The sequence below is a fragment of the Streptomyces sp. NPDC059092 genome (assembly GCF_042756365.1).
Lineage (GTDB): Bacteria > Actinomycetota > Actinomycetes > Streptomycetales > Streptomycetaceae > Streptomyces.
This window is the reverse complement of record NZ_JBHZEJ010000003.1, coordinates 181428-238279: the sequence shown is the minus strand read 5'-3', so window position 1 is coordinate 238279 and position 56852 is coordinate 181428. Positions and strand designations below refer to the sequence as shown.

Sequence of the window (56852 nt, the reverse complement as noted above, 5' to 3'; positions counted from 1 at the left end):
GGCCTTCGCCGCCCTCGTGATGCGGCTGGGCCGACGTGAGCGGCTGGAGTACTGATGAAGACCACCGACACCCCTCCGCCGGCCGATCTGCCCCCCGCGGCGGACCCCGTGGCCAGGACCGCCGTGACCAAGACCGACGCGCGCCCTGAGAAGGAGAGCGCCGCGGGCGGCGTCCTCAACGTCTTCTCCCACGGCGTCCTCGTCATCTGGGCGTTCCTGGTCGCCATGCCCCTGCTCTGGGCGGTCATGACGTCCTTCAAGGACGACCGGTCCATCTTCACCAGCCCCTGGGCGCTGCCGGACCGGCTGCACTTCGAGAACTGGTCCCGTGCCTGGACCCAGGCGCACATGAGCGAGTACTTCCTCAACACCATCCTGGTGGTGGCCGGTTCGCTGGCCGGCACGCTGCTCTTCGGCTCGATGGCCGCGTACGTCCTGGCCCGCTTCGAGTTCCCGGGCAACCGCTTCATCTACTACCTGTTCATCGGCGGGATGAGCTTCCCGATCATCCTGGCGCTGGTCCCGTTGTTCTACGTCATGAACAATCTGGGCCTGCTCAACTCCATCCACGGCCTGATCCTGGTCTACATCGCCTACTCGCTGCCGTTCACGGTCTTCTTCCTGACCTCCTTCTTCAGAACGCTGCCCACCTCGGTCGCGGAAGCCGCGCTCATCGACGGCGCCTCGCACACCCGGACGTTCTTCCAGGTGATGCTGCCGATGGCCAAGCCCGGGCTGATCAGCGTCGGCATCTTCAACTTCCTCGGGCAGTGGAACCAGTACCTGCTGCCCACGGTGCTCAACACCGACCCGGACCGCAAGGTCCTCTCCCAGGGGCTGGTGCAGCTCGCGGTCAGCCAGGGGTACAAGGGCGACTGGTCGGGGCTCTTCGCCGGCCTGGTGATGGCGATGCTGCCGGTGCTCGCCGCGTACATCGTCTTCCAGCGGCAGGTCGTCGCCGGACTGACGGCGGGAGCGCTCAAGTAGCACGGCGCCCCGTACGGCGCCAGGGTGCCCGTTCGGGCACCGAAGGTATGGACCAACCGCCCGTCCAGGCTCTCCGACGGGCGGTTCGGCGCGTTCACCTTGCTCAAGGTCTTGACGGGGGCGGGCCCGAAAGCTGAGCTTAGGGTTCACAAGTTGGAGATACGTCGGGGTCTCATGGGCGCGACCCCGGCCGGCGGCGGTCGTCGTGCCGTCCGCCCAGGGCAGGAGTGGATGAGTCGTGAGGACTCCAGGGTCGCAGTCTTCTCTGCACCGGGCCAACCTCGAACGGGTCGTGCGCGCGGTGCGCATGGCCGGTTCTCTCACCCAGGCGGAGATCGCACGGAGCACCGGACTGTCGGCGGCCACGGTCTCCAATATCGTCCGTGAGCTGAAGGACGGCGGAACGGTCCAGGTCACCCCCACCTCGGCCGGGGGCCGCCGGGCCCGCAGCGTCTCCCTCAGCGGGGACGCGGGCGTCGTCGTCGGGGTGGATTTCGGCCATACGCACCTGCGCGTGGCGGTCGGCAACCTCGCCCACCAGGTGCTCGCCGAGGAGTCGGAGCCCCTCGACGTGGACGCCTCGTCCGCGCACGGCTTCGGCCGCGCCGAGGAACTGGTCGAGCGGCTGATCGTGGCGACCGGTGTCAGCCGTCAGAAGGTGATCGGTGTGGGGCTCGGGGTACCGGGCCCCATCGACGTCGAATCGGGCACCCTCGGCTCCACCTCGATCCTGCCGGGCTGGACCGGCATCAACCCCGGCGACGAGCTGGCCCGGCGTCTGGGCGTACCGGTGTACGTCGACAACGACGCCAACCTCGGCGCTCTCGGCGAGCTGGTCTGGGGGAGCGGGCGCGGGGTCAGCGACCTGGCGTACATCAAGGTCGGCAGCGGCGTCGGCGCCGGTCTGGTCATCGAGGGCCAGATCTACCGCGGCCCCGGCGGCACGGCGGGCGAGATCGGGCACATCACGCTGGACGAGTCGGGCCCCGTCTGCCGCTGCGGGAACCGCGGCTGCCTGGAGACCTTCGCGGCGACCCGCTACGTACTGCCCCTGCTCCACTCCAGCCACGGCGCCGACCTGACCATGGAGCGCGTCGTCCAGCTCGCCCGCGAGGGCGACCCCGGCTGCCGCCGGGTGATCGCGGACGTCGGCCGCCACGTCGGCAGCGGCGTCGCCAACCTCTGCAACCTCCTGAACCCCAGCCGTGTGGTGCTGGGCGGCGACCTGGCGGAGGCCGGGGAGCTGGTGCTCGCGCCGATACGGGAGTCCGTCTCGCGGTACGCCATCCCGAGCGCCGCGCGGCAGCTCTCCGTGCTCCCCGGGGCGCTCGGGGGCCGGGCCGAGGTGCTGGGGGCGCTGGCGCTCGTACTGAGCGAGATGGGCGATTCGACCCTGCTGGAGAGCCCTCTTCCGGCCGCCACGCCCGCCACCTCTTCCGTATCGGCTCCCGCCTTCACTTAGATAACGGATGGCACCGTTGTCATCTCGTTAAGGATTTACTCCTTGACGCCGACAACGGACAAGAGTTGACTTCCAGCCACCTCGGCCGCAACGACGCGGCCTCGTCAGGGAGGTTTTTGAAGTGAACGCAAAGATGCGTCGCGCCGCCGTGGCCACCGTCGCCACCGCGATGGCCGTCTCCCTCGCCGCCTGCGGCAGCGCGAAGGAGTCCGGAGACAAGGCCGAAGCGTCCACGGCGGAGAAGAAGGGCCCGATCACCGTCGGGCTGCTCCTGCCGGAGAATCAGACGGCCCGGTACGAGAAGTTCGACAAGCCGCTGATCGAGAAGAAGGTCAGCGAGCTGACCGACGGCACCGGCAAGGTCGTCTACGCCAACGCCAAGCAGGACGCCACGACGCAGAGCCAGCAGGTCGAAACCATGATCACCAACAAGGTGAGCGTGCTGGTCGTCGACGCGGTCGACTCGAAGGCCATCGCCAGCTCGGTCAAGAAGGCCAAGGAGGCCGGCATACCGGTCGTGGCCTACGACCGGCTCGCCGAGGGCCCGATCGACGCGTACACCTCCTTCGACAACGAGGAGGTCGGCAGGGTCCAGGGCAAGGCGCTCCTGGACGAGCTGGGGGACAAGGCGAAGTCCGGCGACATCGTCATGATGAACGGCGCCAGCACCGACCCGAACGCCGCCCTGTTCAAGAAGGGCGCGCTCTCCGTCCTCGACGGCAAGGTGAACATCGGCAAGTCGTACGACACCAAGGAGTGGAAGCCGGAGAACGCCAACGCCAACATGGAAGGCGCCATCTCCGCGCTGGGCAAGGACAAGATCATCGGTGTCTACTCCGCCAACGACAGCATGGCGGGCGGCATCATCACGGCTCTCAAGAGCGGCGGCTTCAGCAAGCTCCCGCCGGTCACCGGACAGGACGCCGAACTCGCCGGCGTGCAGCGCATCGTCTCCGGTGAGCAGTTCATGAGCGTCTACAAGTCCTACCCGCAGGAGGCCGAGATCGCGGCCGAGATGGCCGTCGCGCTCGCCAAGGGCGAGAAGCTCGACTCCATCGCCAAGACCACGGTGGACAGCCCCACCACCAAGGGCGTCCCGACGGTGCTCGTCCCGGTCGTCTCGCTGACCAAGGACAACATCAACGACACCGTGATCAAGGAAGGCATCTACACGGCCGCCGAGATCTGCACCACCAAGTACAAGGCCGGCTGCGACGCGATCGGCGTCAAGTAGACCGACCGGTCTGAGACCGGCCGACCGGTCTGACACAGGCCGACCGGCCTGAGAAAGGCCCGGTCCGTACACCTGTCCGGCGCTCCGCCCGTCAACGCCCCGCAGCCAGGGCGGGGCGCCGGACGGACCCGCGACGGCCGTCGTCCCCGGCCGCCGTCGCGGGTTGTTCCGCCCGCCGGGCAACGCGCCCCGTGCGCTCGCCCGGCCGGCTCCCCCCGTTCTCTGTGCTCGACCTCCGCGCCTCCCCCCGGCGCGGCATCCCCGCCGGTCAGGCGGCGAAGGAGATGGTTCATGTGACCGCTACGCCCGTGCTGGCGTTGCGAGGGGTCTCCAAGCGGTTCGGTGCCGTCCAGGCGCTCACCGACGTAGAGCTTGAGGTCCACTCCGGCGAGGTGGTCGCCCTCGTGGGCGACAACGGCGCCGGGAAATCCACGCTGGTGAAGACCATCGCCGGCGTCCACCCCATCGATGACGGCGTCATCGAGTGGGAAGGCGGGCCCGTCTCGATCGGCCGGCCGCACGACGCCCAGAACCTGGGCATCGCGACCGTCTACCAGGACCTCGCGCTCTGCGACAACATCGATGTCGTCGGAAACCTCTACCTCGGCCGTGAGCTGCGCAGTTGGGGCGTGCTCGACGAGGTCGAGATGGAGCGCCGCGCGCGCGAGCTGCTGACAACGCTGTCGATCCGGATCCCCAGCGTCCGTATCCCGATCGCCTCGCTCTCCGGCGGCCAGCGCCAGACCGTGGCGATCGCCCGTTCCATGCTCGGCGAGCCCAAGCTCGTCATCCTCGACGAGCCGACCGCCGCCCTCGGTGTCGAACAGACCGCCCAGGTCCTCGACCTCGTCGAGCGGCTCCGGGAGCGCGGCCTCGCCGTCCTCCTCATCAGTCACAACATGGCGGACGTCAAGGCCGTCGCCGACCGGGTCGCCGTACTCAGGCTCGGCAGCAACAACGGGGTCTTCGATGTCGCGAGCACCTCGCAGGAGGAGATCATCGCCGCCATCACCGGCGCCACGGACAACGCCGTGACCCGCCGCGCTTCGCGCAACGTGGAGGTTCAGAAGTGAGTACGGACAAGACCTCCCCGTCGCTCGCCAAGAGCGCCGACGCGCAGGTCCCCGCCCAGGCCGCGGCCCCGGTCGACGCCCCGCCCGCCGCGGACGGCGCGGTCACCGCGGTCGACCCCCGGCTGCTCGTACGCGAACAGGGCTTCGCCGGCTACCTGACCGAGTTCAAGCGGAAGATACGCGCCGGCGACCTGGGCTCCATACCGGTCGTCATCGGCCTCATCGTGATCTGGGCCATCTTCCAGAGCCTCAACTCGAACTTCCTCACCGCGGGCAACCTCTCCGACATCTCCGTCGCCATGGTCGGCACCGGAATGATCTCCGTCGGGATCGTCTTCGTCCTGCTGCTCGGCGAGATCGACCTCTCGGTCGGCTCGGTCAGTGGCGTGTCCGGGGCCGTCGTCGCCGTACTGAGCGTCACGCACGGGATGAACGAGTGGCTGGCCCTGATCGTCGCCATCCTCAGCGGCGCGGTCATCGGCGCGATCCACGGCTTCTTCTTCGCCCGCGTCGGCGCCCCCGCGTTCGCCGTCACCCTGGCGGGGCTGCTCTTCTGGTCCGGCTTCATGCTCCAGATCCTCGGCAGCAACGGCACGATCAACCTCGACTCCGAGGGCGTGGTCGCCCAGCTCACCAGCTACTACTTCACCGATGTCGCGGCAGCCTACGGTCTCGCCGTCGTCGCGGTCGCCGCGTACTTCCTCACGGCGTTCCTCGACAACCGCCGGCGCGAGGCGGCCGGGGTCCCGTCCCGCCCGCTCAGCGAGATCCTGCTGCGCAGCGGACTGCTCGCCGTCCTCTCCTTCGGTGTGGCGATCCTCTACAACCAGTACAAGGGCCTGCCCCTGGCGGTCGTGATCTTCCTCCTGGTGCTCGTCGTCACCGACTTCGTGCTGCGCCGCACCTCGTACGGCCGGAAGGTCTTCGCCCTCGGCGGCAGCGTCGAGGCATCCCGCCGCGCGGGCATCAACGTCACCCTGATCCGGATCTCGGTCTTCTCGATCGCCGGTACGTTCGCGGCGGTCGGCGGCCTCTTCATCGCCTCCAAGATCGCCTCGGCCAACCAGGGTGCGGGCAGCGGCGACCTGCTGATGAACGCGATCGCGGCGGCCGTCATCGGCGGCACCAGCCTCTTCGGCGGCCGGGGCCGCACGTGGAACGCGCTGCTCGGTGTGCTGGTGATCGTCTCCATCCAGTACGGCCTGGCCCTCCAGGGCATCGCCTCGGCGATCCAGTTCATGATCACCGGTGCGGTGCTCCTGGCGACCGTCGTCATCGACGCCGTCACCCGCAAGACCCAGAAGACCGCGGGCCGCGCCTGACCCGGCGGTACGTACGCGACACCGCCCGGCACCCGGCCGACCACCGGGTGCCGGGCGGCGTCATGTCCACGCGTCGAGGGTGCGCCGATACGACGTACCGATATGACGTGTATGCGGCCGAACGGGTGACGCGGAATGCACCGCCCGCGATCCGTCCGCCCGAGCGGAACATTAGACTCTGCGGATCGGCAGGGGCTTGACGGCTCATACACATAGGCGCAAGGAGGCACGGGTGACGATGCTGACCCGCATCAGGGGACCGCGCGATCTGGACCGGCTGGGCCCGGAGCAGCTTCAGGAGCTGGCCGGCGAGATCCGCTCGTTTCTCGTGGACGCGGTCTCCAAGACCGGCGGCCACCTCGGCCCCAACCTCGGAGTCGTCGAGCTGACCATCGCCCTGCACCGTGTGTACGACTCCCCGAAGGACAAGGTCCTCTTCGACACGGGTCACCAGTCGTACGTGCACAAGCTGCTCACCGGGCGTCAGGACTTCTCGAAGCTGCGGAGCAAGGGCGGCCTCTCCGGCTACCCCTCCCGCGCCGAGTCCGACCACGACATCATCGAGAACTCCCACGCCTCCACCGTCCTGGGCTGGGCCGACGGCCTCGCCAAGGCCAACGAGGTCCTGCGGAAGGACGACCACGTCGTCGCGGTGATCGGGGACGGCGCCCTCACCGGCGGCATGGCCTGGGAGGCGCTGAACAACATCGCCGCCGCCAAGGACCGCCCCCTCGTCATCGTCGTCAACGACAACGAGCGGTCGTACGCGCCGACCATCGGCGGCCTCGCGACCCACCTGGCGACCCTGCGGACCACCGACGGATACGAGCGCTTCCTGGCCCGCGGCAAGGACCTCCTGGAGCGCACCCCGGTCGTCGGCCGCCCCCTGTACGACACGCTGCACGGCGCCAAGAAGGGTCTCAAGGACTTCATCGCCCCGCAGGGCATGTTCGAGGACCTCGGCCTCAAGTACGTCGGACCCATCGACGGCCACGACATCGAGGCCCTGGAGTCCGCGCTGCTGCGCGCCAAGCGCTTCGGCGGCCCGGTCATCGTGCACTGCATCACGGAGAAGGGCCGCGGCTACGAGCCGGCCGAGCAGGACGAGGCCGACCACTTCCACGGCATCGGGCCCATCCATCCCGACACCGGGCTGCCCATCGCCGCCGGCGGTATGGACTGGACCTCGGTCTTCGGCGAGGAGATGGTCAAGCTCGGCCACGAGCGCGAGGACATCGTCGCGATCACCGCCGCCATGCTCCAGCCCGTCGGCCTGGAGAAGTTCGCGAAGGCGTTCCCCGACCGCGTCTACGACGTCGGCATCGCCGAGCAGCACGGCGCGGTCTCCGCGGCGGGCCTCGCCACCGGCGGGGCGCACCCGGTCTTCGCCCTCTACGCGACCTTCCTCAACCGCGCCTTCGACCAGGTCCTGATGGATGTCGCCCTGCACCGCTGCGGAGTGACGTTCGTCCTGGACCGGGCCGGGGTCACCGGCACCGACGGCGCCTCGCACAACGGCATGTGGGACATGTCGATGCTCCAGTGCGTGCCAGGACTGCGGATCGCGGCCCCCCGCGACGCCGACCAGGTACGCGCCCAGCTCCGCGAGGCCGTCGCGGTCGAGGACGCCCCGACCGTGGTCCGCTACTCCAAGGGCGCGGTCGGCCCGGCCGTCGCCGCCCTCGGCCGGATCGGCGGCATGGACGTGCTGCGCAGGCCCGAGGGGGGCACGGCCGATGTGCTGCTCGTCTCCGTCGGCGCGCTCGCCCCGATGTGCCTGGAGATCGCCGCGCTCCTGGACAAGCAGGGCATCACGACGACGGTCGTCGACCCGCGCTGGGTCAAACCGGTGGACGAGGCGCTCGCCCCGCTCGCCGAGCAGCACCGCGTCGTCGTCACCGTCGAGGACAACGGCCGCGTCGGCGGCGTCGGCTCGGCCGTCGCGCAGGCGCTGCGGGACGCCGGGGTCGACGTACCGCTGCGGGACTTCGGTATTCCGCCGCGCTTCCTCGACCACGCCTCCCGCAAGGAGGTCATGGCCGAGATCGGGCTGACCGCGCCGGACATCGCCCGCCAGGTCACCGGTCTGGTCGCGAAGCTCGACGGCCGGCTGGCCGACGCGCCCGCCGAGGTCGCCCGCGACTGACACCCCGCGCGACTGACACCCCCGGCCCCCGCCCCCGCTGCGGGGTCCGCCCCCCTCCGCGCCTTTTGGCGCTATGGGGCGGTTGCCACCACCGTGCCTGGGGGGGCCCAACGGCCCATCCGTGTGAATTGCGCCGACACCGGGTACCCGGGGCCCGCAGCCTCTCGATCATTGCCGGATGAACGCGCACACGGAGGTACGCCGGTGAGTACGCAGCAGGACCCGGGACCGGCCCAAAGTGGGCTTTTCCGTACAAAAAACGTAGAACAGTCGATCCGCGACACCGAAGAGCCCGAGTACGCGCTCAAGAAGACCCTCTCCGCGCTCGACCTGACGGTCTTCGGCGTCGGAGTGATCATCGGCACCGGCATCTTCGTGCTGACCGGCGTCGTCGCCAAACAGACCGCGGGACCCGCCACCGCACTCGGCTTCGTCGTCGCGGGCATCGTCTGCGCGCTGGCCGCGCTCTGCTACGCCGAGTTCGCCTCGACCGTGCCGGTCGCCGGATCCGCGTACACCTTCTCGTACGCCTCCCTCGGCGAACTGCCCGCCTGGATCATCGGCTGGGACCTCGTCCTGGAACTCGCGCTCGGCTGCGCGGTGGTCGCCGTCGGCTGGTCCGGGTACGTGCGCTCCCTGCTCGGCAACGCCGGGGCGAGCCTGCCCGACTACCTGTCCGGCACCCAGAACGGGAAGTTCGGCTTCGACCTCCTGGCCTTCCTGCTCGTCCTCGTCCTGACCGCGATCCTCGTCGCCGGGGTGAAACTCTCCTCGCGGATCACCGGCGTCATCGTCGCCGTCAAGGTCACCGTCGTCCTGCTCGTGATCATCGTCGGCGCCTTCTTCATCAACGGTGCCAACTACAAGCCGTTCATCCCGCCGGCCGAGGAGAGCAAGGGCGGTGGCGGACTGACCGCGCCGATCATCCAGCTCATGGCCGGCTACACCCCCACCAACTTCGGCGTCATGGGGATCTTCACCGCCGCAGCCGTCGTCTTCTTCGCCTTCATCGGCTTCGACATCGTCGCGACCGCCGCCGAGGAGACCCGCAACCCGCAGCGCGACGTACCGCGCGGCATCCTCGGCTCGCTCCTCATCTGCACCGTGCTCTACGTCGCCGTGTCGCTCGTCGTCACCGGCATGCAGCACTACAGCGAACTGTCCGTGGACGCCCCGCTCGCCGACGCGTTCAAGGCCGTCGGCCACCCCTTCTGGGCCGGCCTGATCAGCTTCGGCGCGGCCGTCGGACTCACCTCGGTCTGCATGATCCTGCTGCTCGGCCAGACCCGGGTCTTCTTCGCGATGAGCCGGGACGGACTGCTCCCGAGGACCTTCTCCCACGTCCACCCGAAGTTCGGCACGCCCTACCGCTCCACCCTCCTCCTCGGGCTGATCGTCGCGATCGTCGCGGGCTTCACCTCCATCGAGGAGCTGGCCGAGCTCGTCAACATCGGCACCCTGTTCGCCTTCATCGTGGTCGCGCTCGGCGTCGTCATCCTGCGCCGCAAGCGCCCGGACCTGCCGCGTTCCTTCCGCACCCCGCTGGTGCCCTGGGTGCCCATCGCGTCCGTCCTGGCCTCCCTGTGGCTGATGCTCAACCTGCCCGCCGAGACCTGGCTGCGCTTCGGCGTCTGGATGGTCATCGGCTGCGTCGTGTACTTCGTGTACGGACGCGGGCACAGCCGCATCAACACGCCCCGCTGACACCCGGCCGAGCCCCGGACACACCCCGGGCGGGCCCGCGCGCTACGCGGGCTCGTCCGGCGGTTCCCGTACGGTCCTCGGCCCCGCGCACCGCGCCCCGTACGCCGCGACCCGCAGCCGCAGCTCCCGGTCCGCCGTGACCACGACACAGCCGGCCCCGTCCCGCGCCGCGCCCGCGACGAGTTCCACGATCCGGTCGTCGCCGCTGCCGGCCGCCGGTTCGACCCGTACCCCCGGCACCGACTCGACGCCCCGGGCCGCGCCCTCCACGACGAGCACGACCTCGACGGGGCCGGGCTGCCCGGCCACCCCGTCCACCGCGAACGGTACGAGGGAGTCACGCAGCCGTTCCGTGGCCCCGCGCCGGTCGCGCCACCATCCGTCGGGGACGGAACCGACCACATTCGCCGCGTCGACGATCAGCTTGTTCAGCACCATCGCAGCGTGCCACAGCCACCGCGCGGCGTCCGCCCGCCGAGCCGGGCGGATTCGGGCAGGGCGGCCCCGGGCGGGGGAGGCCACCGGCTCCCGCCGCGCACCCGCGCGTACTATCGTCGTCTGGGTTTTCTCGTGCTCGGGAAGGTGGCGGCGGGCCATGGCACCGAGGTCCGGACGGACGTCGAAACGGTCGGGGGACGGCGGGGAGGACATCGCGCCGGCCACCCCGCCGGTCACCGACCCGCACCCCGCCCCCGCCGCGCCGGCCACGGAGGCATCGCTCCCCCCGACCACCGGCTGGCTGCTGCGCGGCAAGGACGGCAGACTGACGGCGTACGCCGCCACCCCGGGCGCGGTCCTCCGCTGGACCGAGACCCGGGCCGGCGGCCCCGACTGGCACGGCCCCGAACCGCTGCCGCTCGCCGGGCTCCTGCCGTACGTGTCGGTGGCGCAGAGCGCCGGGGGCTTCGTCCATCTGCTGGGGGTACGGGACCGGCCGGGCGCCGGGGGAGCCGCCGAGCGCGATCTCGTCGAGGCCGTCCAGTTCCAGACGGGCCGGCCGCTGCGGGACTGGCAGTCGGTGGGCAATCCGCACGGCAAGGACCGCGCGAAGGGCGCCAGGATCGGCATGCCGTCCGCCGTCCTGGACACCACCGGCTCGATGCACCTGTTCGTACGCAACGCCAACGGCGGCCTCTCCGCCAAGCACCAGTCGCCCACCGGCCGCTGGCAGCCCTGGGGCGGCGCCAACGCAGCGGACACCACCCTGACCGGTGAGGCCTCCGCCGCCGTCACCGACCGCGGGGCCATCGACATCCTCGTCCCCGCGGGCGGCGGCACGGTGCGCTGGCTGCGCGGCAGACCCGACGCGAAACTGGAGCGCGCCGAGGAGGAACCGGCGGCGGACATCGCCCACGGCACGGTCACCGCCGAGCGCACCGGCACCGGCGGGCTCACCCGCTTCTGGCGCGACGCGGACGACTCCACCGTCCGCGCCTGGCGCCCGGGGAGCGCACCCGCGTCCCTCGGCGGCCCCGGCACCGGCCCGCTCGCCCCGCTCCGTACGCCCGTCGACGGGTACGACTGCACGATCCTGGCCGGGCGCGGCCCCGACGGCCGCCTCCAGGTCGCCGCGTACCCCACCGAGGACGAGCACGCGGGGCTGCACTGGACCCCCACCGGCGACCCCTGCGCGGGCGCCCCGGCGCTCGCCCTGGACGGTACGGGACGGGTGGTCCTGGCCTGCCTCGGACTCGACGGAGCCCTGCGCGTCACCCGGCAGAAGGACGAGACGGGCCTGGCGCTGGAGGCGTGGCGGCGGATCTGACGCCGGCTCCGCTCAGGCGGGCGGCGCCGGGGAGCCGGGCGGCCCGGGGCGCGGCCCCCTGTCCCGGGCGACGAGTTCTTCGAGACGGTCGAACCGCCGATGCAGGGAGCGTAGTTCCCGTACCGCGTCCGTCCGCCCTTCGGCCTCCACCTGCTCAAGGGCCCTCGCCACGCGGCGGGCACGGCGCGCGGCGCTGCCGACGAACCAGGTGGCGAGGGACGCGGTGACGATGCTGAAGACCGAGATCCCGACGAGCATCACGACGCCGGCGACGACCCGTCCTGGCACGGTCACCGGATACAGATCCCCGTACCCGACGGTGGTGGCGGTCTCGACCGACCACCACAGCGCGAGCGGGAACGAGGTGATGGTCGCCTTGGGAGCCGAGGACTCGAACGGAACGATGATCCAGGAGCCGAGCACCAGGACGACGACGACCCCCACGAGCGCCCACGCGGAGGCCTTCACGTGCAGCCGCTGCCAACGCCCCCCACGCAGCAGCTTGCGCAGTACATAGAACGGCGAAAACGGAGGCATGGGCCGAAAGTAGCCATTCCGGGCCCGGCCGGCCGACAGGACACACCCCCCGCCCGCCGGGTGATGTCGGCCGGGACGGGGCCCACTCGGCTCACCCGCCACGCTCCCATCCGTTTCCCACCACGCCCCCATCGGGTTCCCACCGGGCCACAACCTCCGCCCGCCACAGTTGGCCACGTACGCACCACCACGCACTCACGGAGGAGGCTCTCCTTGCTGTCACTGGTCAAGCGGGCCGGCGTCATCGCCGCCGCCGTCCTGGGGGCCGTCGTGTCGGCACCCCACGCGTCGGCCGCCGCCGACCCCCCGGCGGTGAAGTTCACCAACCAGCGGAGCGCGCTGTGCATCAGGCTCCAGGACGGTGCGCTGATCAGCGACTGCTACGGCACATCGGGCGAGATGAACTGGACGCTCGTCCCGATCGCCACCGCCCCGATCGAGTACCGCTACATCAGAAGCACCTTCAACGGCTCGTGCCCCGCCGTCTCGGACGGCGTCCTCACCATGTCGTCGGCCGGCTGCGCCCCCGGCAGCGGAACGACGCGGATGTGGCAGATCGTGCGCTACGAACCCGGTACCCCGCCCGCGGGGATGGCGGGCGTACGGATGGAGAGCATCGTCGGCAGGAAGTGCATGGACACGGACGCCGCCGCCGACTGGGCGATCGTCGCGAGCACCTGTAGCAACACCTCCACGTCCCAGCAGTGGAACATTCCGCTGAGCTCATTCAACGCACTCTTCGGCTGACGGAGGCGGACTGCTGTGAGATCACGGTTCCCACACCCCCTGAGACTGCTCCCGGCCCTGCTCGCGGCGCTCGGACTGGTCCTCCTGACATCACCGGGACCCGCCGCCGCGGACACCTCCGTGACGAGGCTGACCAACGGCTACAGCAACGGGTGTCTCCAGGGGCAGGGCGAGGCGAAGACGGTGGCGTCCCGCTGTACGGGCTTCCTCCAGGACCTGGAATGGGTCTTCTCGCCCGTCCCCGGCATGCCCGCCTCCCACAAGTTCGTCAAGCTCAGCGCCTTCGCCGCACCCGGCGAGTGCCTGGACAACAACGGCTCCCGCATCTACGTCCTGCTCTGCAACGGCGGCCCGCACCAGCAGTGGATCGTCACCCGCTTCCAGACGGCGCCCCCGGCGGGCGGCGAGGTCGGCGTCCGGCTGAAGAACGTCGCGACGGGCGTCTGCGCGGACACCACCCTGACCAACTTCAGCGGCTGGAAGATCTATCCGAACAGCACCTGCAACGACGGCGCCTACCAGCAGTGGAACATCACCGCCGCCGCGGCGGGCGGTCTCGCGGAGACGTACCAGGGCACGGCCTCGCACGCGGGGATGACCTGGACGGTGCTCAACCAGCGCTCCGACGGGGTGGTACAGGTGGGCCGGGACGAGGAGCGCTCGGACCCGTACAACGGTGACACCCCGGCCGCCGCCTCGCTGCCGGTGCTGTGTCTGCGCGTGGACGGCCGGGCGGCACCGGCCGGCATCCCGGCCACGGGGGCGCACAGCTGGGCCAAGGGCGAGGTCAGGGCCACGCCCGCGGTACGCGGCGCCGACCTGGTCAGCCGTACCGTGGCCGACACCGTCTGCCAGTCGTACTTCGGCGGCGGCTGGCGGATGGCCGAGTTCCACGACGGGGGCGGCTGGTCGCTCTGGGCCACCGGAACCCTTCCGACCGGAGTGCGCTTCTGGACGGCGATCAACGACCAGAGCGCCAATCCCTGGAACTGACGGGCGAGGGGGAACGGGGGGAACGGGGGATGGGGGAAAGGGGGGAGGAGGACCGGCGTCCGGTGCGCGTTCACCGGACGCCGGTCCTCCCGCGCGTCCGCGGCTGAAGGGACCGGAGGGTGTCAGGGCGGAACGCCGGGTCAGGGCGCGGCGGTCAGCTCGGCCAGCCTGCGCCGTGAGCGCTGCGCCCAGCGCACGCAGCCGAGTTCACCGTTGTGCCGGACCGCCCCGCGCATCAGCGTTGCCGCCGCCGTACGCTCGCCCGCGACCGCCGCGACCTCGGCGAGGAAGTGGTCGATGGAGCCCCAGCAGAGCATCGCGGAACCGGTGGTGACGGCGCGCCCGGCGTACGGGAGCAGCCGCTCCAGCGCCCACCGGCAGGACCGTACGTCACCGCAGAGCGCCCAGGTGTACGCGCGCAGGACCATCTGGAGGAGCCAGAGCCAGTCGTGCGGCGGCTCGGGCAGCGCCTCGGCGGGCGGACAGTACGTACCGGCCTCGGCCAGACGGCCCTGGAGCGCGAGGACGAGACCGAGGTGCTCCGGGGTGATCGGGGTGCCGGGGCGGTGGGACGCGAGGACGAGCGACTCCATCTCGTCGTACCGGTCCGCGTCCAGCAGCCAGGAGACCCGGTGGGCGAAGAGCGCGGGCTCGGCGCCCCAGGCGGCCTGCTGGTGGTGCCGGTACGCCTGCCCCGCCAGCCGCTCCGCCGCCGGCAGGTCCCCGGCCAGGCCGTGGCGAAGCGCCGCCCACCAGCGCAGATGGGCGTCTATCTCGGGCAGTCTGACCCGCTGGTTGGCGGCGGCGCAGTCATCGATGTCGCGCTGGGCGCCGGGCATGTCACCCGCTTCCAGCCGGGTCAGGGCCCGGCGCAGGAGCAGCATGGGCATCCAGTCGGGGCTCACGCCGGGACGTCCGGCCAGGTCCAGCTGCTCCTCTACCAGGCGCTGTCGCTCGGCGAGGGTGTCCGGATGGCGTACGGCCTGGTGGCGCAGGTGCAGCGCACGGAGCAGCAAGGTGTCGTCGCCGAGCCTGCGGGCCATCTCCACCGCTTCCGCCGAGAGCCGTGCCTTCGCCACGAGCCCGTCGGCGCCGGGGGAGTCCGGTGTGGCGGCGGCGGCCCCCGCGCCGGCGAAGTACCGTTCGGCCGCGAGCGCCGCGAGGGCCAGGCAGCGCAGCGGCGAATCCTTCGGGGGCAGCATGTGTACGGCGTCGCGCAGCGCCGTCAGCACGGTGTCGTGCGAACTGCCGTACTCCCGTACCGGAGTGAAGGTCTCGATGGTGTGAACGGTCGCGGCCCGTGCCAGGGCCTCCGGGTCGGCCAGTTCACGGGCGAGGCCGATGGCGCGGTCCAGGGCCAGGACCGATTCGGCGCGCAGGGCGCCGCGACAGCACAACCGCCCCCAGCGCAGGACCAGTTCGAAGAGCCGCCGGGTCTCCTCGGCGCTGGTGGGGACGGCGTACGTGTCGATGACGCCGATCGCGGCCTCGACGAGCCCGGCCGCGTGCCGGTGGGCGTAGACGCGCTCGGCCCGCTCCGCGGCGGCCGTGACGGCGGCGAGGGCCTGCTCGGCGTGGCCGACCGGGGCCGCGGCGAGCCGGTGGAACGCGACCGCGTCGAGCAGTTCGGTGGCTCCGCCGGTGCCCCGGGCCACCCGGCGTTCCAGGGCGTCGGCCACGCGGGCGTGCAGGCGCGCCCGGCGGACCCGGGAGAGCGAGTTGCGGAGCGTGTCGCGGATCAGGGCGTGGCCGAACCGGTAGTGGCCGACGGGCCCGGTCTCCACGACCAGACCCCACGCGACCCCGGCCTCCAGGATGTCCAGGAGCCGGTCCGTCCCCGTGCCGGCCGCCTCCGCGACCACGTCGAGGGCGAAGCGCTCGCCGAGTACGGCCGCGACCCGCAGCGCGTCCTCGGCGCCCTCGGGAAGGCGCCGCAGCCGGTGCCGGATGAGGTCCCGGGTCCCCTCGGGCAGCGCGTCCGCCAGCGTCGCGGCCTCCGCTCCGGCCTCGGGCAGCAGCTTCGCCAGTTCCGCGACGTGGAAGGGCACACCGCCGCAGCGCCGGTGGACGACCGCGGCCAGCCGCGGATCCGTACCGGGGCCGGTGTGCGCGGCGAGCATCTGGGCCACCTCCGCCTCGGTGAGCCGGGCCAGCGGGTGGCGGGTCACCCAGTCACCGGTCAGCCTGGCCACCACGGAGGCGGCGGAGTCGTCGAGTTCGGGGCCCTCACGACTGGTGACCAGGACGAGGAGCGGCAGTTCCGGCACCATCGTGGCCAGGACGCGCAGCACACTCACCGAGTCGGGATCGGCCCAGTGCAGGTCCTCAAGGACCACCAGGAAGGGCCGCGTCCGCGCCGCGCGGACCAGCCGTTCGACCATCATCGCGGGGGTCCCGGAGCGCCCGCCGCCGGGGCCGGTGGTGGCGTCCGTGGCCGTACCGGGCGCGGCGGCGCGCAGCACCTCCAGCCAGGGCCACAGGGCGGGCACGCCCTCCCCGTCGGGACAGCGGCCGACGACGGCGGTGATCCCGGCCAGGGCGGCCCGCGCGGTCGCCGCCTCGGCGATCCGGGTCTTGCCGATGCCCGGCTCCCCGGTGACCGTCATCAGCCCGCCACGGCCGTCCGCCAGCGCCGCCAGCGCCCGGTCCACGTCGGCCAGCACCTCCTGCCGCCCGGCGAGCGCGGAGCCACCCACCGGACCAGGGACGGAGACGGCGACGGGCGCGGCGTCCGGCACCGGCGACGCTTCCGGTACGGGCGGGGCCGCGTCGGGGGTGAGACCCGGCGTCAGATCCAGGTCGGGGTCCTGGTGGAGAATGGCCTGTTCCAGTCGGCGCAGCCGCCGGCCCGGCTCCACGCCGAGGTGCTCGTCGAGCATCCGGCGGGCGTCACGCAGCGCGGCCAGCGCGTCGGCCTGCCGGTCGGACCGGTAGAGGGCGAGCGCCAGCAGCTCCCAGCGCCGCTCACGCAGCGGTTCCGCCGCGACCAGCGAACGCAGCTCCGCGGCGGCGGACTCGGGCCGCCCTGCCGCCAACTGGGCCCCGCAGCGCCACTCCTGCGCGGTGAGCCGCAGCTCCTCCAGCCGGTCGGCCTCCAGCGCGGCGAACGGCTCCCTGCCGAACTCCCCGTAGGCCGCGCCGCGCCAGAGCGCCAGCGCCCGGTCGAGTTCGGCGAGGGCGTCGAGCGGCCTGCCGGCGGCCAGCCGCAGCCGGCCCGCCTCCGCCAGTGTGCCGAAGCGCGCCGCGTCGTACTGCTCGGGCAGGACGCGCAGCCGGTACCCGGCCTCGACACTGACCAGTACCTTCCCGGCCTCGCGCGGTGGCCGGTCCGGTTCGAGCGCGCGCCGCAGATGGGCGACGTAGGAGCGCAGGGTGCTGACCGCGGACGGCGGCGGGTCGTCTCCCCACACGCTGTCCACGAGCCGCGCCACGGGGACCACGCTCCCGGCGTCGACCAACAGCGCCGTCAGCACCCGCCGTTGCTTGGCGCCCCCCAACTCCACCGTCCGGCCACCGACCTGCACCTCCACCGTGCCCAGCACCGCCCACCACACAGCGGTGAACGTAGCCCGCGGGGGCGGCGTCGATCAACGGCCCGTCGATCAACTCGCCTTCAAACGAACGGTTGTTGGCTCAGACACCACACTCGGGCACGCGGAACGGGCCGTACGGAGCATCCCGTACGACCCGTCGACCCGCCCTGCTCTGCCAGGTCCGCCCTGTCAGGTCCGGCCTGTCAGGTCCGCCCTGTCAGGTCCGGCCTGTCAGGTCTGCCCTGCCAGGACCGGGACCCGTGTTCGGCGCGCTACGCCGGTACGCTCGCCACACCCGGCGCCAGGAACGGCTTGCCGTTCACCCGCTCCGAGACGCCCTCGCGGTCCAGGTACGGGGTGACGCCTCCCAGGTGGAAGGGCCAGCCCGCGCCCGTGATCAGACACAGGTCGATGTCCCGCGCCTCGGCGACGACGCCCTCGTCCAGCATCAGACCGATCTCCTGGGCGACCGCGTCCAGGACCCGTTCGCGTGTCTGCTCCTCGGTCAGCACGGTGTCGCCCTGCTTGAGCAGCGCCGCGACCTCCGGGTCCAGCTCCGGCGCGCCGGAGTCGTACACGTAGAAGCCGCGCTTGCCCGCCTTGACCACCGCGGCCAGGTTCTCCGAGACCGTGAAGCGGTCCGGGAACGCGCCGTGCAGCGTCTCGGAGACATGCAGACCGATCGCCGGGCCGACCAGCTCCAGCAGGACCAGCGGGGACATCGGCAGCCCCAGCGGCTCCACCGCGCGCTCCGCCACCTCCACCGGGGTGCCCTCGTCGATGACGTTCTGGATCTCACCCATGAAGCGGGTGAGGACCCGGTTGACGACGAACGCCGGGGCGTCCTTCACCAGGACCGCGGTCTTCTTCAGCTTCCTCGCCACCCCGAACGCGGTGGCCAGCGCCGCGTCATCGGTCCGCTCGCCGCGCACGATCTCCAGCAGCGGCAGGATCGCGACCGGGTTGAAGAAGTGGAAGCCGACGACCCGTTCGGGGTTCTTCAGCTTCGACGCCATCTCGGAGACCGACAGCGACGAGGTGTTCGTGGCGAGGATCGCGTGCGCCGGGGCGACCGCCTCGACCTCCGCGAACACCTTCTGCTTGACGCTCATCTCCTCGAACACGGCCTCGATGACGAAGTCCGCGTCAGCGAACCCCTCGGCCTTGTCCAGCACACCCGAGACCAGGCCCTTGAGCCGGTTGGCCTTGTCCTGGTTGATCCGCGACTTCAGCAGCAGCTTGTCGATCTCGGCGTGGACATAGCCCACGCCCTTGTCGATCCGGTCCTGGTCGATGTCGGTCAGTACGACCGGCACCTCAAGACGGCGCAGGAACAGCAGCGCGAGCTGCGAGGCCATCAGCCCCGCGCCCACGACACCCACCTTGGTGACCGGGCGGGCCAGCGACTTGTCCGGGGCGCCGGCCGGCCGCTTGGCGCGCTTCTGCACCAGGTTGAACGCGTAGATCCCCGAGCGCAGTTCACCACCCATGATCAGGTCGGCGAGGGCCTGGTCCTCGGCGTCGAAGCCCGCCTGGAGATCGCCGTCCTTCGCCGCCGCGATGATGTCCAGCGCGCGGTACGCGGCCGGGGCCGCGCCGTGCACCTTGGAGTCCGCGACGGACCGTCCGCGCGCCACGGCCGCGTCCCAGGCCTCGCCCCGGTCGACCTCGGGGCGTGCGACCGCCACCTCGCCCTTGAGCACCGCCGCCGTCCAGAGCAGCGACTGCTCCAGGAAGTCCGCGCCGTCGAAGAGCGCGTCGGCGATCCCCAGGTCGTAGACCTGACCGCCCTTGAGCTGCTTGTTCTGGTTGAGCGAGTTCTCGATGACGACCGAGACCGCGCGCTCGGCGCCGATCAGGTTCGGCAGCAGTGTGCAGCCGCCCCAGCCGGGCACCAGGCCGAGGAAGACCTCCGGCAGCGAGAACGCGGGCAGCGCCGCCGAGACCGTACGGTACGTGCAGTGCAGCCCGACCTCGACGCCGCCGCCCATCGCCGCGCCGTTGTAGTACGCGAAGGTCGGCACGGGCAGCGCGGCGATCCGCTTGAAGACCTCGTGGCCGCCCCGGCCGATCGCCAGCGCGTCCTCGTGGCGCTTCAGCAGCTCCACGCCCTTGAGGTCGGCACCGACCGCGAAGATGAACGGCTTGCCGGTGATGCCCACACCGACGATCGCCCCCTCGGACGCCTCCCGCCCGACCTGGTCGAGCGCGGCGTCGAGGTTGGCCAGCGACTGCGGGCCGAACGTCGTCGGCTTCGTGTGGTCGAGGCCGTTGTCCAGCGTGATGAGCGCGAACCGCCCCGCCCCCGCCGGGAGTTCGAAGTGGCGTACGTGCGCCTGGGTGACGAGCTCGCCGGGGAACAGCTCGGCCGCGCCCTTCAGGAGTTCAGCGGTGCTCACTTGGTGCCTCCGTCGAAGTGCGGGTTCTCCCAGATGACCGACGCGCCCATGCCGAAGCCGACGCACATCGTGGTCAGGCCGTAACGGACCTGCGGCTGTGCCTCGAACTGCCGGGCGAGCTGGGTCATCAGCCGCACGCCGGAGGAGGCCAGCGGGTGGCCGAACGCGATCGCGCCGCCGTACTGGTTGACGCGCTCGTCGTCGTCCGCGACACCGTAGTGGTCGAGGAACGCCAGCACCTGCACGGCGAACGCCTCGTTGATCTCGAACAGACCGATGTCCCCGATCGAGAGACCGGCCTTGGCGAGGGCCTTCTCGGTCGCCGGGATCGGGCCGTACCCCATCACCTCGGGTTCGACACCCGCGAAGGCGTACGACACGAGCCGCATCCTGACCGGCAGCCCCTGCTCGCGCGCGAAGTCCTCGGCGGCGATCAGCGAGGCGGTGGCACCGTCGTTCAGCCCCGCCGCGTTGCCCGCCGTGACCCGGCCGTGCGGCCGGAACGGGGTCTTCAGACCGGCCAGCATCTCCCGCGTCGTACCCGGCCGCATGGGCTCGTCGGCGGTGGCCAGCCCCCAGCCGGTCTCCCCGGTCGCCGGGTCGGTACGGCGGATCGAGATCGGCACCAGGTCCTGCTGGATCGAGCCGTTGGCGTACGCCTTGGCGGCCTTCTCCTGCGAGCGCACCGCGTACTCGTCCGCGCGCGCCTTGGTGAGGTGCGGGAAGCGGTCGTGCAGATTCTCCGCCGTCATGCCCATGAACAGCGCGGAGTCGTCGACGAGCTTCTCGGAGACGAACCGCGGGTTCGGGTCGACGGCCTCACCCATCGGGTGCCGGCCCATGTGCTCGACACCGCCCGCCACGACGACGTCGTACGCGCCGAAGGCGATGGAGCCCGCGGTGGAGGTCACGGCGGTCAGCGCGCCCGCGCACATACGGTCGATCGAATAACCGGGCACGGACTGGGGCAGCCCCGCGAGGATTCCCGCGGTACGGCCGAGCGTGAGGCCCTGGTCGCCGATCTGCGTGGTCGCGGCGACGGCCACCTCGTCGATCCGGGCGGGATCGAGGTCCGGGTTGCGGCGCAGCAGCTCCCGGATCGCCTTGACGACGAGGTCATCGGCGCGGGTCTCGTGGTACATGCCCTTCGGGCCCGCCTTGCCGAACGGGGTGCGGACGCCGTCGACGAAGACGACATCCCTGACGGTACGAGGCACGATGGCTCTCCTCCAGGGTGCGGGGTGGCACTGCGGGAAGCACGCCGTGGACGTGCTTCCCTCCCCATGCTACTTACCAGTAACCATGTTGCCCAGTCCTACTTGTTTTTTGAGGCTCGGTTCGCCTCCGGGGTGCTTGCTGTACTCATCAGCGGCCTCCGGCCGCTGGCACCGCCGACGGTCGGCCGTGCGCGGTTCGCTCGTTCCTGACGAAGGCGCGCCCACGCGGCGGAGCCGCGTATGGAGCACAGCCTCTCCTGCGGCGCCGACGCGCCGGCGCACCCCGGGCCAGGCGGTGCGGCGCCGGAATCTTCGGCCCGTGTGCGTGCCTGGCCGGCGAGTGAGCCGAAGGGGCACGCCGCTGTCGAAAGGGAGAGCGCGCGCAGGCCCCGAGGCACGAGGGGTCGAGCACGGTCGACCGTCGACAGTGGCATAAGGCGCCCCGGAGGCGAACCGAGCCTCTAAACAAGAAGCGCCTGCGTCAGGAGGGGGGCCACCAGGTCCACCTGCCATGGGCGGGCCCCGTGGCCGGTCAGGGCTGCCGCCACGTTCTCCTCCGTCGGGTCCTGTGGCGGTTCCCAGCAGACCCGGCGGACCGTGTCGGGGGTGATCAGGTTCTCCTGCGGCATGGTGATCCGCTCGGCCAGTTCCGAGACGGCCGCGCGTGCCGCGGACAGGCGGGCGGCGGCTTCCGGGTCCTTGTCCGCCCAGGAGCGGGGCGGCGGCGGGCCGGTGAGGGGCTGGCCGGGCTGGGGCAGCTCGGTGTCGGGGAGGGCCTTCGCCCGGTCGACGGCCGCCTGCCACTGTTCGAGCTGGCGTCTGCCCATCCGGTGGCCGAACCCGGGCAGCGCCGTCAGTGTCTGTACGGTCGCGGGCAGCGACAGCGACGCCTCGATGATCGCGGTGTCGCTGAGCACCTTGCCGGGGGAGACGTCGCGCCGCTGCGCGACCTGGTCACGGATCGTCCACAGCTCCCGTACGACGGCCATCTGCCGGCGGCGGCGCACCTTGTGCATGCCCGAGGTGCGGCGCCACGGGTCCTTGCGCGGCGGCGCGGGCGGGGCGGAGGCGATCGCGTCGAACTCCTGGTGCGCCCAGTCGAGCTTGCCCTGCCGGTCCAGTTCCTTCTCCAGCGCGTCCCGCAGGTCGACGAGGAGCTCCACGTCGAGCGCGGCGTACCGCAGCCAGGGCTCGGGGAGTGGGCGGGTCGACCAGTCGACGGCGGAGTGGCCCTTCTCCAGGGCGTACCCGAGGACGCTCTCGACCATCGCGCCGAGGCCGACCCGGGGGAAGCCCGCGAGGCGGCCGGCGAGCTCCGTGTCGAAGAGCCGGGTGGGGATCATGCCTATTTCGCGCAGGCAGGGCAGGTCCTGGGTCGCCGCGTGCAGGATCCACTCCGTACCGGAGAGGGCGTCGCCGAGTCCGGAGAGGTCGGGGCAGCCGACCGGATCGATCAGCGCCGTGCCCGCGCCCTCGCGGCGGAGCTGGACCAGGTAGGCGCGCTGGCCGTAGCGGTAGCCGGAGGCGCGCTCCGCGTCGACGGCGACGGGTCCGGTGCCCGCGGCGAAGGCCGCGATCACCTCGGCGAGCGCCTCGTCGGTGGCGACCACGGGTGGAATGCCCTCGCGGGGCTCCAGCAAGGGGATCGGCGCCGCTTCGACGTCGTCCGGGGGGAGCGACACCGGCGACTGCCGTCGCGGGCCCCCGGTGGTTCGCAGTGCTGGCTCTGCTGCGGTCTCTTGGGCGTCGGTCACCTGTCAAGGGTATCTGTGAACGGACGGCGCCCGTCGACGGAACGTTCCGTCGACGGGCGGTGGGGGCGAGAAGCGGTCAGTGGCCCGGTCCTGTGGTGTGTCCGGTTCAGTGGATGATTCCGGTGCGGAGGGCCACGGCGACCATCCCCGCCCGGTCGCCCGTGCCGAGCTTGCGCGCGATCCGGGCGAGGTGGCTCTTGACGGTGAGCGCGGACAGGCCCATCGAGACGCCGATGGCCTTGTTGGACTGGCCTTCGGCGACCAGCCGGAGCACCTCGACCTCGCGGCCGGACAGCTCCCGGTAGCCACCGGGGTGGTTGGGGGCGCCCGGAGGGCGGCGGTGCATCCGCTGGCCGGCGCCCAGGGGGGCGGCGCCGGGGCGGCCGGGGTGGCCGATGTTCGTACGGGTGCCGGTGACGACGTAGCCCTTGACGCCGCCCGCGAGGGCGTTGCGTACCGCGCCGATGTCGTCGGCGGCGGAGAGGGCGAGGCCGTTGGGCCAGCCGGCCGCCCGGGTCTCGGACAGCAGGGTCAGCCCGGATCCGTCGGGCAGGTGGACGTCGGCAACGCAGATGTCGCGCGGGTTGCCGACGCGGGGGCGGGCCTCCGCGATGGACGACGCCTCGATCACGTCACGTACTCCAAGGGCCCACAGGTGGCGGGTGACGGTGGAGCGGACGCGTGGGTCGGCCACGACGACCATGGCCGTCGGCTTGTTCGGGCGGTAGGCGACCAGGCTTGCGGGCTGCTCAAGGAGAACGGACACCAGGCCTCCTGGGGAAGGTGCGGGACGGGGCCGGCTGCGAGGGGTGAAGCCGGGGCGAACCGTGTGTGAAGGGTCATTGACCTCTTCGGCAGCAATCCTGCTCGCCTTTAGAGAATGATCACGAATTAGTGAGTAACAATTCGGGCAATTCGGATGCGTGATCGATCATCCTACGAGTGGTCCCCCGGACGGAGGTGCCCGGCGGGCGAGTGAGGGGCGCCAGGGGGACGTGGTGTGACGGAGCGGTGAAAGGGCGTGCGGTAGGACGGCGCGGTGAAGCGTGGCGCTGTGAAGGGCCGTCAGGGGCCCGCGGACCTCGGTCAGGGGATCCGCGGACCGCGCCGCTGGGGCAGCGACACCACGCCTGCCCCCGCCGCGTCCCCCGTGCCCGGCGGCAGCCCCGCGACCTGGCAGAGCAGATCGCACCACGCGGTCAGGTGCGCCGCCGTGTCGGGCACCCCGCCCCGGCCCTCGCGAGGGGTCCAGGACGCCCGGATCTCGATCTGGGTGGCGGGCCTGCGCTCCGCGAGCCCGCCGAAGTAGTACGAGCCGGCCTGGGTGACGGTGCCGCTCGCCTCCCCGTACGACAGACCGCGCGCCTCCAGGGCCCCCGTCAGCCACGACCAGCACACCTCGGGCAGCAGCGGGTCGGCGGCCATCTCCGGCTCCAGCTCCGCCCGTACGAGCGTCACCAGCCGGAACGTGCCCTGCCAGGCGTCGTGTCCTGACGGGTCGTGCAGCAGGATCAGCCGGCCGTCCGCGAGATCGTCCTCGCCGTCGACCACCGCCGCCTCCAGCGCGTACGCGTACGGCGCGAGCCGCTTCGGCGGCGGGGTCGGTTCGATCTCGACGCCGGGACGCAGCCGCGCCGTCCGCAGCGCGTCGATCGCGGAACGGAACGCGGGCGGGACGGAATCGCCCTCCCCGCCGTCCGTTCCCCCGGTGCCGTTGGAATGATCGGAAAACTGTCCCTGCGCCGCAGCCATGCGGGGAAGAGTAGGCGGAACCCGCGCCTCGCGCAGGGAGGGACACCCGGCCCGGGGCGGCGGCTTCCCCGTACATGGGAAGATTCTGTACGTGAGCGCCAACGAACGCCCCCCGGGCCAGCAGACGAAGACGTACGAATCGGCCTTCCTGAAGGCGTGCCGACGCGAGCCGGTACCGCACACACCGGTCTGGTTCATGCGTCAGGCGGGGCGCTCTTTGCCCGAGTATCTGAAGGTCCGCGAGGGCATCGGGATGCTGGACTCCTGCATGCGGCCCGAGCTGGTCACCGAGATCACGCTCCAGCCGGTACGGCGCCACAAGGTCGACGCCGCGATCTACTTCAGCGACATCGTCGTCCCCCTCAAGGCCATCGGCCTCGACCTGGACATCAAGCCGGGCGTCGGCCCCGTCGTCGCCGAGCCGATCCGCACCCGCGCCGACCTGGCCCGGCTGCGCGACCTCACCCCCGAGGACGTCGGCTACGTCACCGAGGCCATCGGCATGCTCACCGGCGAGCTGGGATCCACCCCGCTCATCGGGTTCGCCGGGGCGCCCTTCACCCTCGCGAGCTACCTCGTGGAGGGCGGCCCCTCCCGCAACCACGAGCACACCAAGGCCATGATGTACGGCGACCCCGAACTCTGGGCCGACCTGCTCGACCGGCTCGCCGAGATCACCGCGACCTTCCTCACCGTGCAGATCGAGGCGGGCGCGAGCGCCGTCCAGCTCTTCGACTCATGGGTGGGCGCCCTCGCCCCCGCCGACTACCGCCGCTCCGTGCTGCCCGCCTCCGCCAAGGTCTTCGACGCGGTCGCCCCGTACGGTGTCCCGCGCATCCACTTCGGCGTCGGTACGGGCGAACTGCTCGGCCTGATGGGCGAGGCGGGCGCCGATGTCGTCGGCGTCGACTGGCGCGTCCCGCTGGACGAGGCCGCCCGCCGGGTCGGCCCCGGCAAGGCGCTCCAGGGCAACCTGGACCCGGCCGTCCTCTTCGCCCCGACCCCGGCGGTGGAGGCGAAGGCCCAGGAGGTGCTGGACGCGGCGGCCGGTCTTGAGGGCCATGTCTTCAATCTGGGCCACGGCGTGCTGCCGAGCATGGACCCGGACTCACTGACCAGGCTCGTCGACTACGTGCACACGCGGACCGCTCGCTGATTGGCTGAAAACCACTGGTGGGGCGGGGGTGATTCGTCCGGTTTACGGGCCCCCGCCCACCGGCCCACGCCCCGGCCGGTGCTCACCAGCCCGCCGCCCTGACGGCCGTCGTCGTCTTGCGCGCGGCGACCAGCACCGGGTCCCAGACGGGCGAGAACGGCGGCGCGTACCCCAGGTCCAGCGTCGTCATCCGCTCCACCGTCATCCCGGCGGTCAGCGCCACCGCCGCGATGTCCACGCGCTTCGCCGCCCCCTCCCGGCCGACGATCTGCACCCCCAGCAGCCGCCCCGTACGGTGCTCCGCGAGCATCTTCACCGTCATCGGCGCCGCGTCCGGGTAGTAGCCCGCGCTGTTGGTCGACTCGATGGTGGCGCTCACGTACCGGAGCCCGGCCCTGCGGGCGTCCTTCTCGCGCAGCCCCGTCCGGGCGATCTCCAAATCGCAGACCTTGCTGACGGCCGTGCCGACGATCCCGGGGAAGACGGCGTAGCCGCCGCTCACGTTCGCCCCGATGATCTGGCCGTGCTTGTTCGCGTGCGTGCCGAGCGCGACATGGCGGGTGGCGCCCGAGACCAGGTCGAGGACCTCCACGCAGTCGCCGCCCGCCCAGACGTTCTCGTGGCCGCGTACCCGCATCGACAGATCGGTGAGCAGCCCGCCGTACGGCCCGACGGGCAGCCCGGCGGCGCGGGCGAGGGCCGTCTCCGGCTCGACGCCGATACCGAGGACGACGACGTCCGCCGGGTACTCGGCGTCCGCGGTGGCCACCGCCCGCACCCGGCCGTCCTCGCCGGTACGGATCGCGGTCACCTCCGCGCCGCCCACCGTGGTGATGCCCAGCCCGTCCATCGCCTGGTGGACCAGCCGACCCATGTCCGGGTCGAGGGTCGCCATCGGCTGCTCGTCGCGGTGCACGACGGTGACCTCGTACCCCCGCTTCAGCAGCGCCTCGGCCATCTCCACACCGATGTACCCGGCGCCGATGACGACCGCGCGGCCGCCCTTCGTCGCGGCGAGGGTGGCCAGCAGCGCCTGGCCGTCGTCGAGCGTCTGCACCCCGTGCACGCCGGACGCGTCGATCCCGGGCAGCGCGGGCCGGACGGGTCGGGCGCCCGTCGCGACGACCAGCTTGTCGAAGCCGGTCCAGCTCTCCGTACCGGCGTCCAGATCGCGGGCCCGCACCCGCTGCCCCGCCAGGTCGATCTCCACGGCCTCCGTGCGGGTCCGCAGCCCGATGTCACGGGCCCGGTGCTCCTCGGGCGTACGGGCGATCAGCGCGTCCCGTTCCGTGACGTCGCCGCTCACCCAGTACGGGATGCCGCACGCGGAGTACGAGGTGAAGTGCCCGCGCTCGAACGCGACGATCTCCAGCTCGTCCGGGCCCCGGCCCCTGCGGGCCTGCGACGCGGCGCACTTGCCGGCCGCGTCGCCCCCGATGACCACCATGCGCTCCGCCGTCATTGCGCGTCCCTCCGGTCCCAGTTCACAAGGTCGTACCGGGAGGGAACGCTACGCGGGCGGAGCCGGTCGGTCCTTCCCGCGCCCCCGCTCGGCGGGTTCGGCGGGCTCCTCGGGCTTCACGGGCCCGGGTGCCGGGGCCGCCGGAGCCCTGGCGGGCAGCAGCCGGCGTACCAGCCGCCACAGCAGGAAGAACGCCGCGAACACGGCGGCGAACGGCAGCACCGCCCCGAGCACCACCCCGATCCACCGCAGCGTCGCGAGGAGCGCGTCCCAGCCGCCGCCCAGCGCGTCCAGGAACCCCGGATCCTCCGCCTTCTCCTCCTCCCGCACGACCGGGTTCTCGAAGAGCTCCACTGTGATCGTCGCCAGTGTGGTGCGGTCCTTGAGGGACGCCTGCCGGGCGAGCAGCGCCTCCAGCTCCGACTGACGGCTGCTCAACTCTCCTTCCAATGCCACCACATCGCTCAGCTTCGTGGCCCGGTCCATCAACTCCCTTACGCGCGCGACGCTCACACGCTGCGAGGCGACCCGGCTGTCCACGTCCACCACTTGGTCGGTGACGTCCTCGGCGTTCGCCCTGCGCGTCAACAGCGTTCCCGTACCGGACAGTTCGGCCAGCACCGCGTCGTACGAGGCCTGCGGGACACGCAGCACGATCCGTGAGGTCGTCCCGCTGTCCTCGTCCCGTTCCGTCACCTCGTCCTGCACCAGACCACCGGCCCTCCCGGCCGCCGCCCGCGCCGTGGAGAGCGCCTTCCGCGCGTCCTTGACGCGCACCGTCAGCTCGGCGGTACGGATCACGTGGACCCCGGCGGGCGCGGTGCTCTTCCCGTCCTCGCCCTTGGCGCCGGGCGCGGCGGACACGCCCGGCGCGCCGGCGTCACCGGCCCCGGCCCCCGCCTCCCGATCGGCCGCCTGCCCGCCCCGCTCCCCGGCGGGCCTGGCGACGTCCTTCGAGGACGCCTGTTCGGTGCCGCCCGCGCCGCATCCGGCGAGCGCGAGTGAAACGGTGAGCAGTGCCGCCGCGAGCGCGGGCGTCGCACGCATGGTCCCCCCAGGGAATTCGGTTGATGGTGCCGGTTCGACGTACGAGCCCCCTGCGCGGGTTGCCTCTCCCGGTCCCGAAGCGGTCACGGTCGGGACTCGTTACGGGAGGGGAGAACGCGTTTGAGAGAGTGGGGCCATGGAGTCGAGCGCGCAGCACGTGGACACGCATACCGGCCATGTCGTCGTCATCGGGGGCGGCATCGCGGGTCTCGCCGCCGCCCACCGGCTGCTGGGCACCGGGATCCGGGTCACCCTGCTGGAGGCCACCGACCGGCTCGGCGGCAAGCTGCGCACGGGCGAGATCGGGGGCGCCCCCGTCGACCTCGGCGCCGAGTCCATGCTCGCCCGCCGCCCCGAGGCCGTCGACCTCGCCGAGGCCGTCGGGCTCGGCCCGCTGCTCCAGCCGCCCACCGCCACCACCGCCTCCGTCTGGACACGCGGCGCGCTGCGGCCCATGCCCAAGGGCCATGTGATGGGCGTGCCCGGCGACCCCGCCGCCCTCGCCGGACTCCTCTCCGACGACGGGCTCGCCCGGATCGCCCGCGAACCCGAACTGCCCCCCACCGAGGTCGGGGACGACGTCGCGGTCGGCGCGTACGTCGCCGAGCGGCTCGGCCGCGAGGTCGTCGACCGGCTCGTCGAACCGCTGCTCGGCGGCGTCTACGCGGGCGACGCCTACCGCATCTCCATGAAGGCGGCCGTCCCGCAGCTCTTCGAAGCCGCCACGACCCACGACTCGCTCCTGGCCGGCGTCCGCGCACTCCAGGAGCGGACCGCCGCCGAGCAGCCGGGTGGCGCCGTCTTCGCGGGCATCGAGGGCGGCGTCGGCCGCCTCCCCGGCGCCGTCGCGGACGCCGTACGGGCCGGGGGCGGCGAGATCCTGCTGGAGACCCCCGTCCTCGCCCTGACCCGTACCGCCGGGGGCTGGCACATCCGCACCGGCCACCCCACCCGTCCCGATCTGCGCGACCTGACCGCCGACGGGGTGGTCCTCGCGACCCCCGCGTGGTCCGCCTCCGCGCTGCTCGCCGAGGAATCACCGGCGGCCTCCGCCGAACTCGCCGCCATCGAGTACGCGTCGATGGCACTGGTGACGATGGCCTTCCGGCGCGCCGACGCCGGCGCGATGCCCGACGGCAGCGGCTTCCTCGTCCCGCCCGTCGACGGCCGCACCATCAAGGCGTCGACCTTCTCCACCCGCAAGTGGGGGTGGGTCGCCGAGGCCGCCCCCGACCTGTTCGTGCTGCGCACCTCGATCGGCCGGTACGGCGAGGAGGAACAGCTCCGGCGCGAGGACTCCGAACTCCTCGACGTCTCGCTGGACGACCTCCGCGAGGCGACCGGCCTCGCGGCCCGCCCGGTCGCCCACGAGGTGACCCGCTGGACCGCCGGACTGCCCCAGTACCCGGTCGGCCACCAGGCCAGAATCGCCCGGATCCGCGATTCCCTCGCCGAACTGCCCGGCCTGCGGGTCTGCGGCGCCGCGTACGACGGCGTCGGCATCCCCGCCTGCGTCGCGAGCGCCCGGCGCGCCGCGGACGAGATCATCGCCACGTCGACCCTGGCGCCGGGCACCGGTCGCGGCGCGGGAGAATAGCCCCATGACTGCTGCTCCCGAGAAGATCCCGAACGCCGGCAAGAAGGCCAAGGACCTCAACGAGGTCATCCGCTACACGCTGTGGTCCGTCTTCAGGCTGCGCGACGTCCTGCCCGAGGACCGGACCGGTTACGCGGACGAGGTCCAGGAGCTGTTCGACCAGCTCGACGCCAAGGACGTCACCGTACGCGGCACGTACGACGTGTCCGGGCTGCGCGCCGACGCCGACGTCATGATCTGGTGGCACGCGGAGACCGCGGACGAGCTGCAGGACGCGTACAACCGCTTCCGGCGCACCCGGCTCGGCCGCGCGCTGGAGCCGGTCTGGTCGAACATGGCGCTGCACCGCCCCGCGGAGTTCAACAAGTCGCACGTGCCGGCCTTCCTGGCCGACGAGACGCCCCGCGACTACGTGAGCGTCTACCCCTTCGTCCGCAGCTACGACTGGTACCTGCTGCCCGACGAGGACCGCCGCAGGATGCTCGCCGACCACGGCAAGATGGCGCGCGGCTACCCTGACGTACGCGCCAACACCGTGGCGTCGTTCTCGCTCGGCGACTACGAGTGGCTGCTGGCCTTCGAGGCCGACGAGCTGTACCGCATCGTCGACCTGATGCGTCATCTGCGCGCGTCCGAGGCGCGGCTGTACGTGCGGGAGGAGATCCCCTTCTACACGGGCCGCCGCAAGTCGGTCGCGGATCTCGTGGCAGGGTTGGCGTGACGGAATGACGTGGTGGCCCGGTCCGTGAACGTACGGACCGGGCCACCCCACCCGGAAGATCAGACGATCGGCGGCAGTTCCCTGCTGCGCGCACGCTCGTCCAGCGACACCGGGTTCGGCTCCGGGTTCCCATCGGCCGCCGGCCTGCGGAAACGCTGCGACCTACGGGAAGAATCTCGTTCTTCCCGTAGGTCCGGTCCGTTCCGCCCCGGTCGCGGCCGATGGAACCCGGGTCGGTGCTTTCAGCCCGGGGCCGGGTGGCCGGTGCGGCCTAGGTGCTCCGGGCGTTCAGAGGCGCGGAGCCGGATCGGGCCTTCCTCGCAGGGCGGTGCGGGTGTCGGCCGGTTCGAGCGAGATCGGGTTCGGCTCCGGGTGCGGTGCGCAGGAGACGTGCCGCGCCGGTGTCTTCCCGCTCAGCAGGTACTCCTCCAGGTACGCGTTCACGCACGGGTTGTCGCCGCCCGAGACCCCGTGCGTACCGGCGTCCCGCTCGGTCACCAGCACCGAGCCCGCCAGCCGCCGCTGGAGTTCCAGCGCCCCTTCGTACGGGGTGGCCGCGTCCCGCTCCGCCGCCAGGATCAGCGTCGGCGGGAGCTGTCCCGGGCGGGTACGGACATCGACGGGTTCCTGCCGGGGAGCGGGCCAGTAGGCGCACGGCAGGTTCATGAAGGCGTTGTCCCAGGTCTCGAACGGGGCGTGCCGTGCGAGCGCGGTGTTGTCGCGGTCCCACACCTGGAATTGGGTGGGCCACGGCGCGTCGTTGCACTCGACGGCGGTGTAGACGGCGTTCGCGTTCTCGCCGCTCGCCGCGGCTTGCGGGCGGGGGCCGGCCTGGGCGATCAGCGGCTCGGGGTTGCCCTTGAGGTACTCGGAGAGCGCGGTGGCGCGGATCGCCCAGTAGTCGTCGTAGTAGCCCGCGCCGAGCATCGCCGCCTGGAGCTGCCCGGGGCCGACCTTGCCGCCCGCCGGCTCGTGCGCGATTCCGGCGCGCACCTCCTCGTAGCTCCGCCGCACCTGCTCGGCGTCGGTGCCCAGGTGGTACGTCGCGTCGTGCTTGGCGACCCAGGTACGGAAGTCCTCCCAGCGCCGTTCGAACGCGACCGACTGTTCCAGGTTGTTGCGGTACCAGATCCGGTCCGGGTCCGGGTTGACGGCGGAGTCGAAGACCATCCGCCGTACGTGCGAGGGGAAGAGCGTCGCGTAGACGGCGCCGAAGTACGTTCCGTACGAGGCGCCCATGAACGTCAGCTTCCGCTCACCGAGCGCGGCCCGCAGGACGTCGAGATCGCGGGCGTTGTTGAGGGAGTTGTAGTGGCGCAGCGCGTCCCCCGCGTGCTCGGCGCAGCCCCGCGCGTACGCCTTCGCCTCGGCGATCCGCTCCCGCTTGTACGACGCGGAGGGGTACGTGGGCGCCTGGGTCGGCGCCTTCGCGTGGTCCGCCGGGTCCTGGCAGGAGAGCGGCGCGGAGCGGCCGACACCGCGCGGCGCGTAGCCGACGAGGTCGTACGCGGCGGCGATCCGCTTCCACGAGGCCACCTCGGCGGCGAGCGGGAAGTACATGCTGGAGGCGCCGGGGCCACCGGGGTTGTGGACGAGCGCCCCCTGCCGCCGGTCGGCGGGACCACTCGCGGCGACGCGGCTGACGGTGAGGGCGATCGTGGGTCCGTCCGGCGCGGCGTAGTCGAGGGGGACGTCGACGGTGCCGCAGGTGACGGGGGCGGGCAGCTTCTCGGCCTCGGGACAGGCGCCGAACGAGACACCGGCGGCAGTGGCGCGCGCCGCCGCCCTGGCCACTCCGCGCGTCCCGGCGGTGGCGTTGGCGTCGGCCGCGCCGCTGTCGGTGGACGCGCCGTCCGCCGGGACGGCGACGAGGGCCGACAGGACCAGGGAACCGAGGCTCGTCAGAGCCCCGTACTTCGCGACTGCTCTCATCGTGTTCCCTTCGTGCGTGCGGGGGACCTACGGCACGACGAGGGTCGGCAGCGGGCCCGCGCTTGGCAAGGACCGGCGAGCGGTGTCGCGGGCCCATGACCCCGATGCGCCCCGGGGCCACTCCTGGGCACCGCCCGACGTGCGGAGCGGGCGGGAGTGTGCGACGGGGAGGGCGCGCGGTGGGTCGGCGAGGCGGTCCGACGGGGTCGGTCAGGAGCTTCCGCCGCCTCCGCAGCCGCCGCCCCCGCCCCCTCCGCCGCAGCTGCTGCCGCCTCCGCAACTGCCGCTGCCCCCACCGGAACCGGAGTCTCCACTTCCGCCCCCGCAGGAACTGGCGCCGCAGCCGGACCCGGGCCCGCCACACCCCGTCCCCGACCCGGGCTGTGCGCCGGAGCACCACCCCACGGTCCCGGCGGCCATCTGCGGCGCGGGCGAGAAGTCCCGCCCTGGGCGCATCCCCGCCGCCGTACGCAACTGCTGCCGCAGCAGCGGGTCGGGCACCCCGGCCAGGCCGTGTGCGGCGACCTGCCCGGCGACGGTCGGTGGGGCGTACGACTGCCCGGCCGACTGCCCGGCCGACTGCCCGGCGAGGAAGGCGCGCAGCGCCCGCCGCCCGCCCTTCGTGACCCGGTGGCCCGCGACGGAGGCGCAGACCATGCCGACGACGGAGCCGATGACCAGGGTGGGCAGGAGGGTGAAGTTCTCGAAGCCGTCGCCCAGGCCGTCGTCGTGGAAGGCGGACAGGAAGGCCACGAAGAACGTGACGGGCACGGCCACCAGACACAGCACGGCCTGGAGAACGCCCCATCGCTTCCAGGGACGGGCCTGATCCGGACGGACCAGCAGTCCGCGCGCCGCGAGCCCGTCGCCCACCCGCTGGACGTCCGGGCCGCGCATCACCGCCAGCCGCAGCGCGTGCAGGCCGCCGTGCGGCGCCGCCGCGTGGGCGTCCAGCACCGACCGCTCGACGGGGTCGTGGGCGACCGGCCTGAGCACGGCGACGATGCCCGGGCCGCCGACCGAGATCCGGCCGTCCGCGTGCATCCCGGCGAGCGCGGCGTCCGCGACGCGTCCGGGACCACCGCCGAGGAACGCGGCCTCCGTCAGGTCATGGACCGTGCCGGCGCCGTCCGTGCCCCGGCCGCCCGAACCGGCGGCCTTGGCGATCAGCGCCACGGACGAGGCGGCCACGGTGAGATGCACGGCCAGTACGGGGAGGGAGGCCATCGCCCGTCACCCCCTGACCAGCGCGGCACGGGCGGCCCTGACGAGCCGTACCGCCCGGCGCGGCGGACGGGCGCCCGCCCGCTCCCGCCACCACAGGGTCAGCCGCCGCCGGGCCACGGGGTCCGCCGGGCGCCCCTCGATCAGCAGCGTCTCGACGAAGTCCAGCGCGTCCCTGCGGTACCCGGCGCGCATCGGCCGGTGCGCGGCGTATGCGAGGAACGCGGGGCGGAAGCCGTCGCCGAGGAACCCGGGCAGTTCGGGTGCCACCTTGGCGACGACACCCGCGCGCTTGGCGGCGAGGGCCCGGCTCTGCACGCCGAGCCGGCGCCGGTCGAACCCTTCCGGTACGGGGGTGCCCGCGACCAGCGCCGAGAGCAGCGCGGTCTCGGCGAGCGCCAGCCGCTCGCGGGCCGTGTCGGTGGCGCCGTCGGCGGGCCCTGCCGCCGCGGTCGAGGCGGCCCGTACGGGAGCGGAGGCCGCCGTGGAGGCCATGGGGGCCGTGGACCGTACCGCCGTCGTCCCCGCGGCGTTCAGCGTCTCGCGGATCACCGTCAGTTCGCCCGCCAGCTCCGCCGCGGGCGGGAAGTCGTCGTCCCGCTCCAGCAGGACGCCCGGCGGTGCCACCCGGGAGCGCAGCTCCGCGAGGATGTCGAGGACGGGCCGGGTGACGGGATGGGCGTGGGTGTCGTGCCACACGCCGTCGCGCTCGATCCCGCCCGCGACATGGACGTACGCGATGGCCTCGACAGGCAGTTCGTCCAGCGCCTTCGCCGGGTCCTCGCCGCGGTTCACCTGGTTGGTGTGGAGATTGGCCACATCGATCAGCAGCCGGACCCCGGTGCGCTCGACCAGCTCGGCGAGGAACTGGCCCTCGCTCATCTCCTCGTCCGGCCAGGAGATCAGGGCGGCGATGTTCTCCACGGCGAGCGGCACGGGCAGCGCGTCCTGGGCGATCCGTACGTTCTCGCAGAGCACGCGCAGCGCGTCGCGGGTACGGGGCACCGGCAGCAGATGGCCCGCTTCGAGCACGGGGGACGCGGTGCGCGGCCCGCCCGCCCGTACGAACGCGATGTGCTCGGTGACCAGGGGGGAACCAAGGGCCTCGGCGCACTCCGCGAGATCGGCCAGCCGCCCCGGATCGGGCCGGTCCGCGCCGCCGAGTCCGAGCGAGACCCCGTGCGGGACGACGGTGACGCCGCGTTCGCGCAGCCGTACCAGCGACGCGGGGAGATGGCCCGCGCACAGGTTCTCCGCGACGGCCTCCACCCAGTCGACCCCGGGCAGGGCCTCCACCGTGTCGGCGATCTCAGGGCGCCAGCCGATGCCGGTGCCCAGACGTGGTGTGTCGTTCATGGTCTCCCCCTGTCGCGGACCCCTCCGTGCGCGTCCTCGCTCGCGGTTCTCAGGGGTCATGGCCCCGGGAACGCCTCGGTGAATCCTGGAGGGAGGACGTTCAGAGGTTGATTTGAGGTTCCCTGTCCCGGTCTCTGCCCCCGGAACGACGAAGCACGGTGCCTTCCCCGTGAACGTGTGGGGGAGACACCGTGCTTCGCGGTGGCGACCGGCGTGGATCAGCTCGCGCCCGGGGCCGGCCGGTTGGTGTTGATCGAGGTCGGGGCGCCCGGGCCGGTGGAGGGCTCGGAGGTCAGCGTCTGGTTCGGGTTCGGCTCCACCGGGTCCGCCGCCGGGGGCAGGTTGCCGTTCGGGGGCGGCGGGCCGGTCGGGCTGGCGGTCACGGTGCCGGCGGCCTCGTTGGCGATCTGGTCGAAGTCGACCATGCCGGTGGCCTCCAGCATGGTGATGTGGTCGAGGACGGTGATGTTGGCATCACTGGCGAGCTGGCGGATCAGGGTGTTCCTGGTGGTGTGCCGTACCTGCGCGATCAGGGCGAAGACCTTGCCGTGGGCGTTGCGCAGCAGGTTGGCGAACTTCTGCTCGTACTCCTGGCCGGTGGCCGCCGACAGCTCCCTGAGCCAGCCCTGCTGCTGATCGTTGGGCTGGTTCGGCAGCTCGACACCGAGCTTCGCCGCCACGTCGCGGGACCGCTTGTCGAGGTCCGTGTGGCCCACGACGAGGTGGTCACCACATTCCTTGATCGCCTTGGTCGGCGCGCGTTCGAGGGCCTGCTGCCCGGCGGGCAGCTCCCAGAGCCCCGCCAGCCTGACCTTGACCAGGAAATCACGGTCGGTGGCGGTCAGTGGGCCCCACTGGGTGGAGACGGACGACGCGTTGATGTTGGCCTGCCCGGTCCCGGAACGGTCGGCGTACGACCACACGGGGAAGGCCAAGGCGGCCACTGTGGCGACCAATGCCGCGATGATGAGCGCCGAACCGTTGATGCGTCGCAACAATGTGCTGCCTCCCGAACCGAAAACTGACACCGCTGAATCAACCGCTGAGAGCGCGGCAGTTCAACCCGCGTGGCGGTATGGAGGAATACGTACGGGGCGCCGGGTGTGTTCAACCCGGCGGCGACGGATGATCGGCGGCCGTGCGCGCCGCTCTCCCGGGCACCGGGTCAGCGGCGCAGCGCCGGATGGTCGGCGACCACCGTGCAGGATCCCGCGGCGATCTCCGTGAAGCCCGCGTCGCGGACCACCGGCAGCCCGGCGGCGGTGAGTTCCCGCCACCGCGCGGCGTCCGGGGTGCGCACGCAGAGCGGGAAGCCGGCGTCGCGCCAGGCCGCGCGGTCCGTCTCCGACAGCTCCCACCAGGCGAGTTGCGCGCCGTGCCCGGCCTGGGCCATCGCCTTGCCCGCCGACATCGCGAGGCCGGGGCTCAGCCACAGCACCGGGTGCGCCGGGTCGGCCGGGGGCGGCGGCGCGGGGTCGTCCAGATCGGTGCCGGAGACCTGGAGCTTGGCCAGCTCCTTGGGCCAGCCGTCGAGCGGGACGGGCGGGAAGACCCGTACCTCGGCGACGGACGACGCGGTGGCAGGGAGGGACGGCGCGTCATCGTGCGCGGGCGGCGTCCGCGGCAGCGGGCCGTGGCCCGTCACCGTGATCCCCGGGAGCGCGCAGGCGCGGCGCCACTCCGCGCCGCGCGCCCGCCGTACCACCTTGCGGATCCGGGCGTCCTGCCAGTCCCGTACGGCCGCCGCCCACTCGCCCTCGTCCTCGCCCTCGCCCAGGGCCCGTTCGTCGGAGAGCAGGGTGAGCACCGCGCGGGCCGCCGTCTCCAGCGCGTCGGTACGGGCCGGCGGCGCAGCCTTCTCGATCCGGACCACCAGCGGCAGTACGTACTGCGGCGCCTCGTCACGGGCGCTCGACTCATGACGGAAGGGACTGTCCACCGGGGCGTTCTCGTTGCTCTCGCTGCTCACGGGCCCAGTCTGCCAGCCGCCGCGCCCCGCCGGGCCGCGGATTTCTTGGCCGAACCCTTCTTGGCGGAACGCACGGGTCCGGGCGACGATGCACGGCATGAAGAGCGACCTTTTCTCCACGGAACACATGGCACAGCCGGCCGCCGCGCCCGGGATGAGCCTCCAGAACTCCAAGTCGATCAAGTACGTCGTCAGCGGCGAGATGTACGCGCGGCAGGGGGCGATGGTCGCCTACCGCGGTTCGCTGGAGTTCGAGCGCAAGGGTCAGGGCCTCGGTGGACTGCTCAAGCGCGCGGTCACCGGTGAGGGTTTGCCGCTCATGACGGTGAAGGGCCAGGGCGAGGTGTGGCTCGCCCAGGAGGCGGCCCACTGCTTCATCGTCGATGTGGAGCAGGGCGACGCGCTCACCGTCAACGGCCGCAACGTGCTCTGCTTCGATCCGACCCTCAGCTACGAGATAAAGACGGTGAAGGGCGCGGGGATGACCGGCGGCGGTCTCTTCAACAGTGTCTTCACCGGCCACGGCAGGCTCGGCATCATCTGTGAGGGCGATCCCATCGTGATTCCCGTCACGGCGCAGGCCCCGGTGTATGTCGACACGGACGCTGCCGTCGGCTGGAGCGCACAACTCGGTACATCCCTGCATCGCTCCCAGTCCGTGGGCTCGATGATCCGCGGCGGATCCGGCGAGGCCGTTCAACTGATGCTCCAGGGCGAGGGGTTCGTGATCGTACGGCCGAGCGAGGCGACTCCTCAGAAGCCCACCGCGCACTGACGCGAGCTGAGATCATGCCCGGATGAACCTCCAAGGTGTGGGCCGCCGTTACGGCCTCCGCGGGCCCTGGGTGCTGCGCGGGGTCGATCTCGATCTCCCCGCGGGCGCCCTGGTCCGGATCGAGGGCGCGAACGGCAGTGGTAAATCAACCCTGTTGAGGCTGATAGCCGGCGTCGACTCGCCGACCGAGGGCCGCGTCGACGGCCGTTTCCGCACGGCGTACGTTCCCGAGCGCTTCCCGGTGTCGCTGCCCTTCACGGCGGCCGGGTACCTGATGCACCTCGGCCGGATCCACGGGCTGCGGCGCGATGTCGCGGCGGCCGGCGCCGTCGAGTGGCTGGAGCGGTTCGGGGCGGGGGAGCACACCCGTACGCCGATGGCCGAGCTGTCCAAGGGCACCAGCCAGAAGGTGGCCGTCGCGCAGGCGCTGCTGGCCGAGCCGGAACTGCTGGTCCTCGACGAGGCGTGGACGGGGCTGGACACGGCGGCCCGCGGGGAGCTGGACCGGGCGGTCGCCGAGCGGGTCGCCGCGGGCGGCACGGTCGTCTTCGTCGACCACGACCCGCGCAGGCTGGCCGGGGCGTCCGACGTGCTGTACGGAGTGGTGGACGGCGCCGTGGTGTCCCGTACCGAGAGCGCGCTCCCCACCGACTTCCCGGACGGGGAGCCCGGCGCGGTGGTACGGATCCTCGCCGAGGGGCCACCGGAAGCCCCGCTGGACGACGAGGCGGCGGCGGAACTGCCCGGGGCGCCGGCGTACGACGTTGCCGCCGAGGACGGTTCCGTCCTGCTGACGGTGGCGGCGGAGCACTCCGACGCGCTGCTGCGGGCGCTGCTCACCGCCGGCCCGCCCTGGCACATCAGGGAGGTGGGGGAGGCCGCCCCGCCGGCCGCTTCCGGCCCGCCCGCCCGGTCCGCTTCCACCGCCACCGAGAGGGAGCGTCTCTCCTCATGACCGGAGTGCTCAGCTATCAGATCGCCCTGCTGCTGCGCTCGCAGCGCTGGCTGCCGCCGCTCCTGCTGTACGGGATCTTCCTCGTCGTCGGGGTGCAGGCCGGACAGCCGATCCTGGACTCGCTCGGATACGCGGCGGCGGCCCTGCTGCCCGTCACGGCCTGGCTGGTGAGGATCTGCGTCACCCAGGAACCGGCGGCCTCCCGCGCGGTCGTCGGCGCGGCGGCCGGGGCGCGCCGGGCGCATCTCGCCACGCTGCTGGCCGCCGTGGCCGTCGCGGGCGCCATCGGCGTGGCGGGCACGGTGCTCGTCATCCTGATCAGCGAACCGAAGAACGCGAACTTCACGGTCGACGTGGACGTGGTGTCCGCCGGTACGGCGGGGCTGCTCGCCGCGCTGGTCTGTCTGCTGGTCGGCGCGGCCGTCGGCGCGCTCTGCAACAGGCCGCTGCTGCGGGCCCGGGGCTGGTCGATCGCCGCCACGACGGTGGTCTCGCTGGTCGCGCTGGTGATCGGAGGGTCCCCGGCGCGGTCCGCGGTCACCGGCCTGGTGACCGGCTCGCTGACCGGCGAGGCCGCGCCGCCGGGACCGGAGCTGGTGGCGGCCCTGCTGGTGGCGGGCGTGGCGGCGGCGGTGGCATGCGTGATCGGCACCCGGCGGGACGGCTGAGCGGGCCGACCGGGGCCGGGGAACGGACCGGGCCCAGTAGGCTCGACCGTATGAGCGAGCGGACGAGCGGGCGGACGGCCGGGGAACCGGTGGGGACGGCGTACGCGGAGTGCGTGCTGTGCGGGGAGCCGACCGAGCACCCGGAGACGGTCAGGGGCGCGACCCTCTGCCCGGTCTGCGAGTGGCAGGAGGCCCAGCGCACGGCCTGCTCGGGCTGAGCCACACCCGTGGACGGGCGCCGTCCGCCGGGCCTCCGGCTCAGTGCGCCATCAGCTCCGACACCCGGACGAAGCGGTAGCCGCGCTCCCGCAGCTCCGGCACGATCCGGCGCACCGCGTCCTCCGTCACCGGCGCCGCGCTGCGCGTGCAGTGCATCACCACCAGTGAGCCGGGCTTCACATCCGCCAGCACCTGGTCGGCGACGGCGTCCGCGTCGGTGGCGAAGGCGTCGCCGCTGACGACGTCCCACTGGACGGCCGTCACCTTCTGCGGGGCGAGCGCGCGCAGCGCAGCCTTGTCGTAACAGCCGCCGGGGAAACGGAAGTACGGCACCACATTGCGCGCCCCCGCCGCGCGGAACGCGGTGAAGGCCCGCTGGACGTCGTCGGCCATCCGCTCCTTGCCGACGACCGGCAGCCCGTAGCAGTCGGCGGTGAAGGCGTAGTGGCTGTACGAGTGGTTGGCGATCTCGAAGAGCGGGTCCGTGCCGATCGACTTCGCCTGGGTCGGGTACTCCTCGGCCCAGCGCCCCGTCATGAACACGGTCGACGGCACTTCGAGCCGGCGCAGCAGCGCGATCAGCGAGGGGTTGTCGAAGCGCTCGCCGCGCGCCGCGCGCGGTCCCTGGTCGGCCGTCATGTCGGCGTCGAAGGTGAGGGCCACCGCCTTGCCCGCGGCGGCGGCGCCGCGCTGGAAGACCGGCGTCAGTCCGTCGGGCCCCGGGACCATCGTGGGCGGCCCCTTGGCCACGGCGGGGCGGGGCGTCCCGGAGTGCGGGGGAGCGGAGGAGGCGGCGGCGGGCCCGGCGGCGGCGCGGTCGGCGCCCGCGCACCCGGACAGGGCGGCGCCGAGCAGACCGAGCGCCCCGAGGGCACCGACGGCGGTGCGTGTGCGTACATATCTGGTCACACGCGGAAAATATATGATGATCTACCTGGAATCGGTGTACGGCGCTCGCGCACACCGAAGTCGTGTGTCGGCTCAGGGGGCGGGGATTCGATCGGCCCCCCGGGATCACCGGCCCGGCAGGTCCATCGCCAGCAGCCGCCTGCGGCTCTCCTCGACGTCGAAGTCGCCCGCCGGGTACGCCGGGTCCAGTGCGTCCAGGTGTTCGAGCAGCAGCGTACTGATCGCCCAGTCGCGGTACCACTTGCGGTCCGACGGGACGACGAACCAGGGCGCGGCCTCCGTGGAGCAGCGCCGCAGCGCGTGCTCGTACGCCTCCTGGTACGCGGGCCACAGCGCCCGGTCCGCGATGTCGGACGGCTGGAACTTCCAGTGCTTGTCCGGGTTGTCCAGCCGGGCCAGGAGCCGGTCGCGCTGCTCCTCGTACCCGATGTGGAGGAAGACCTTCACGATCGTCGTCCCGTCGTCGGCCAGCTCCCGCTCGAAGCGGTTGATCTGTCCGTACCGGGCGGCGAGATCCCGCCGGGAGGCCAGGCCGCGGACGCGGGCGATCAGGACGTCCTCGTAGTGCGAACGGTCGAAGATGCCGATCTCGCCGGGCTCGGGGAGCGCCCGCCGGACCCGCCAGAGGAACGGATGGCTCCGCTCCTTCGGCGTCGGCGTCCTGAACGCCCTGATCCGGCAGCCGGACGGGTTGAACAGCCCGATCACATGTTTGACGGTGCCGCCCTTGCCGCTGGTGTCCATGCCCTGGAGGACCAGCAGCAGGCGGCGCGTGTCGCCCGCGGTGGAGGACGCGTACAGACGGTCCTGGAGACCGGTCAGACGTTCGGCCAGCGCGCCCATGGCCGCCCGGCCCGCGGCCTTGTCCGCCGGGCCGCCCGGGGTCGCCCTCGTGTCGTACCCGGAGAGGTCGACGGAGGCGCCTTCGGGGAAGCGCAGCAGCCCACGGAGGCCCCGTGCCGGTTCTGGCCGCGTACCCGGCTTCTTCGGCTTCCCCCGTCTGCCCGGTTCTCCTCGCGGCTCCGGTTTCCCCCGCTGCTCCGGCTTCTTCGGCCCGCCGGCCTTCTTGCCCTTCGCGGCCACCGCGCACCCCTTCCGCTCGGTCGGCCCCTCACCGAAGGGCCCTCACCCGAGGATGCGACGGACCGGCGCGCCCTGCGACCGCTGGTGCTGCCGCGGGGCGCGCCGGGACGGGGAACGTACGTGTCAGCGCCAGGGGCCCGTCACCGCGAACGTCGTCCCCGGGTTGTAGCAGTTCACGTACATCGTGGCGCCGTCCGGCGAGAACGTCACCCCGGCGAACTCGCCCCACTCCGGATCCTCCGGGGTGCCCACGTTGTTGGCCCCCCGGGCCATCGCGTACACCTCGCCCCGTCGCGTCACCCCGAACACGTGCTGCGCGCCGCCGCCGTCCTCGCACACCATCAGCCCGCCGCCCGGCGCCAGACAGATGTTGTCGGGGGACTCGCCGGGCAACTGGATGTCCGTGTCCGGGCCGAAGACGATCACCAGGGTGAGCCGGCGCCGCTGCGGCTCGTACTTCCAGACCTGTCCGTAGTGGTCGCCCGCCGAGCCGGCCGAGCTGTGCGCGAAGCTGGACACGAAGTAGACCGCCCGGTCGCCCCAGTAGCAGCCCTCCAGCTTCTGCGCGTGGGTGATGCCGCCGGCGCCGAAGTCCTGGAAGCGGATCGGGGTCTCCTCCGCCAGCGGGTCAGGTACGGGGACCCACTCGATCCGGTCGAAGGTCGCGCCGGTCTCCATGACCGTCGACAGGTCCGGCACCCCCGGCACCCGCATGGCCTCCAGCGCCCCGCCCGCGCGCAGCGAGCCGGCACCGCCGCGCGGTTTCTCGGGCAGGAAGCGGTAGAAGAGCCCGAACGGCTTGTCGAACGCGTCCTCCGTCTCGTACACGACGCCGGTGCCGGGGTCGATCGCGACCGCCTCGTGCTGGAACCGGCCCATGGCGGTCAGCGGTACGGCTCCGGTACGGCGCGGGTCCGCGCCGTCGACCTCGAAGATGAAGCCGTGGTCCTTGGTGTAGCCGTTGGTGCCCGCGCGGTCCTCGGTCTCCTCGCAGGTGAGCCAGGTGCCCCAGGGGGTGGGCCCGCCCGCGCAGTTGACGGCGGTGCCGGCGATGGCGACGCGCTCGCCGAGGACGTTGTCGCGCCCGTCGAGTTCGAGCGCCGTACAGCCGCCCTTGCCCATCGGGTCGTAGGTGAGGCCTTCGACGGTCGGTACGCCGATGCGCGCGGTGACGCGGTTCTCGTGGTTGCGTACGAGATGGACCCGGCCGCGCTTACCCGCGAAGGCGGCCATTCCGTCGTGGTTGCTGGGGACCCGGCCCTCACCGGAGCGGAGCGGGTCGCCCTCCCGGGAGAGGACCTTGTAGCGGAAGCCCTTGGGCAGGTCGAGCAGGCCGTTCGGGTCGGTGACCAGGGGGCCGTAACCACCCCGGCCCATGGTGTGTGCCGCGGCCGTACCGGTGAACAGCTCCGATACGGCTCCTGAGAAGACGATGCCCGCGGCGGTGGCACCGCTGCGGGCGAGGATCTGACGTCGTGTTGCGGACATGAGGCAACTCCCTGCTGGCGGACAGGAGACGTGACCCGCATGTGTGTATCACGTGTGCGTGGGACACGTGAACCATGCGGGTCACCACGAGCCTCTGGTGTCGCGTGGGGCGCCGCTCGTCAACAGTGGGGTGACGTGATGTCAATTCCATGTTGACGCCGGGTGAACGCCGGGCGGCGCCCGTCCGACGCCGCCGTCAGACGAGTGAGGCGCTCAGCGTGATGGTCGTCCCCGTCAGCGCCTGGCTGACCGGGCAGTTCGCCTTGGCGTCGGTGGCCGCCGCCTGGAACGCGTCCGCGTCCAGACCCGGGACCTCGCCCTCCACGGTGAGGTGGATGCCGGTGATGCCCTCACCGGGTTGGAACGTGACGTCGGCCTTGGTGGTCAGCTTGGTGGGCGGGGTGCCCGCGCCGGTGAGGCCGTGCGACAGCGCCATGGAGAAGCAGCTCGAATGGGCGGCCGCGATCAGCTCCTCCGGGCTGGTCTTACCGTTGGCCTTCTCGGCGCGCGACGGCCAGGAGACGGGCTGCTCGGCGATGCCGGAGGAGTCGAAGGTGACGGTGCCCGAACCCTTGAGCAGTTCGCCTTCCCAGACCGTGTGAGCGGTGCGAACAGTAGCCATGATGGTTCCTTCCGATGGTCAACGGCGGTGCGGGGCGGTCACGGGGGCCGACCGCCCCGGCAGGGGGTTTGCGGCCCCCAAAGCCCCCAACCTACTGGAACCTACGGAGTGACCAGGCCCTTCGCGTCCCTCGCCAGTGCGGTGAGGCGGGAGATCGCCCGGAAGTACTTCTTGCGATAGCCGCCGTTCAGCATCTCGTCGCTGAACAGCCGGTCGAACGGCACACCGGAGGCGAGCACCGGCACCTCCCGGTCGTACAGCCGGTCCGCCAGGACCACGAGCCGCAGCGCCGTCGACTGGTCCGGCACCGGGACGACATCCGTGAGACAGACGGCCCGCACCCCCTCCGTGAGCGCCCCGTACCGGCTCGGATGGACCGAGGCCAGATGGTCGAGCAGCCCGGGGAAGTCGTCCAGGCTCGCACCCTCGGTGGCGTACGCCGCCCGGGTCACGGCCTCGTCGGAGTACGGGGCGGGCGCCTCGGGCAGCCCCCGGTGGCGGTAGTCCTCGCCGTCGATGCGCAGGGGCCGGAACCGGGCCGAGAGCCCCTGGATCTCCCGGAGGAAGTCGGCGGCGGCGAAGCGGCCCTCACCGAGCTTGCCGGGGAGGGTGTTGGACGTCGCGGCCAGCGCCACGCCCTGTTCGACCAGCCGGCCGAGCAGGCTGGAGACGAGGACGGTGTCGCCCGGGTCGTCGAGTTCGAACTCGTCGATGCAGAGGAGCCGGTGGCCGCCGAGCGTCTGTACGGTCTGCTGGAAGCCCAGCGCGCCGACGAGGTTCGTCAGCTCCACGAACGTGCCGAACGCCTTCTGCTCGGGCGGGGCCGGGGTGGCGTGCCAGAGCGAGGCCAGCAGATGCGTCTTGCCGACGCCGTACCCGCCGTCCAGATAGACCCCGCGCGGCCCTGTGGGCGCCGGCGGCTTCCGCGCGAACCAGCGGCGCACGCCACCCCCTGAGCCCCCGGGGCCCGCGACGCGGTGCGCGCCGCCCAGCCCGGCGGCGAAGGCGTCCAGGACGGTCACGGCCTCGGTCTGGCTCGGCTGGTTCGGGTCGGGTACGTACGTGTCGAAACGTACGGAGTCGAAGCGCGGCGGCGGCACCATCTCCGCGACCAGGCGGTCGGCGGCGACGCGCGGCTCACGGGCGCAGAGGGAGAGAGGGGACGCCTCGGCTGTCGGGACGTGGCCGGAGGCGGTGGTGGAGGACGACACAACTCCTCACTCTATGCTCCGTGCCAGACTGCTGGACATGCGACGCCTGTTCCCTGTGACCGATCAGACAGTGCCCGGCACCCCCGCTGACCTCGCCGTCCGTGCCGAGACCACCGGGCGCGAGTGGACCCTCGACGAACTGGCCGACGCGTACGCCTACCCGGAGCCGGAGCCGGAGCCGGAGCCGGAGTACGCGCGGGGCGGGGGTCCGGCGGGCGGGCGGGCCTGGCTGCGCGCCAACATGGTCTCCACCCTGGACGGCGCCGCCCAGCACGACGGTCTGTCGCACGCCCTCTCCTCCGACGCCGACATGCGGATCTTCGGCACGCTGCGCGGGCTCGCCGACGCGGTGGTGGTGGGGGCGGAGACGGTCCGGCGGGAGGGGTACCGGCCGGCTCGCGCCCGGGAGGCGTTCGCCGCGCGGCGCGCCGCGGCCGGCCAGCCGCCCGCCCCCGCGATCGCCGTCGTCACCATGAGCCTGGACCTGGACTTCTCGGCGCCGCTGTTCACCGCGCCCGGCGTCCCGACGCTCGTCCTCACCGGCACCGCCGCGCGGCAGGACCGGGTCCGCGCCGCCGAGCGGGCGGGAGCGGTGGTGATCGTCGCGGGGGAGGGGGCCGCGGTGGACCCCGCCCGCGCCGTACGCGCCCTCGCGGAGCGCGGCCTCGTCCGGCTGCTCACCGAGGGCGGGCCGCGGCTGCTGGGCCAGTTCGTGGCCGCCGGTGTCCTGGACGAGCTGTGTCTGACGGTCTCCCCCACGCTCACCGCCGGGGACGCGCAGCGCATCGCGGGCGGCCCCGGCGTCGCCGTACCGGAGCGGTTCACCCTGGCGTCCCTGCTGGAGCAGGACGGGTTCCTCTTCACCCGGTACCACCGGGTCCGACAATGAGCGGAATTCACCGTTCCGGTTAGCTTCCGCTGGGCAGACTTATTCTCAGGACCCCGTGCGGGCACGGGGAAGGATGGTTTCCGCAGCGGGTCCCGAGGGCCCGTGCGGCACGTGGCTCAGTTGGCTCAGTGGAACAGAAGGGCGCCTGTCGTGTTCACAAGCGTATTGATGATCGAGAAGCCTCTGACGCCGGAGGACGTCGAGTTCGTCACCACCCTCCACGGCGACGAGGCGGTCTCCTTCGTGGTGCTCATGCAACCCCGTGGCGACCAGGCGGACGTCCTGCTGCGCGCCATCGACGACGTCGCGATCGGCGAACTGCGGGACGCCACGCGCGAGGGCGACCAGCCGGAGGGCACGGAGGCCAGACAGCCGGCCGAACTGGCACTCGAACACTCCCTGAGGGCCCTGCGCGCGGCTGGCTCCGAGGCCGTGGGCCAGGTGGTCGAGGAGCATCCGCTGGACCTGCTCAAGTCCGTGGTGGAGGAGGCGACGGCCGACGAGGTGATCGTGCTGACCGAACCGCACTACGTGGAGGAGTTCTTCCACCGGGACTGGGCGTCGCGGGCCCGTCACAAGGTCGGCGTACCGGTGCTCAAACTCTTCGCCCACAGCGAATAGGCTGAATCGACGGCGCCGGCGCGTGTGAACGTACGCTGTCGGTCCTGCCCAGCACCCCGCTCGCACCTTGGGAGAAACACGTATGGCACCCGGTACCGGTATCCCCGTCGCCATGGAACGGCCGCACTTCATCGGTATCGGCGGCGCCGGGATGTCGGGCATCGCGAAGATCCTCGCCCAGCGCGGCGCGAAGGTCGCGGGCAGTGACGCGAAGGAGTCGGAGACCGCCGAGGCGCTGCGGGCGCTGGGGGTCACCGTGCACATCGGTCACGCCGCGGAGCACCTCGCGGACGACGCCTCGTGCGTGGTCGTCTCCAGCGCCATCCGGGCCGACAACCCGGAGCTGGCGCGCGCCGCCGAGCTGTCGGTGCCGGTGGTGCACCGCTCCGACGCGCTGGCCTCGCTGATGGGCGGCGGCCTGCGGCCGATCGCGGTCGCGGGCACCCACGGCAAGACGACCACCACGTCCATGCTGGCCGTCGCCCTCACCGAGCTGGGCCTCGACCCGTCGTACGCGATCGGCGGGGACCTGGCGGGCCCCGGCACCAACGCCCGGCACGGCGGCGGGGAGATCTTCGTCGCCGAGGCGGACGAGAGCGACCGCAGCTTCCAGAAGTACGACCCCGAGGTCGCGATCGTCCTCAACGTCGAGCTGGACCACCACGCCAACTACGCGTCGATGGACGAGATCTACGAGTCCTTCGAGACCTTCGTCGGCAAGATCGTCCCGGGCGGCACCCTGGTGATCTCCGCGGACCAGACCGGCGCCGTGGAGCTGACCGCGCGCGTCCGTGACCTGGCCACCGTCGGGGTCGTCACCTACGGCACGGCCGAGGACGCCGACGTACGGGTCCACAAGATCACCGCACGGGGTCTCACCAGCGAGGTCACCGTCCTGCTCGACGGCCGCCTGCTCACCTTCACGGTCTCCGTGCCCGGCCGGCACTACGCCCTCAACGCGGTCGCGGCCCTCGCGGCGGGCGTCGCCCTCGGTATCCCCGCGCACAACCTCGCCTCGGCGATCGGCACGTACACCGGGGTCAAGCGGCGTCTCCAGCTCAAGGGCGAGGCCGCGGGCGTCCAGGTCATCGACTCGTACGCGCACCACCCCACCGAGATGACCGCCGACCTGGAGGCGATGCGCGCGGCGGCGGCCCCCGGCTCCCGGCTGCTGGTCGTCTTCCAGCCGCACCTGTTCTCCCGTACGCAGGAACTCAGCGCCGAGATGGGCCAGGCGCTCGCCCTCGCCGACGCCTCGCTCGTCCTCGACATCTACCCGGCCCGCGAGGACCCGATCCCGGGCGTCACCAGCGCCCTGATCATCCAGGCGGCAGAGGCCGCGGACGCCGCGGTCACGGCCGTCCACGACAAGAACGCGGTGGCGGACGCGGTGGCGGGAATGGCGGGCCCCGGTGATCTCGTTCTCACCATGGGCGCGGGCGACGTCACGGACCTCGGCCCGCGGATCCTGGCCCGCCTGGCCGGCTGACCCATCCGGTCGCCCGAGCGGGCCCGACGACCCAGAGAGGCAAGAAGTCATGGCGTACGAGATCGACAAGCCGGAAGAGCAGTGGCGCGCGGAGCTGGCGCCCGCGGAGTACAAGGTGCTCCGCGAGGCCGGCACGGAGCCCGCCTTCGTCGGCGAGTACACGGACACGAAGACGACCGGCGTCTACTCCTGCCGCGCGTGCGGCGCCGACCTCTTCCGCTCCGACACGAAATTCGAGTCGCACTGCGGCTGGCCGTCCTTCTACGACCCGAAGGACACCGACGCGGTCGAGCTGATCGAGGACCGCTCGCACGGCATGGCCCGCGTCGAGGTGCGGTGCGCGCGCTGCGGCTCGCACCTGGGCCATGTCTTCGAGGGGGAGGGCTACCCGACCCCGACGGACCAGCGGTACTGCATCAACTCCATCTCGCTGCGGCTGGCGCCGGACGAGGACTGAGCCGCTTGAGCTTCTCCGTGGGCCGCGCGGTCCGGCTTCCCCCTCCCGGGGCCCACGGGGAAGGCCGGACCGCGCGGTTCAGCGCTGCCTGCCGAGGGAGCCGAAGCGGCGGCCCAGCCTGCTGAGCGTGCCCGGCCGGTTCCAGGCGCGGAACTCCTCCGCCCGGTGGACTCCCACCTGCTCAAGACATCGCTCGACGGCGGCGACGTCCGCGTCGGGGAGCGCGCGGACCACCGGGCGCAGGACCTTGTCACGGAGCGACGTACGCGTCCTGTCCCACTCCGCGCTCGCGCCCGGGAGCGAGCTCCACGCGACGAAGCAGTGCGCGGCGTACGCGGGGGACGTACGCAGCCGGTCGGTCACGCCGGCCTCCTGGGCCGCCGTGGCGTACGCGGCGAGCAGTGCGGGCTCGCCGCAGTGGATCAGGGTGTACAGCTCGCCCTCCGGCCGCTCCTGCGACAGCAGTTGACGCCCCAGAGTGTCCAACACCCGGGCCAGCAGGGTCGGTTCCAGCGGCTCCGCGTCGGCCCGCAGGGACAACGCCCGCTCCGTCCACGGTGGTTCGGCCCGGCCGGCGCCGAGGTCGCGGAGGAAGTCGAGGAGCAGCAGCGCGCCCCGGACACGCGGCTCCAGCCGGTCGGGGAAGCAGCGCAGCAGATCGTGCGCGAGGTCCGGGGCGTCCGGGTCGTCGGCGGGGCTGTCGAGCGCCGCCCTGACGAGCGTGGCCCACGTGCCCGCCGCGCGGTGCGCGTCCGAACCCGTCCCGCCGAGCAGCCGCCCCGCCTCACCGGCGGTCGGCGCGCCGCCGCCCCACACCAGCCGTACCGCCGTACGCAGCACCAGTGGATCGGTGAACGCCGAGACACCGCAGGCCCGGAGCGCGGCGTGCAGCGCGCTCAGACCGTCACCGCCGGCCTCCGGCGCCCAGGGCGCGCCCGCGCACATCCGCAGATGCGGCAGTGTCTGCACCCCGCCGAGGGGGAGATCGACCGCGGCCAGCAGCCGGGTGGCGGCGGCGGGATCGTCGGCGGCGTGCGCGTCGAGCGCGCCGAGCAGCGCGGTGCGCAGCTCGAAGTGGTCGTCCAGCACGGTACGTACGGCCGGGACGCGGGCCGTGTCCGGATCGGCGGAGAGGGCGCGCGCCAGCCGGGTCGCGAGGCCGGGAAGCAGCTCCGTACAGTCCACGCCGAGGATGCCCGCGACGCGCAGGAGCTCCACCGCGCGGGCGATGTCCGGCGCCGTGTCGTCGGCGATGCCCGCGAGGAGGCCGGGGGACAGCTCGGCCGCCAGCCGGTGCTTCAGCTCCCCGGGGAGGGCCGACAACTCCGCTTCGGGGAGCGGTTCGTGGGGTGCGCACTCCATCCCGGCGGCCGTGGTCAGCACGAGCGCGCCGAGGGTGTGGAGCGTGGCGGCCGTCAGGCCCTCGTCCTGCCCCGACGGCCGCGACCGGTCGCCGAGTCCGGTGAACAGCCGTGCCAGAGCGGTGCGTTCGGCCTCCGTACGGGGGGCGTCGGCCGGGGCGGCGAGCGCCTCGACGAGCCGGTGCAGCCGCTCGGGGCTCAGCGTGCGCACGTGCCGGCCCGCCCACACGGCCGCCTCCGTACGGCCTTCCGGACCCAGGGTGACGTCCGCGCCGAGCGCGGCGAAGGCCAGCGCTCCGGGGGAGAGGACACCGCCCGGCAGCGTCGCCGCCCCCGTGAACACCTCGGGCGCCCTGTCGAGCCAGACGCGCGCGGCGATCTCGCCCCAGACGTAAGGGACATACGCCGCCTCGGGCGACGCGGGCAGGGGAGGAGCCATCGGGGCGGGCGCGCGACCGGTGCAGTCGAGCACCCGGCCGTGCCGCTCGGGATCGGACAACTCCTGCGCGGTGTCGGGGAGTACGCCGACGATCCGCTGGCGGGCCTCCCACGGCCGGCGGGTGTACGTGGTGAACGTCAGCGGCTCGGCGTGCTCGCGCGGCAGGACGGCGCAGGCGAGCGCGACCCACTGGGCGACATCGGCGCTGCTCCGCTCGACGAGGACGATCCGCGCGGGTGCGCCGGTGCCGGTCTGCTCCCGCAGTCCGGCGAAGAACCGCGCGAGCCACGGGGCGCGCGCGGCGGCGAACCCGGCCAGCACGTCCCGGCCGAAGAGCCCCAGCGGGGGCAGGTCGTCCAGCGGCGCCGGGGGCCCGCTCTCCGGCGCGCCGGCCGCCCAGCGCACCGAGTTCCACGCGGAGATGGGCAGGCCGCCGCCGGGCAGCCCGGTGTCCCCGGGCAGCAGCACGGCGTGGGTGTGGGAACCGCCCGCGCCCCCTCCCGTCACGGTGCGGACCGTACGGGCCAGGAGCCGGCTGCCGTCGGAGAGCACACTGTGGCTGAACGCCTGTGGGGACGCGGCGAGTCCGGTGGCCGTGGGGTGCGGCGGAGCGCCCTCGGGCGGCTCGTACCCGATCAGCCGCTCCACCTCGTCCAGCAGCGACCGGGGCAGGCCGGGGGTGACGGAGACGAAGCCCGAGCCGGAGCCCGGCCCGACCTGGCCCGGTGGGGCCGAGGTGTAGTGCAACTGCGCCAGGCCCATGGGCCGGCCCCCTTCGTTCCTGGCTGGTCCGGTCCGCGCCCGCCGTGAACCCGGGGAGGGCGCGCCGGATTTCGGCAGCACGAAGGTACCGCCCCGCGCGGGCCCGCGCGTACCGCCCCCGCTCACCGCCCCTCACCGCCCCCGCGCGGGCCCGCGAGCATCCCCGGCGACCGCCTCGCGGCTACGCGGGCTGGAGCAGGTCCCAGAGGTTCCCGTACAGGTCCTCGAAGACCGCGACCGTTCCGTACGGCTCGTGGCGGGTCTCCCGTACGAAGCGGACACCGGCGGCGGTCATCCGGGCGTGGTCGCGGGCGAAGTCGTCGGTGTACAGGAAGAAGCCGACCCGGCCGCCCGTCTGCGCGCCGATGCTCGCGCGCTGGGCGTCGTCCTTGGCGCGCGCCAGCAGCAGGCCGGTGCCCGACCCGCCGGCGGTCCCGGCGAGCGCGCGCGGACGGACCACGACCCAGCGGGAGCCGTCGCCGCGGTCGGTGTCCTCGGCCAGTTCGAAGCCGAGGGCCTGTGTGTAGTGGGCGATGGCCTTGTCGTAGTCGTCGACGACAAGGGTGACCAGAGCGATATGAGACATACGGAGAAGTTATACGTATGACTGACCTGGTCGCAAGGCGGTGCGGAAGGACCGCGCACCGCGCCTGCCTGGTTGTCACACCGGAGGACTAGCATCGGAAGTCGGACGATCACCGGATCTCCTGGGAGATCCCGGCGGTCCCCCGGGGGGCGGCGTTCTGCGGGCGGCCCGGCAGGACGGTGACGACGCGGGGCGGACACGGGCGGAGGCGATGGCGTGAGGCTGTTCCGGCGAGGGCCGAGGCGTGACGGGCGTGACACGCCCCGGGACCCCGCGTTCTCGTTCTTCTCGGTGGACGAGGCCGCGCTCTTCCGCGGCCAAGTCCGTGAGGCGTTCGCGGAGCACGGCCTGGAGGTCACGCTCTACGCCGACATGGTGACCGACAGCGCCGGCCGCCAGTTCGGCCTGGGCAACCTCGCCGCCGTCTGCCACAACGACGACCGCGGGCCCCGCGTCTGGGGCGATCTCGCGCGCAGACACGCGGGCATGGTCCTGCGCACCATGGACGGCCCCTCCGCGCTCGACACCCTGCCGCCCGAGCAGATCCGCGCCCAGCTCTACCCCCGGGTGATCAGCGAGGACGGCCTCGACGCCCAGACGTTCGGGTACGCGCGCTCGGTCGCCCCGGGGCTCTACGAGGTGCTCGCGCTCGATCTGCCGGAGAGCGTCATGATGCTCACCGACGAGGCGCTGGAGCCGCTGGGCGAGGTCAGGGACCTCCGTGAGCGGGCGCTGCGCAATCTGCGCGAGCTGCCCGTCGAGGGACGCGAGACCGTCAAGGACAAGGGCGCGGACGGGATGCGGTTCGAGGTGATCCTCGGCGACTCCTTCTACACGGCCAGCCGTGTCCTCACCCTGGAGACGGTCGTCCGTCAGGTCACCGGCGAACGGATCCCGCCGGACGGGGCGCTCGTCGCGCTGCCGTTCCGGCACCAGCTCGCCTTCCACGTCATCCGTGACCTGACGATGATCCCGTCCCTGAACGCGATGGCGTCCTTCGCCGCCTCCGGGTACGAGGACACCCCGGGCGCCATCAGCCCGTACGTCTACTGGTGGCGCGGCGGTACGCTCACGCAGCTCAGCGAGGCGGACGACGACGGCGAGGGGCTGCGGATCGTCGTCGGGGACGACTTCCAGGAACTGCTGGAACGGCTGGACCCCGAAGGACGGATACCACCGGAGTAGCGCCCCGGCGCGGCGAGGCCGGAGCGGGTGACGTCGAAGCCCCGCGCCGCCGGAGCCCGTGCCGTCGAAGCCGCGCCGTCGAAGCCCCGCGCCGCCGGAGCCGCCCGGCCGGAGCGGGGGAGGCGCGGACCGCCCCGTGCCCGCATGGAGACCCAAGAAGGAGACCAGATGCCCGTCGCACCCCCGTCCCGCGCACCGGCGCCGTTCACCGCCGACGACTACCGCGCCCGGATGGCCCGTGCCGCCGAGGCCGCGGCCGGCGCCGGCCTCGCGGGCCTGCTCGTCGCCCCCGGGCCCGACCTCGTCCACCTCACCGGCTACCGGCCGACCGCCGACACCGAGCGGCTCACCCTGCTCGTCGTCGCCGCGGGCCGGGACCCCGTCCTCGTGGTGCCCGCCCTGGAGGCGCCGGACGCCGCACGGGCCGCCGGGGCGCCCGCGCTCACCCTTCGCGACTGGACGGACGGCACGGACCCGTACGGAGTGACGGCCCCGCTGCTGGACCCGGCGGGCCGTTTCGGCGTCAGCGACAACGCCTGGGCGATGCATCTGCTCGCGCTCCAGCGGACGTTGCCCGGCACCTCGTACGTGGCGCTGACCGAAGAGCTGCCGATGCTGCGCGCCGTCAAGGACGCGCGGGAGCTGGAGCGGATCGCCGCGGCGGGCGCGGCGGCCGACGCCGCCTACACCGAGATCCTGAAGGTCCGGTTCGCCGGCCGCCGGGAGCTGGACGTGGCCGCCGATCTCGCCCGCCTGCTGCGGGAACACGGCCACTCCCAGGTCGACTTCACCGTTGTCGGATCGGGCCCCAACGGCGCCGATCCGCACCACGAGGCCGACGGGCGGGTCATCGAGCGCGGCGACATGGTCGTCCTCGACTTCGGCGGGCTCACGTACGGGTACGGCTCCGACACCACCCGGACCGTCCACGTCGGCGAGCCGACCGCCGAGGAGCGGCGCGTGCACGACGTCGTACGCGAGGCGCAGCAGGCCGGGTTCGAGGCGGTGCGGCCCGGGGCCGCCTGCCAGGAGGTCGACCGGGCGGCCCGCGCGGTCATCGCGGACGCCGGGTACGGCGCGTACTTCATCCACCGCACCGGCCACGGCATCGGCGTCACCACGCACGAGCCGCCGTACATGATCGAGGGCGAGGAGCGGCCGATGGTGCCGGGCATGTGCTTCTCGGTCGAGCCCGGTGTCTATCTGCCGGGGCGCTTCGGGGTCCGGATCGAGGACATCGTCACGGTCACGGCGGACGGTGGCCGCCGCCTCAACGACACCCCGCGCGAGATGGCGATCGTGGAGTAGGCGGAAAGCGGCCCCTGACAGGGATCGGCGGGGGTACGGGGGTTGTTTCAGGCGCGGGCAGGAGCCCAGGGTTCCTCCTGTCCCGTTCGGCCGCCCGGCCCCCGTCCACGCCGCTGCGCGTCCCGCGCGGAACCGGGTGTGACCTGGTCTTCCGCGGTGCCCGGTGGCACCGTTCCTCCCCTGGCGGAAGGGGAGTTGATGGACCGGGACATACGCACGGTCGAGGATGTGCTGAGGTTGCTGGACGGCCTGTTCACCCCGGAGGCCGACCGCTGGACGGCCTCCGGGGCCACTTGGTGGGACGGCTTCTACGCCGATCGCTCCAAGGAGGTGCCGTTCTTCGTGGCGAAGCCGGACGAGAGCCTGGTCTCCTACCTCGACCGGGGCCTGATCACGCCGGGCCGCGCGCTCGACCTGGGGTGCGGGCCTGGCCGTAACGCGCTGCACCTCGCCTCCCTGGGCTTCCGGGTGGACGCCGTCGACCTCTCCGCGACGGCCGTCGACTGGGCGCGCGAGCGCGCCCAAGAAGCCGGTGCCGACATCCGCTTCCGCCACGGCGACGCCTTCGCCCTCGGCCCGGCCGAACTGGGCGGCCCCTACGACCTGATCCAGGACTCGGGCTGCTTCCACCACCTGCCGCCCCACCGGCGCGTCAGCTACCTCGCCCTGGTCGACCGCGTCCTCGCCCCCGGCGGCCATCTCGCCCTGACCTGCTTCGCCGCCGGCGAGATGGGCTCCGAACTCCCGGACGCGGCCTTCTACCGCCCGTCCGGCCCCGCCGAGCGCCCCGGCCTCCACGGCGGACTCGCGTACACACCGGAGTCCCTGCGCCGGATCTTCGCCGGTCTCACGGAGATCGAGGCGCGCCGCATGACCGACGAGCCGCCCGAGTCGCCCCGCTTCGGCGAACCGTTCCTCTGGACGGCCCTGTTCCGCCGGCCCGCGTCCGGCGGAACGGTCATTTAGGTTCTTCCGTCAGGCGTGCGGCGAGTTCGTCCAGGTCGGCCACGAACCAGACGTGCCGGCCGCGGTTCGATTCGCGGACGAGGTCGGGCAGGGCGGCGCTCGCCCGCAGATGGTGGGAGATGTCTCCGACGACCACAAGGTGGAGCCGGTAGTTCACCAGTTTCTGGAGGATCGCGCCGGCCAGCCCGGTGCTGAGGTCGAAGAACCGGTCGTCGAACCGCTCCGCCGGGACCGCGACCACCTCCGCTTCATGGTAGGCCGCCCCGACCAGGTGGTCGAGCGCGTCCTGCGCGGTGGCGAGGGGCGGTCCTGCCGCGTCGCAGACGAGCACCGGTATGCCGTGGTGCTCCACGAGAAGGTCAGGCACGGCGCGCCGCCCCCGTCCCTTCGGGGGATCCGGCGCTGTCCGTGAACATGCCGTTCTCCGGGCCGAGTACGCCGTCGATCAGGTGCAGCAGGTCGGCGGTGGCGGTGGCGCCGCCGAGGATCACGATCTTCATCCGGTTCCGTTCCTTGTCGTAGACCGTCTGGACGCGCAGTGGGTCGGGGGTGTCCCGGACGGACCGCGTGGTGGCCGTGAGGTAGGTGCTCAGCCGGTCGGCCGCGGCCGGGCCGAGCGCGTCGATCTGCACGATGCTCGACACCTCCACGTGCCCGCGCGCCACCCCGGCGCCCGGGGCGTCCCCGGGCGCCGGGCGGCTGGTCAGCGCCTCGAAGTCCGCCCGGCTGATCCGGTACTGCTTGCCGATCCTGACGGCCTTCAGCCTGCCGTCGCGGACATAGTTCCGCACGGTCCGCACATGCAGCCCGAGACGTTCGGCGACCTCACCGACCGAGTACAGCTCCTGCTCAGGACTCTCCATACATCCTTACGATACCTAAAACTACTCTCATAGGAGAGCGTTTAGCGAAGAAAGGGAAAGATAGGGAAGGTGTGCCTCATGGACGTCAGCCGTGCTCAGCCGTCGGTCAGGACCACACACGACTCCGGCGGCAGCCGCAGCACCCCGTCCGCTCCCGGTGCCGCCACCGGCTCCCACGCCGCGAGTACCCGCCCGGCGCCTCCCCTGGGCAGGCCGTCCAGCGGGATCTCCACGTCCCGCGAGGAGAGGTTCACCGCGATCCGCAGCTCGCCTCTGCGGTACGCCAGCCAGCGCGCCCCCTCGTCGTACGCGACCCGCACCGCCGCCAGGTCCGGATCGGCCAGGTCCGGCTGCTCGTGGCGCAGGGCGATCAGCTCGCGGTACCAGGCCAGCAGGCGCGCGTGCGGCTCGCGCGACTGTTCCGAGCGGTCCAGGCAGGAGCGTGCGCGCGTCGCCGGGTCCTGCGGGTCCGGGATGTCCTCGGCCGCCCAGCCGTGCGCCGCGAACTCCCGGCGCCGGCCGCTGCGTACGGCCTCGGCGAGCGCCGGATCGGGGTGGTCGGTGAAGAACTGCCAGGGCGTGGCCGCGCCCCACTCCTCGCCCATGAAGAGCATCGGGGTGTGCGGCCCGGTCAGGACGAGGACGGCCGCGCAGGCCAGCAGCCCGGGGGAGAGGGTGGCCGAGAGCCGGTCGCCGAGCGCCCGGTTGCCGATCTGGTCGTGCGTCTGGGCGTAGCCGAGGAAGCGGTGCGCGGGCGTTCTCGTACGGTCGACGGGGCGACCGTGCGTACGGCCCCGGAAGGTCGAGTACGTGCCGTCGTGGAAGAAGGCGTGGGTCAGCGTCTTGGCCAGCGCGGCCAGCGGCTCGCGGGCGAAGTCGGCGTAGTAGCCCTGGGATTCGCCGGTGA

General features: G+C 72.6%; 50 protein-coding genes (2 of these 50 cut by a window edge). 25 read left to right on the top strand and 25 right to left on the bottom strand.

Annotated features, from left to right (window positions below):
- The 8 genes from ACFXPL_RS03600 to ACFXPL_RS03565 form a co-directional block, all read left to right on the top strand.
- Positions 1 to 55, top strand: partial view of a carbohydrate ABC transporter permease gene (locus ACFXPL_RS03600; protein ID WP_384911781.1) — the end only. 869 nt of this gene lie to the left of the window's left edge; only the last 55 of its 924 coding nucleotides appear in the window; its start codon lies off the left edge, out of view; it ends in the stop codon at positions 53 to 55.
- Positions 55 to 987: a carbohydrate ABC transporter permease gene (locus tag ACFXPL_RS03595; RefSeq protein ID WP_384911778.1), complete on the top strand. Its 933-nt coding sequence runs from the start codon at positions 55 to 57 to the stop codon at positions 985 to 987. The genes ACFXPL_RS03600 and ACFXPL_RS03595 overlap by 1 nt, the downstream gene beginning before the upstream one ends.
- Positions 988 to 1225: 238 nt before the next feature.
- Positions 1226 to 2449, top strand: a complete 1224-nt coding sequence (locus tag ACFXPL_RS03590; protein WP_384911775.1) for an ROK family protein — start codon at positions 1226 to 1228, stop codon at positions 2447 to 2449.
- Between the two features lie 133 nt (positions 2450 to 2582).
- Positions 2583 to 3683, top strand: coding sequence for a sugar ABC transporter substrate-binding protein (locus tag ACFXPL_RS03585; protein ID WP_384911842.1), 1101 nt, complete (start codon positions 2583 to 2585; stop codon positions 3681 to 3683).
- Positions 3684 to 3967: 284 nt separating this feature from the next.
- Positions 3968 to 4756, top strand: a complete 789-nt coding sequence (locus ACFXPL_RS03580; RefSeq protein ID WP_384911772.1) for an ATP-binding cassette domain-containing protein — start codon at positions 3968 to 3970, stop codon at positions 4754 to 4756.
- Entirely contained in the window at positions 4753 to 6078 is a 1326-nt protein-coding gene (locus tag ACFXPL_RS03575) for a sugar ABC transporter permease (RefSeq protein WP_384911769.1), read from the top strand. Before ACFXPL_RS03580 ends, ACFXPL_RS03575 begins: the two co-directional genes overlap by 4 nt.
- Positions 6079 to 6316: 238 nt before the next feature.
- On the top strand, positions 6317 to 8224 hold the full coding sequence (dxs, locus tag ACFXPL_RS03570) for a 1-deoxy-D-xylulose-5-phosphate synthase (protein WP_384911840.1): 1908 nt from the start codon (positions 6317 to 6319) through the stop codon (positions 8222 to 8224).
- 204 nt (positions 8225 to 8428) lie between these two features.
- Complete coding sequence (locus tag ACFXPL_RS03565; RefSeq protein WP_384911766.1) at positions 8429 to 9928, top strand: amino acid permease; 1500 nt, start codon at positions 8429 to 8431, stop codon at positions 9926 to 9928.
- 42 nt (positions 9929 to 9970) lie between these two features.
- Here ACFXPL_RS03565 and ACFXPL_RS03560 read toward each other — a convergent pair whose 3' ends face one another.
- Positions 9971 to 10366: an NTP pyrophosphohydrolase gene (locus ACFXPL_RS03560; protein WP_384911764.1), complete on the bottom strand. Its 396-nt coding sequence runs from the start codon at positions 10364 to 10366 to the stop codon at positions 9971 to 9973.
- A 157-nt stretch (positions 10367 to 10523) separates the two neighbouring features.
- Between ACFXPL_RS03560 and ACFXPL_RS03555 the strand changes: the two genes are divergently transcribed.
- Entirely contained in the window at positions 10524 to 11693 is a 1170-nt protein-coding gene (locus ACFXPL_RS03555; RefSeq protein WP_384911760.1) for a hypothetical protein, read from the top strand.
- A gap of 12 nt (positions 11694 to 11705) precedes the next feature.
- Here ACFXPL_RS03555 and ACFXPL_RS03550 read toward each other — a convergent pair whose 3' ends face one another.
- The gene (locus ACFXPL_RS03550; RefSeq protein ID WP_384911758.1) at positions 11706 to 12230 is read right to left on the bottom strand and encodes a potassium channel family protein; all 525 of its coding nucleotides are present in this window, start codon (positions 12228 to 12230) and stop codon (positions 11706 to 11708) included.
- A 213-nt stretch (positions 12231 to 12443) separates the two neighbouring features.
- Here ACFXPL_RS03550 and ACFXPL_RS03545 point away from each other — a divergent pair, with 213 nt between their 5' ends.
- Both ACFXPL_RS03545 and ACFXPL_RS03540 read left to right on the top strand, forming a co-directional pair.
- A complete protein-coding gene (locus tag ACFXPL_RS03545) occupies positions 12444 to 12977 on the top strand; it encodes a hypothetical protein (protein WP_384911755.1) in 534 nt (177 codons plus the stop codon).
- Between the two features lie 15 nt (positions 12978 to 12992).
- The gene (locus tag ACFXPL_RS03540) at positions 12993 to 13970 is read left to right on the top strand and encodes a hypothetical protein (RefSeq protein WP_384911752.1); all 978 of its coding nucleotides are present in this window, start codon (positions 12993 to 12995) and stop codon (positions 13968 to 13970) included.
- 140 nt (positions 13971 to 14110) lie between these two features.
- On the opposite strand, the gene ACFXPL_RS03535 is transcribed toward ACFXPL_RS03540, so the two are convergent.
- The 6 genes from ACFXPL_RS03535 to ACFXPL_RS03510 all read right to left on the bottom strand — a co-directional run bounded on the left by ACFXPL_RS03535 (position 14111) and on the right by ACFXPL_RS03510 (position 24625).
- Positions 14111 to 17524, bottom strand: coding sequence for a BTAD domain-containing putative transcriptional regulator (locus tag ACFXPL_RS03535; RefSeq protein WP_384911749.1), 3414 nt, complete (start codon positions 17522 to 17524; stop codon positions 14111 to 14113).
- 251 nt (positions 17525 to 17775) lie between these two features.
- The gene (locus ACFXPL_RS03530) at positions 17776 to 19902 is read right to left on the bottom strand and encodes a 3-hydroxyacyl-CoA dehydrogenase NAD-binding domain-containing protein (protein WP_384911747.1); all 2127 of its coding nucleotides are present in this window, start codon (positions 19900 to 19902) and stop codon (positions 17776 to 17778) included.
- Entirely contained in the window at positions 19899 to 21119 is a 1221-nt protein-coding gene (locus tag ACFXPL_RS03525; protein ID WP_384911744.1) for a thiolase family protein, read from the bottom strand. The genes ACFXPL_RS03530 and ACFXPL_RS03525 overlap by 4 nt, the downstream gene beginning before the upstream one ends.
- Before the next feature lie 461 nt (positions 21120 to 21580).
- Positions 21581 to 22873, bottom strand: coding sequence for an HRDC domain-containing protein (locus ACFXPL_RS03520; RefSeq protein ID WP_384911741.1), 1293 nt, complete (start codon positions 22871 to 22873; stop codon positions 21581 to 21583).
- A gap of 106 nt (positions 22874 to 22979) precedes the next feature.
- The gene (locus tag ACFXPL_RS03515) at positions 22980 to 23639 is read right to left on the bottom strand and encodes a LuxR C-terminal-related transcriptional regulator (protein ID WP_384911738.1); all 660 of its coding nucleotides are present in this window, start codon (positions 23637 to 23639) and stop codon (positions 22980 to 22982) included.
- 320 nt (positions 23640 to 23959) lie between these two features.
- Complete coding sequence (locus tag ACFXPL_RS03510; RefSeq protein ID WP_384911735.1) at positions 23960 to 24625, bottom strand: DUF3000 domain-containing protein; 666 nt, start codon at positions 24623 to 24625, stop codon at positions 23960 to 23962.
- A gap of 91 nt (positions 24626 to 24716) precedes the next feature.
- On the opposite strand from ACFXPL_RS03510, the gene hemE reads away from it, so the two are divergent.
- Complete coding sequence (gene hemE / locus ACFXPL_RS03505) at positions 24717 to 25781, top strand: uroporphyrinogen decarboxylase (RefSeq protein ID WP_384911732.1); 1065 nt, start codon at positions 24717 to 24719, stop codon at positions 25779 to 25781.
- An 82-nt stretch (positions 25782 to 25863) separates the two neighbouring features.
- Here hemE and ACFXPL_RS03500 read toward each other — a convergent pair whose 3' ends face one another.
- Positions 25864 to 27243 carry an FAD-dependent oxidoreductase gene (locus ACFXPL_RS03500; RefSeq protein ID WP_384911729.1) on the bottom strand — a complete coding sequence of 460 codons (1380 nt, stop codon included), beginning with the start codon at positions 27241 to 27243 and terminating at the stop codon, positions 25864 to 25866.
- A gap of 48 nt (positions 27244 to 27291) precedes the next feature.
- Positions 27292 to 28290, bottom strand: a complete 999-nt coding sequence (locus ACFXPL_RS03495) for a DUF4349 domain-containing protein (protein WP_384911726.1) — start codon at positions 28288 to 28290, stop codon at positions 27292 to 27294.
- 136 nt (positions 28291 to 28426) lie between these two features.
- Here ACFXPL_RS03495 and hemG point away from each other — a divergent pair, with 136 nt between their 5' ends.
- Together hemG and hemQ are read left to right on the top strand one after the other, a co-directional pair.
- A complete protein-coding gene (gene hemG, locus ACFXPL_RS03490; RefSeq protein ID WP_384911724.1) occupies positions 28427 to 29887 on the top strand; it encodes a protoporphyrinogen oxidase in 1461 nt (486 codons plus the stop codon).
- A 4-nt stretch (positions 29888 to 29891) separates the two neighbouring features.
- On the top strand, positions 29892 to 30608 hold the full coding sequence (gene hemQ / locus ACFXPL_RS03485; RefSeq protein WP_384911721.1) for a hydrogen peroxide-dependent heme synthase: 717 nt from the start codon (positions 29892 to 29894) through the stop codon (positions 30606 to 30608).
- A gap of 288 nt (positions 30609 to 30896) precedes the next feature.
- Here the strand turns inward: hemQ and ACFXPL_RS03480 are convergent, their stop codons facing one another.
- From ACFXPL_RS03480 to ACFXPL_RS03460, 5 genes are all read right to left on the bottom strand, one after another.
- On the bottom strand, positions 30897 to 32540 hold the full coding sequence (locus tag ACFXPL_RS03480; protein WP_384911718.1) for an alpha/beta hydrolase: 1644 nt from the start codon (positions 32538 to 32540) through the stop codon (positions 30897 to 30899).
- A 210-nt stretch (positions 32541 to 32750) separates the two neighbouring features.
- Positions 32751 to 33767 (bottom strand): TIGR04222 domain-containing membrane protein, encoded by a 1017-nt coding sequence (locus ACFXPL_RS03475; RefSeq protein WP_384911717.1) that lies wholly within the window; start codon positions 33765 to 33767, stop codon positions 32751 to 32753.
- A 6-nt stretch (positions 33768 to 33773) separates the two neighbouring features.
- Complete coding sequence (locus ACFXPL_RS03470; RefSeq protein ID WP_384911714.1) at positions 33774 to 35120, bottom strand: DUF692 domain-containing protein; 1347 nt, start codon at positions 35118 to 35120, stop codon at positions 33774 to 33776.
- A 218-nt stretch (positions 35121 to 35338) separates the two neighbouring features.
- Entirely contained in the window at positions 35339 to 36115 is a 777-nt protein-coding gene (locus ACFXPL_RS03465; protein ID WP_384911711.1) for a DUF4142 domain-containing protein, read from the bottom strand.
- Between the two features lie 170 nt (positions 36116 to 36285).
- Entirely contained in the window at positions 36286 to 37131 is an 846-nt protein-coding gene (locus ACFXPL_RS03460) for an aminoacyl-tRNA hydrolase (RefSeq protein WP_384911837.1), read from the bottom strand.
- A gap of 55 nt (positions 37132 to 37186) precedes the next feature.
- On the opposite strand from ACFXPL_RS03460, the gene ACFXPL_RS03455 reads away from it, so the two are divergent.
- The 4 genes from ACFXPL_RS03455 to ACFXPL_RS03440 are packed head-to-tail and all read left to right on the top strand — an operon-like array spanning position 37187 to position 39705.
- A complete protein-coding gene (locus ACFXPL_RS03455; RefSeq protein ID WP_384911708.1) occupies positions 37187 to 37864 on the top strand; it encodes an AIM24 family protein in 678 nt (225 codons plus the stop codon).
- Between the two features lie 22 nt (positions 37865 to 37886).
- Positions 37887 to 38819, top strand: coding sequence for an ATP-binding cassette domain-containing protein (locus ACFXPL_RS03450; protein ID WP_384911705.1), 933 nt, complete (start codon positions 37887 to 37889; stop codon positions 38817 to 38819).
- The gene (locus tag ACFXPL_RS03445) at positions 38816 to 39487 is read left to right on the top strand and encodes an ABC transporter (RefSeq protein WP_384911702.1); all 672 of its coding nucleotides are present in this window, start codon (positions 38816 to 38818) and stop codon (positions 39485 to 39487) included. The genes ACFXPL_RS03450 and ACFXPL_RS03445 overlap by 4 nt, the downstream gene beginning before the upstream one ends.
- A 50-nt stretch (positions 39488 to 39537) precedes the next feature.
- The gene (locus ACFXPL_RS03440; protein WP_384911700.1) at positions 39538 to 39705 is read left to right on the top strand and encodes a hypothetical protein; all 168 of its coding nucleotides are present in this window, start codon (positions 39538 to 39540) and stop codon (positions 39703 to 39705) included.
- A gap of 40 nt (positions 39706 to 39745) precedes the next feature.
- Here ACFXPL_RS03440 and ACFXPL_RS03435 read toward each other — a convergent pair whose 3' ends face one another.
- The 5 genes from ACFXPL_RS03435 to zapE form a co-directional block, all read right to left on the bottom strand.
- Positions 39746 to 40615: a polysaccharide deacetylase family protein gene (locus ACFXPL_RS03435; RefSeq protein ID WP_384911697.1), complete on the bottom strand. Its 870-nt coding sequence runs from the start codon at positions 40613 to 40615 to the stop codon at positions 39746 to 39748.
- 105 nt (positions 40616 to 40720) lie between these two features.
- Positions 40721 to 41557: a PPK2 family polyphosphate kinase gene (locus ACFXPL_RS03430; protein WP_384911834.1), complete on the bottom strand. Its 837-nt coding sequence runs from the start codon at positions 41555 to 41557 to the stop codon at positions 40721 to 40723.
- Between the two features lie 264 nt (positions 41558 to 41821).
- Positions 41822 to 43186 (bottom strand): alkaline phosphatase PhoX, encoded by a 1365-nt coding sequence (locus tag ACFXPL_RS03425; protein ID WP_384911694.1) that lies wholly within the window; start codon positions 43184 to 43186, stop codon positions 41822 to 41824.
- A gap of 196 nt (positions 43187 to 43382) precedes the next feature.
- A complete protein-coding gene (locus tag ACFXPL_RS03420) occupies positions 43383 to 43808 on the bottom strand; it encodes an OsmC family protein (protein WP_384911691.1) in 426 nt (141 codons plus the stop codon).
- A gap of 101 nt (positions 43809 to 43909) precedes the next feature.
- Positions 43910 to 45019, bottom strand: a complete 1110-nt coding sequence (gene zapE, locus ACFXPL_RS03415) for a cell division protein ZapE (RefSeq protein ID WP_384911688.1) — start codon at positions 45017 to 45019, stop codon at positions 43910 to 43912.
- A gap of 37 nt (positions 45020 to 45056) precedes the next feature.
- Here zapE and ACFXPL_RS03410 point away from each other — a divergent pair, with 37 nt between their 5' ends.
- The 4 genes from ACFXPL_RS03410 to msrB all read left to right on the top strand — a co-directional run bounded on the left by ACFXPL_RS03410 (position 45057) and on the right by msrB (position 48475).
- Positions 45057 to 45908 (top strand): pyrimidine reductase family protein, encoded by an 852-nt coding sequence (locus ACFXPL_RS03410; protein ID WP_384911686.1) that lies wholly within the window; start codon positions 45057 to 45059, stop codon positions 45906 to 45908.
- A 168-nt stretch (positions 45909 to 46076) separates the two neighbouring features.
- Positions 46077 to 46529: an indole-3-glycerol phosphate synthase gene (locus ACFXPL_RS03405; protein WP_384911683.1), complete on the top strand. Its 453-nt coding sequence runs from the start codon at positions 46077 to 46079 to the stop codon at positions 46527 to 46529.
- An 82-nt stretch (positions 46530 to 46611) separates the two neighbouring features.
- Positions 46612 to 48018 (top strand): UDP-N-acetylmuramate--L-alanine ligase, encoded by a 1407-nt coding sequence (murC, locus tag ACFXPL_RS03400; RefSeq protein ID WP_384911680.1) that lies wholly within the window; start codon positions 46612 to 46614, stop codon positions 48016 to 48018.
- Positions 48019 to 48067: 49 nt separating this feature from the next.
- The gene (gene msrB / locus ACFXPL_RS03395; RefSeq protein ID WP_384911677.1) at positions 48068 to 48475 is read left to right on the top strand and encodes a peptide-methionine (R)-S-oxide reductase MsrB; all 408 of its coding nucleotides are present in this window, start codon (positions 48068 to 48070) and stop codon (positions 48473 to 48475) included.
- Between the two features lie 78 nt (positions 48476 to 48553).
- Here msrB and ACFXPL_RS03390 read toward each other — a convergent pair whose 3' ends face one another.
- Entirely contained in the window at positions 48554 to 51037 is a 2484-nt protein-coding gene (locus tag ACFXPL_RS03390) for a GTPase-associated protein 1-related protein (protein ID WP_384911674.1), read from the bottom strand.
- A 181-nt stretch (positions 51038 to 51218) separates the two neighbouring features.
- Positions 51219 to 51623 carry a VOC family protein gene (locus tag ACFXPL_RS03385; protein WP_384911671.1) on the bottom strand — a complete coding sequence of 135 codons (405 nt, stop codon included), beginning with the start codon at positions 51621 to 51623 and terminating at the stop codon, positions 51219 to 51221.
- A gap of 216 nt (positions 51624 to 51839) precedes the next feature.
- Here ACFXPL_RS03385 and ACFXPL_RS03380 point away from each other — a divergent pair, with 216 nt between their 5' ends.
- The 3 genes from ACFXPL_RS03380 to ACFXPL_RS03370 all read left to right on the top strand — a co-directional run bounded on the left by ACFXPL_RS03380 (position 51840) and on the right by ACFXPL_RS03370 (position 55082).
- A complete protein-coding gene (locus tag ACFXPL_RS03380; protein ID WP_384911668.1) occupies positions 51840 to 52808 on the top strand; it encodes a hypothetical protein in 969 nt (322 codons plus the stop codon).
- A gap of 168 nt (positions 52809 to 52976) precedes the next feature.
- Positions 52977 to 54116, top strand: a complete 1140-nt coding sequence (locus tag ACFXPL_RS03375; RefSeq protein WP_384911665.1) for a M24 family metallopeptidase — start codon at positions 52977 to 52979, stop codon at positions 54114 to 54116.
- A gap of 198 nt (positions 54117 to 54314) precedes the next feature.
- Complete coding sequence (locus ACFXPL_RS03370) at positions 54315 to 55082, top strand: class I SAM-dependent methyltransferase (RefSeq protein ID WP_384911662.1); 768 nt, start codon at positions 54315 to 54317, stop codon at positions 55080 to 55082.
- On the opposite strand, the gene ACFXPL_RS03365 is transcribed toward ACFXPL_RS03370, so the two are convergent.
- From ACFXPL_RS03365 to treZ, 3 genes are all read right to left on the bottom strand, one after another.
- Positions 55075 to 55449, bottom strand: coding sequence for a DUF4180 domain-containing protein (locus tag ACFXPL_RS03365; protein ID WP_384911659.1), 375 nt, complete (start codon positions 55447 to 55449; stop codon positions 55075 to 55077). The two genes, ACFXPL_RS03370 and ACFXPL_RS03365, sit on opposite strands and share 8 nt — an antisense overlap.
- Positions 55442 to 55945, bottom strand: a complete 504-nt coding sequence (locus ACFXPL_RS03360; protein ID WP_384911655.1) for a helix-turn-helix domain-containing protein — start codon at positions 55943 to 55945, stop codon at positions 55442 to 55444. Before ACFXPL_RS03360 ends, ACFXPL_RS03365 begins: the two co-directional genes overlap by 8 nt.
- A 95-nt stretch (positions 55946 to 56040) precedes the next feature.
- Positions 56041 to 56852 carry the 3' portion of a malto-oligosyltrehalose trehalohydrolase gene (treZ, locus tag ACFXPL_RS03355; RefSeq protein WP_384911652.1) on the bottom strand. It continues 1060 nt past the right edge of the window, so only the last 812 of its 1872 coding nucleotides appear in the window; the start codon falls outside the window, past its right edge — the gene reads right to left on this strand; it ends in the stop codon at positions 56041 to 56043.

What these genes read in the sequence shown, in the direction of transcription:
- ACFXPL_RS03595 (WP_384911778.1), top strand. Translation starts at nt 55, where the DNA reads ATGAAGACCACCGACACCCCTCCGCCGGCCGATCTGCCCCCCGCGGCG.
- ACFXPL_RS03585 (WP_384911842.1), top strand. Translation starts at nt 2,583, where the DNA reads ATGCGTCGCGCCGCCGTGGCCACCGTCGCCACCGCGATGGCCGTCTCC.
- ACFXPL_RS03580 (WP_384911772.1), top strand. Translation starts at nt 3,968, where the DNA reads ATGGTTCATGTGACCGCTACGCCCGTGCTGGCGTTGCGAGGGGTCTCC.
- dxs (WP_384911840.1), top strand. Translation starts at nt 6,317, where the DNA reads ATGCTGACCCGCATCAGGGGACCGCGCGATCTGGACCGGCTGGGCCCG.
- ACFXPL_RS03560 (WP_384911764.1), bottom strand. Translation starts at nt 10,366, where the DNA reads ATGGTGCTGAACAAGCTGATCGTCGACGCGGCGAATGTGGTCGGTTCC.
- ACFXPL_RS03555 (WP_384911760.1), top strand. Translation starts at nt 10,524, where the DNA reads ATGGCACCGAGGTCCGGACGGACGTCGAAACGGTCGGGGGACGGCGGG.
- ACFXPL_RS03550 (WP_384911758.1), bottom strand. Translation starts at nt 12,230, where the DNA reads ATGCCTCCGTTTTCGCCGTTCTATGTACTGCGCAAGCTGCTGCGTGGG.
- ACFXPL_RS03510 (WP_384911735.1), bottom strand. Translation starts at nt 24,625, where the DNA reads ATGGCTGCGGCGCAGGGACAGTTTTCCGATCATTCCAACGGCACCGGG.
- ACFXPL_RS03500 (WP_384911729.1), bottom strand. Translation starts at nt 27,243, where the DNA reads ATGACGGCGGAGCGCATGGTGGTCATCGGGGGCGACGCGGCCGGCAAG.
- ACFXPL_RS03495 (WP_384911726.1), bottom strand. Translation starts at nt 28,290, where the DNA reads ATGCGTGCGACGCCCGCGCTCGCGGCGGCACTGCTCACCGTTTCACTC.
- hemG (WP_384911724.1), top strand. Translation starts at nt 28,427, where the DNA reads ATGGAGTCGAGCGCGCAGCACGTGGACACGCATACCGGCCATGTCGTC.
- hemQ (WP_384911721.1), top strand. Translation starts at nt 29,892, where the DNA reads ATGACTGCTGCTCCCGAGAAGATCCCGAACGCCGGCAAGAAGGCCAAG.
- ACFXPL_RS03480 (WP_384911718.1), bottom strand. Translation starts at nt 32,540, where the DNA reads ATGAGAGCAGTCGCGAAGTACGGGGCTCTGACGAGCCTCGGTTCCCTG.
- ACFXPL_RS03475 (WP_384911717.1), bottom strand. Translation starts at nt 33,767, where the DNA reads ATGGCCTCCCTCCCCGTACTGGCCGTGCATCTCACCGTGGCCGCCTCG.
- ACFXPL_RS03470 (WP_384911714.1), bottom strand. Translation starts at nt 35,120, where the DNA reads ATGAACGACACACCACGTCTGGGCACCGGCATCGGCTGGCGCCCTGAG.
- ACFXPL_RS03455 (WP_384911708.1), top strand. Translation starts at nt 37,187, where the DNA reads ATGAAGAGCGACCTTTTCTCCACGGAACACATGGCACAGCCGGCCGCC.
- ACFXPL_RS03450 (WP_384911705.1), top strand. Translation starts at nt 37,887, where the DNA reads ATGAACCTCCAAGGTGTGGGCCGCCGTTACGGCCTCCGCGGGCCCTGG.
- ACFXPL_RS03445 (WP_384911702.1), top strand. Translation starts at nt 38,816, where the DNA reads ATGACCGGAGTGCTCAGCTATCAGATCGCCCTGCTGCTGCGCTCGCAG.
- ACFXPL_RS03440 (WP_384911700.1), top strand. Translation starts at nt 39,538, where the DNA reads ATGAGCGAGCGGACGAGCGGGCGGACGGCCGGGGAACCGGTGGGGACG.
- ACFXPL_RS03425 (WP_384911694.1), bottom strand. Translation starts at nt 43,186, where the DNA reads ATGTCCGCAACACGACGTCAGATCCTCGCCCGCAGCGGTGCCACCGCC.
- ACFXPL_RS03420 (WP_384911691.1), bottom strand. Translation starts at nt 43,808, where the DNA reads ATGGCTACTGTTCGCACCGCTCACACGGTCTGGGAAGGCGAACTGCTC.
- ACFXPL_RS03410 (WP_384911686.1), top strand. Translation starts at nt 45,057, where the DNA reads ATGCGACGCCTGTTCCCTGTGACCGATCAGACAGTGCCCGGCACCCCC.
- ACFXPL_RS03405 (WP_384911683.1), top strand. Translation starts at nt 46,077, where the DNA reads ATGATCGAGAAGCCTCTGACGCCGGAGGACGTCGAGTTCGTCACCACC.
- murC (WP_384911680.1), top strand. Translation starts at nt 46,612, where the DNA reads ATGGCACCCGGTACCGGTATCCCCGTCGCCATGGAACGGCCGCACTTC.
- msrB (WP_384911677.1), top strand. Translation starts at nt 48,068, where the DNA reads ATGGCGTACGAGATCGACAAGCCGGAAGAGCAGTGGCGCGCGGAGCTG.
- ACFXPL_RS03390 (WP_384911674.1), bottom strand. Translation starts at nt 51,037, where the DNA reads ATGGGCCTGGCGCAGTTGCACTACACCTCGGCCCCACCGGGCCAGGTC.
- ACFXPL_RS03385 (WP_384911671.1), bottom strand. Translation starts at nt 51,623, where the DNA reads ATGTCTCATATCGCTCTGGTCACCCTTGTCGTCGACGACTACGACAAG.
- ACFXPL_RS03375 (WP_384911665.1), top strand. Translation starts at nt 52,977, where the DNA reads ATGCCCGTCGCACCCCCGTCCCGCGCACCGGCGCCGTTCACCGCCGAC.
- ACFXPL_RS03370 (WP_384911662.1), top strand. Translation starts at nt 54,315, where the DNA reads ATGGACCGGGACATACGCACGGTCGAGGATGTGCTGAGGTTGCTGGAC.
- ACFXPL_RS03360 (WP_384911655.1), bottom strand. Translation starts at nt 55,945, where the DNA reads ATGGAGAGTCCTGAGCAGGAGCTGTACTCGGTCGGTGAGGTCGCCGAA.